The sequence below is a fragment of the Heliorestis convoluta genome (genome assembly GCF_009649955.1).
Taxonomy (GTDB): Bacteria; Bacillota; Desulfitobacteriia; order Heliobacteriales; family Heliobacteriaceae; genus Heliorestis; species Heliorestis convoluta.
Map to the genome: position 1 here is coordinate 403699 of NZ_CP045875.1, position 57671 is coordinate 461369.

The 57671-nt window shown below is 44.8% G+C and carries 55 protein-coding genes (2 of these 55 only partly in view); 9 read left to right on the top strand and 46 right to left on the bottom strand.

The window, feature by feature from the left end; genetic code table 11:
- From FTV88_RS01785 to FTV88_RS01805, 5 genes are all read right to left on the bottom strand, one after another.
- Positions 1–142: the beginning of an EAL domain-containing protein gene (locus FTV88_RS01785; protein ID WP_162007853.1), read on the bottom strand. 2000 nt of this gene lie to the left of the window's left edge; 142 of the gene's 2142 nt are visible here — the first part of the coding sequence; its start codon is at positions 140–142; its stop codon lies beyond the left edge, outside the window.
- Between the two features lie 250 nt (positions 143–392).
- Positions 393–908: a VanZ family protein gene (locus FTV88_RS01790; RefSeq protein WP_153724121.1), complete on the bottom strand. Its 516-nt coding sequence runs from the start codon at positions 906–908 to the stop codon at positions 393–395.
- A 35-nt stretch (positions 909–943) separates the two neighbouring features.
- Positions 944–2818 carry a PilW family protein gene (locus FTV88_RS01795; protein WP_153724122.1) on the bottom strand — a complete coding sequence of 625 codons (1875 nt, stop codon included), beginning with the start codon at positions 2816–2818 and terminating at the stop codon, positions 944–946.
- A gap of 30 nt (positions 2819–2848) precedes the next feature.
- Complete coding sequence (locus tag FTV88_RS01800; RefSeq protein ID WP_153724123.1) at positions 2849–3199, bottom strand: type IV pilus modification PilV family protein; 351 nt, start codon at positions 3197–3199, stop codon at positions 2849–2851.
- Positions 3186–3593 (bottom strand): hypothetical protein, encoded by a 408-nt coding sequence (locus tag FTV88_RS01805; RefSeq protein ID WP_162007854.1) that lies wholly within the window; start codon positions 3591–3593, stop codon positions 3186–3188. The genes FTV88_RS01800 and FTV88_RS01805 overlap by 14 nt, the downstream gene beginning before the upstream one ends.
- 294 nt (positions 3594–3887) lie before the next feature.
- Here FTV88_RS01805 and FTV88_RS01810 point away from each other — a divergent pair, with 294 nt between their 5' ends.
- A complete protein-coding gene (locus FTV88_RS01810) occupies positions 3888–5780 on the top strand; it encodes a stalk domain-containing protein (RefSeq protein WP_153724125.1) in 1893 nt (630 codons plus the stop codon).
- 125 nt (positions 5781–5905) lie between these two features.
- On the opposite strand, the gene FTV88_RS01815 is transcribed toward FTV88_RS01810, so the two are convergent.
- From FTV88_RS01815 to FTV88_RS01905, 19 genes are all read right to left on the bottom strand, one after another.
- Entirely contained in the window at positions 5906–7558 is a 1653-nt protein-coding gene (locus FTV88_RS01815; protein WP_162007855.1) for a PAS domain-containing hybrid sensor histidine kinase/response regulator, read from the bottom strand.
- Between the two features lie 237 nt (positions 7559–7795).
- The gene (locus FTV88_RS01820) at positions 7796–9100 is read right to left on the bottom strand and encodes a methyl-accepting chemotaxis protein (protein ID WP_162007856.1); all 1305 of its coding nucleotides are present in this window, start codon (positions 9098–9100) and stop codon (positions 7796–7798) included.
- Positions 9101–9870: 770 nt separating this feature from the next.
- Positions 9871–10320, bottom strand: coding sequence for a thioredoxin family protein (locus tag FTV88_RS01825; RefSeq protein ID WP_153724128.1), 450 nt, complete (start codon positions 10318–10320; stop codon positions 9871–9873).
- Complete coding sequence (locus tag FTV88_RS01830; protein ID WP_153724129.1) at positions 10310–10744, bottom strand: hypothetical protein; 435 nt, start codon at positions 10742–10744, stop codon at positions 10310–10312. The genes FTV88_RS01825 and FTV88_RS01830 overlap by 11 nt, the downstream gene beginning before the upstream one ends.
- Before the next feature lie 284 nt (positions 10745–11028).
- Positions 11029–11436, bottom strand: coding sequence for a type II secretion system protein (locus tag FTV88_RS15970; RefSeq protein WP_153724130.1), 408 nt, complete (start codon positions 11434–11436; stop codon positions 11029–11031).
- A gap of 122 nt (positions 11437–11558) precedes the next feature.
- Positions 11559–12812, bottom strand: coding sequence for an energy transducer TonB (locus tag FTV88_RS01840; RefSeq protein ID WP_153724131.1), 1254 nt, complete (start codon positions 12810–12812; stop codon positions 11559–11561).
- A gap of 10 nt (positions 12813–12822) precedes the next feature.
- Complete coding sequence (locus FTV88_RS01845) at positions 12823–13362, bottom strand: hypothetical protein (protein WP_153724132.1); 540 nt, start codon at positions 13360–13362, stop codon at positions 12823–12825.
- Positions 13363–13422: 60 nt separating this feature from the next.
- Positions 13423–13968 carry a type IV pilus inner membrane component PilO gene (locus tag FTV88_RS01850; RefSeq protein WP_153724133.1) on the bottom strand — a complete coding sequence of 182 codons (546 nt, stop codon included), beginning with the start codon at positions 13966–13968 and terminating at the stop codon, positions 13423–13425.
- Between the two features lie 56 nt (positions 13969–14024).
- Positions 14025–14585 (bottom strand): PilN domain-containing protein, encoded by a 561-nt coding sequence (locus tag FTV88_RS01855; protein ID WP_153724134.1) that lies wholly within the window; start codon positions 14583–14585, stop codon positions 14025–14027.
- 3 nt (positions 14586–14588) lie between these two features.
- The gene (pilM, locus tag FTV88_RS01860; protein ID WP_153724135.1) at positions 14589–15725 is read right to left on the bottom strand and encodes a type IV pilus biogenesis protein PilM; all 1137 of its coding nucleotides are present in this window, start codon (positions 15723–15725) and stop codon (positions 14589–14591) included.
- Between the two features lie 15 nt (positions 15726–15740).
- Positions 15741–16472 (bottom strand): sigma-70 family RNA polymerase sigma factor, encoded by a 732-nt coding sequence (locus FTV88_RS01865; protein WP_153724136.1) that lies wholly within the window; start codon positions 16470–16472, stop codon positions 15741–15743.
- A 4-nt stretch (positions 16473–16476) separates the two neighbouring features.
- Positions 16477–17685 carry a type II secretion system F family protein gene (locus FTV88_RS01870; RefSeq protein ID WP_153724137.1) on the bottom strand — a complete coding sequence of 403 codons (1209 nt, stop codon included), beginning with the start codon at positions 17683–17685 and terminating at the stop codon, positions 16477–16479.
- Between the two features lie 12 nt (positions 17686–17697).
- The gene (locus tag FTV88_RS01875; protein WP_153724138.1) at positions 17698–18789 is read right to left on the bottom strand and encodes a type IV pilus twitching motility protein PilT; all 1092 of its coding nucleotides are present in this window, start codon (positions 18787–18789) and stop codon (positions 17698–17700) included.
- An 86-nt stretch (positions 18790–18875) separates the two neighbouring features.
- Positions 18876–20552, bottom strand: a complete 1677-nt coding sequence (locus FTV88_RS01880; RefSeq protein WP_153724139.1) for a GspE/PulE family protein — start codon at positions 20550–20552, stop codon at positions 18876–18878.
- 331 nt (positions 20553–20883) lie between these two features.
- The gene (locus FTV88_RS01885) at positions 20884–21648 is read right to left on the bottom strand and encodes a prepilin peptidase (RefSeq protein WP_243137261.1); all 765 of its coding nucleotides are present in this window, start codon (positions 21646–21648) and stop codon (positions 20884–20886) included.
- Positions 21649–21675: 27 nt separating this feature from the next.
- Positions 21676–22833 (bottom strand): 3-dehydroquinate synthase, encoded by a 1158-nt coding sequence (aroB, locus tag FTV88_RS01890; protein WP_153724140.1) that lies wholly within the window; start codon positions 22831–22833, stop codon positions 21676–21678.
- A gap of 12 nt (positions 22834–22845) precedes the next feature.
- Positions 22846–23427, bottom strand: a complete 582-nt coding sequence (locus FTV88_RS01895) for a shikimate kinase (RefSeq protein WP_153724141.1) — start codon at positions 23425–23427, stop codon at positions 22846–22848.
- 14 nt (positions 23428–23441) lie between these two features.
- Positions 23442–24638, bottom strand: a complete 1197-nt coding sequence (gene aroC, locus FTV88_RS01900; protein WP_153726464.1) for a chorismate synthase — start codon at positions 24636–24638, stop codon at positions 23442–23444.
- Positions 24639–24824: 186 nt separating this feature from the next.
- The gene (locus FTV88_RS01905; protein WP_153724142.1) at positions 24825–25745 is read right to left on the bottom strand and encodes a shikimate dehydrogenase; all 921 of its coding nucleotides are present in this window, start codon (positions 25743–25745) and stop codon (positions 24825–24827) included.
- Between the two features lie 150 nt (positions 25746–25895).
- Here FTV88_RS01905 and FTV88_RS15975 point away from each other — a divergent pair, with 150 nt between their 5' ends.
- The gene (locus FTV88_RS15975) at positions 25896–26030 is read left to right on the top strand and encodes a hypothetical protein (RefSeq protein ID WP_279236936.1); all 135 of its coding nucleotides are present in this window, start codon (positions 25896–25898) and stop codon (positions 26028–26030) included.
- 38 nt (positions 26031–26068) lie between these two features.
- Here the strand turns inward: FTV88_RS15975 and FTV88_RS01910 are convergent, their stop codons facing one another.
- The 5 genes from FTV88_RS01910 to FTV88_RS01930 form a co-directional block, all read right to left on the bottom strand.
- Positions 26069–26614, bottom strand: coding sequence for a YqeG family HAD IIIA-type phosphatase (locus tag FTV88_RS01910; protein ID WP_153724143.1), 546 nt, complete (start codon positions 26612–26614; stop codon positions 26069–26071).
- A 114-nt stretch (positions 26615–26728) separates the two neighbouring features.
- Positions 26729–27310, bottom strand: a complete 582-nt coding sequence (pyrE, locus tag FTV88_RS01915; RefSeq protein ID WP_153724144.1) for an orotate phosphoribosyltransferase — start codon at positions 27308–27310, stop codon at positions 26729–26731.
- 18 nt (positions 27311–27328) lie between these two features.
- Entirely contained in the window at positions 27329–28075 is a 747-nt protein-coding gene (pyrF, locus tag FTV88_RS01920) for an orotidine-5'-phosphate decarboxylase (RefSeq protein ID WP_153724145.1), read from the bottom strand.
- Between the two features lie 260 nt (positions 28076–28335).
- Positions 28336–29067: a spore coat protein GerQ gene (gene gerQ, locus FTV88_RS15750; protein WP_243137264.1), complete on the bottom strand. Its 732-nt coding sequence runs from the start codon at positions 29065–29067 to the stop codon at positions 28336–28338.
- Positions 29068–29082: 15 nt separating this feature from the next.
- Positions 29083–29514, bottom strand: a complete 432-nt coding sequence (locus FTV88_RS01930) for a cell wall hydrolase (RefSeq protein WP_153724146.1) — start codon at positions 29512–29514, stop codon at positions 29083–29085.
- 818 nt (positions 29515–30332) lie between these two features.
- On the opposite strand from FTV88_RS01930, the gene FTV88_RS01935 reads away from it, so the two are divergent.
- On the top strand, positions 30333–31976 hold the full coding sequence (locus FTV88_RS01935) for an AMP-binding protein (protein WP_153726466.1): 1644 nt from the start codon (positions 30333–30335) through the stop codon (positions 31974–31976).
- Positions 31977–32656: 680 nt separating this feature from the next.
- On the top strand, positions 32657–33292 hold the full coding sequence (locus FTV88_RS01940; protein ID WP_153724147.1) for a hypothetical protein: 636 nt from the start codon (positions 32657–32659) through the stop codon (positions 33290–33292).
- A gap of 84 nt (positions 33293–33376) precedes the next feature.
- On the opposite strand, the gene FTV88_RS01945 is transcribed toward FTV88_RS01940, so the two are convergent.
- From FTV88_RS01945 to FTV88_RS01955, 3 genes are all read right to left on the bottom strand, one after another.
- A complete protein-coding gene (locus FTV88_RS01945) occupies positions 33377–34678 on the bottom strand; it encodes an O-antigen ligase family protein (protein ID WP_162007857.1) in 1302 nt (433 codons plus the stop codon).
- A complete protein-coding gene (locus FTV88_RS01950) occupies positions 34657–35703 on the bottom strand; it encodes a hypothetical protein (protein WP_153724149.1) in 1047 nt (348 codons plus the stop codon). Before FTV88_RS01950 ends, FTV88_RS01945 begins: the two co-directional genes overlap by 22 nt.
- Positions 35704–35926: 223 nt before the next feature.
- Entirely contained in the window at positions 35927–36292 is a 366-nt protein-coding gene (locus FTV88_RS01955) for a flagellar protein FlaG (RefSeq protein ID WP_162007858.1), read from the bottom strand.
- Between the two features lie 259 nt (positions 36293–36551).
- On the opposite strand from FTV88_RS01955, the gene FTV88_RS01960 reads away from it, so the two are divergent.
- The 4 genes from FTV88_RS01960 (at position 36552) to FTV88_RS01975 (ending at position 41336) form a co-directional block, all read left to right on the top strand.
- Positions 36552–37550 (top strand): TAXI family TRAP transporter solute-binding subunit, encoded by a 999-nt coding sequence (locus tag FTV88_RS01960; protein ID WP_153724151.1) that lies wholly within the window; start codon positions 36552–36554, stop codon positions 37548–37550.
- A gap of 68 nt (positions 37551–37618) precedes the next feature.
- A complete protein-coding gene (locus tag FTV88_RS01965) occupies positions 37619–38191 on the top strand; it encodes a DUF1850 domain-containing protein (RefSeq protein WP_153724152.1) in 573 nt (190 codons plus the stop codon).
- 26 nt (positions 38192–38217) lie between these two features.
- Complete coding sequence (locus FTV88_RS01970; RefSeq protein WP_153724153.1) at positions 38218–40488, top strand: TRAP transporter permease; 2271 nt, start codon at positions 38218–38220, stop codon at positions 40486–40488.
- Positions 40489–40775: 287 nt separating this feature from the next.
- The gene (locus FTV88_RS01975) at positions 40776–41336 is read left to right on the top strand and encodes a nitroreductase (RefSeq protein ID WP_153724154.1); all 561 of its coding nucleotides are present in this window, start codon (positions 40776–40778) and stop codon (positions 41334–41336) included.
- 65 nt (positions 41337–41401) lie between these two features.
- Here FTV88_RS01975 and FTV88_RS01980 read toward each other — a convergent pair whose 3' ends face one another.
- The 6 genes from FTV88_RS01980 to FTV88_RS02005 form a co-directional block, all read right to left on the bottom strand.
- Complete coding sequence (locus FTV88_RS01980; protein ID WP_153724155.1) at positions 41402–42082, bottom strand: phosphoribosylaminoimidazolesuccinocarboxamide synthase; 681 nt, start codon at positions 42080–42082, stop codon at positions 41402–41404.
- Between the two features lie 766 nt (positions 42083–42848).
- Entirely contained in the window at positions 42849–43535 is a 687-nt protein-coding gene (locus FTV88_RS01985) for a TVP38/TMEM64 family protein (protein ID WP_153724156.1), read from the bottom strand.
- 13 nt (positions 43536–43548) lie between these two features.
- The gene (locus FTV88_RS01990) at positions 43549–45144 is read right to left on the bottom strand and encodes a peptide chain release factor 3 (protein WP_153724157.1); all 1596 of its coding nucleotides are present in this window, start codon (positions 45142–45144) and stop codon (positions 43549–43551) included.
- 109 nt (positions 45145–45253) lie between these two features.
- Positions 45254–46432 (bottom strand): efflux RND transporter periplasmic adaptor subunit, encoded by a 1179-nt coding sequence (locus FTV88_RS01995; protein WP_153724158.1) that lies wholly within the window; start codon positions 46430–46432, stop codon positions 45254–45256.
- Between the two features lie 5 nt (positions 46433–46437).
- Positions 46438–48786, bottom strand: coding sequence for an ABC transporter permease (locus tag FTV88_RS02000; RefSeq protein ID WP_153724159.1), 2349 nt, complete (start codon positions 48784–48786; stop codon positions 46438–46440).
- On the bottom strand, positions 48783–49487 hold the full coding sequence (locus tag FTV88_RS02005; protein ID WP_153724160.1) for an ABC transporter ATP-binding protein: 705 nt from the start codon (positions 49485–49487) through the stop codon (positions 48783–48785). The genes FTV88_RS02000 and FTV88_RS02005 overlap by 4 nt, the downstream gene beginning before the upstream one ends.
- 219 nt (positions 49488–49706) lie before the next feature.
- Here FTV88_RS02005 and FTV88_RS02010 point away from each other — a divergent pair, with 219 nt between their 5' ends.
- Complete coding sequence (locus FTV88_RS02010; protein WP_153724161.1) at positions 49707–50024, top strand: YbjQ family protein; 318 nt, start codon at positions 49707–49709, stop codon at positions 50022–50024.
- A 585-nt stretch (positions 50025–50609) separates the two neighbouring features.
- On the opposite strand, the gene FTV88_RS02015 is transcribed toward FTV88_RS02010, so the two are convergent.
- The 8 genes from FTV88_RS02015 to FTV88_RS02050 all read right to left on the bottom strand — a co-directional run.
- Complete coding sequence (locus FTV88_RS02015; protein WP_243137433.1) at positions 50610–51557, bottom strand: lysylphosphatidylglycerol synthase transmembrane domain-containing protein; 948 nt, start codon at positions 51555–51557, stop codon at positions 50610–50612.
- Complete coding sequence (locus tag FTV88_RS02020) at positions 51493–52137, bottom strand: class I SAM-dependent methyltransferase (protein WP_153724163.1); 645 nt, start codon at positions 52135–52137, stop codon at positions 51493–51495. The genes FTV88_RS02015 and FTV88_RS02020 overlap by 65 nt, the downstream gene beginning before the upstream one ends.
- A 95-nt stretch (positions 52138–52232) precedes the next feature.
- Complete coding sequence (locus tag FTV88_RS02025; RefSeq protein WP_243137266.1) at positions 52233–53996, bottom strand: ferrous iron transporter B; 1764 nt, start codon at positions 53994–53996, stop codon at positions 52233–52235.
- Positions 53997–54062: 66 nt separating this feature from the next.
- Positions 54063–54278, bottom strand: a complete 216-nt coding sequence (locus tag FTV88_RS02030; protein WP_153724164.1) for a FeoA family protein — start codon at positions 54276–54278, stop codon at positions 54063–54065.
- A gap of 183 nt (positions 54279–54461) precedes the next feature.
- Positions 54462–55010 (bottom strand): isochorismatase family protein, encoded by a 549-nt coding sequence (locus tag FTV88_RS02035; RefSeq protein WP_153724165.1) that lies wholly within the window; start codon positions 55008–55010, stop codon positions 54462–54464.
- A 130-nt stretch (positions 55011–55140) separates the two neighbouring features.
- Positions 55141–56145, bottom strand: a complete 1005-nt coding sequence (locus tag FTV88_RS02040; RefSeq protein ID WP_153724166.1) for a serine aminopeptidase domain-containing protein — start codon at positions 56143–56145, stop codon at positions 55141–55143.
- A 135-nt stretch (positions 56146–56280) separates the two neighbouring features.
- Entirely contained in the window at positions 56281–56583 is a 303-nt protein-coding gene (locus FTV88_RS02045; RefSeq protein ID WP_153724167.1) for a hypothetical protein, read from the bottom strand.
- Between the two features lie 672 nt (positions 56584–57255).
- A protein-coding gene (locus FTV88_RS02050) for a hypothetical protein (protein ID WP_153724168.1) crosses the window boundary here: on the bottom strand, positions 57256–57671 show its 3' portion. Its footprint extends 82 nt past the window's final position; 416 of the gene's 498 nt are visible here — the last part of the coding sequence; its start codon lies off the right edge, out of view — the gene reads right to left on this strand; its stop codon occupies positions 57256–57258.

The following is a 57671-nucleotide window of genomic DNA, read 5'->3' on the forward strand; positions in this document are numbered from 1 at the left end:
CCAGTTGAATTGGAAGTAGCCTCTGTTCGTACATGGCTTTCATAGAAGCAGTAATTTCTAAGTTCGTCTGAAAACCGATAAAACCAACACCAGCAAGAAAAAAGGCAAAGATCAGCAAAAGCCCTTGTAGCTTATGTGCCATTTTCAAATTCTTAATCCATTTCATTGCACACCAATTAAGGCTTTCACCACCTATTCTACTGAAGTTCTAAATTGCATTAACAATATTTATATAATTATGCTACAAATCGCAAGAGAATTCACTCTTTTTCTAAAAAAAAGCTAGAAAAATGGGTAGGAGAAGCTCTCCCTTTACGATAATTACATAGGTGTCTAATGAAAAGAAAAGCCCTTTGCTGGTATTTTAATCCAGCAAAGGGCTTTTGTATAGGCTAGTTGGCCACTTCTTTCTTTTTTGTCTGTTTTTTTATTTTTGTCAGTAAACCATAGGCACCGATGCCAAGCAAAGCGCCAGTGCTATCGTATAGTACATCCATAATTTCGCCACTTCTGCCCGGTACGTAGAGCTGGTGGATTTCATCGGATACGGCAAAAGCAACAGAAAGTGAAAAGGCTAACCAGTAAGAGCTCGCAGTCTGTATGCCACTACGACGAAAGGCATTGATGGTTAAGAAACCAAGGACAAAGTAGACGCCCACATGGGCCTGCTTCCGAACGATAGCGTTCGCTTTGCCCAGAGCATCATCAAGATTATCAATGTACTCGCCGGGAACAAAAGGGGTTATCACTTCGACAAGCACTTTTGTAAACTTTCTACTCAGTTGATCGGACTGTTGGGCCGGTTGGGCAGAGAGGCTCACGATTAAGGACATCCAGAAAAAAACTAGAGTCCAGGCAATGATTTGTCTTATTTTAGAGGTTGGGTGGTTCTTGGTTTTGGGGTTCATAGATGCTTCGTCCTCATTTTCTAGGTCTTTCAATTCTAATTACAGCTATTGAAATTTGAATCGAAGGTATGGCTATGCGATCTTAAAGTTCCAACAAGTGCATTATAAGGAATCGATTTAGGTTTTACGTTATTAGCTGGAACCTCCAAATATAAGTTGTTAACAAAAATACTGCCTATACTAGTACCTGTTGGTGGAGATAGACACAAAATCAGATTGCTTTGTGTTGAGTTTGTAAGGATTTTTAAGTCAGCATTTTGTGCGAAAATATTTTGACCAGCCCTTATTTCTATGTATCTTCTAGCTGTTAAGCTTGCATTTCTTATATCTACATTTTTTCCAGCTTTTATTATTATCTCTTCATTCACGTTATTATTGGGATATTGAGAGAGTAATATAACACCTTCTTCTAAGACAATATCGCCATTAACAGCCGTTAAACGAATAATGGGATGGTTATGGGTTGTTACTAATTCTACACCCGATTCAATGATGATTCCTTCTGGTGCTGTAAAACTGAACTCATTCGGATGACTTTGCCTTCCTACTTGAGAGCTTATGATGAGCTTTACCCAATCTTCATCTTCTTCAACAGTGTTTATTACATTTCTAAAGGGCATTGGTAGTAATGTACCTGCTTGATCAACATAAAAGACGATCCCATCGCCTCCCTTAGAAGGGTTTCCTTCTTCTATAAGAATGATTTGCCATTTCCTTCCATTCGATCCATCTTGTGCTTTCACAACATAGGTAACTGATGTAACCTCGTTATTATTATCTGCACTGCTAAAATGCGATACTTGGATTCCACTTTTTTGTTGTTGCAATGTCCCATTAACGTCTACGTATGCTGTTGCACCAGGAGATAACTCAAATGTTACAAGCGCCAGTCCTAAATGAAGTGATTCTGGAACTTTAACAATAACGTAGCTATGTTGCTCACTGATATAAGCATCACCAATTTGTCCTGCAATCGAAAAATCAAGAATACTATTTCCGCTAGCAAGATGCTTAGGAGGGACATTCACGGATACCTCTTCGGGACTCCTAACGTTGTTGTTATCGATATCTTTAATAGCTATTTCCAAATTGCCTTGATCATAGATAAGGTTATGACGTCCTCCCTGGGTAACTGCATAGTTTTGAAACAGTAGCTTTAAAGAATGAGAGCCTTCTCTTTCAATAATATACGGATTTACAGTGTTACTATCAAATTCCAAACTGAATAGGTTCGTTGCTTCATTACTAGCAACACTTGTCAGTTCTCTTGTATAAGTGACGATTACCTCTAAATTATCGCCACTCCACTGGGCCGTTGTTGACATAATCCTGCTTATCTCTATCGGTGGGTTCGTGATTTGCCTTCGTTCACTTTTATAAGCAACAGCGATTCCCGCGTTCCCAACCGCTTCCTCTAGATGATTAAGAAACCTTACAGTCGTTGCAATGCTATAACTATCTTCTATACTGTTATTTTTTATTTCGAAAGAAATCAGATGGCTCTCTAATGAAAAACTAAGATTCTCATCCAATGTTACTCTGTCAGCAATATTGCCAAAGGGAGCCAATTCTTCACCAAAAGCTTCTCTATGCGTGAGTTGACCTTCTTTCACATAGATGTAATGGTAATCATCTTCTAAAAAATCTTCATCAGGAATAAAACTTAAAACTTGTACATGAGTCGCATACGTAAGCTCTTGCGTAATAAAGTCTGCCGCAAAACGAATATTCTGCCTTACATCGGATCGCACTTCTCCGGTGGCAAAAGAATTATAACCGAAAAAGTAAAAGGAATAGCCAAGGGTCATCACCAAGCTCAACAAAGCAATTCCTACTAGCAACTCAACCAAGGTAACCCCTTTGTTATTCCTTATGTAATTTTTCTTAGTCGATCTGAAAGCCGCTTTCATGGCTTTTCCCTCCAAGTATGAGAGCTTGCTTTATTCGCTATGAGATGTGTTGCTAACAGGTGCGTAATAGATAAGTGTGTCTTGTATAAGTTTCTGGGCATTGATCTCGATTGTGACATTGTCACTGCCATCAGAGAAGGTAATCTCAAAAAGCGATGAACCATTGGTTTCATTGTTTAATTCTGATATTTCATTTTCTAATTCGCGCTGAGCTTGATACAAGTCTGTACTTCGATTACCGCTTGCCATGATCCCCGTAAAACTCGTTGCCATCAAAGGAGCGACTGCAACAATTAAGATGGTTAGAATCACGAGAGATATGAGAACTTCAACAACAGAGAAACCTTTCTTGCAAGAGGACAGATTTTTAATAGTTTTCATAGGATCGACTCCAATATCTACGATTTGGATCTATCACAACATACAAGGTTTCTGTGACATCATCGACAAAGCCTGTTGACTTCAGAGCCCTTCCGTCATCAATAATTTCAACGGTAAAGGAGACTGATTGATTGTTATAGACTTGCTGCGTCGATGTCTTCCCTTTTAATTCTTCTAGACGATCTTGTTGCTCATCGGGATCTTCGTCAAGATATGCCAGTACAAGATCAGCGCCTGAACGAGCTAAGTAATGCGCCTGCATTCTCTTCTCATCAATCGTGACATGCTTTAGATCGACCATTGCATACTGCCATAAAGCTGTGCTTACCATCATCATTACAAGTACTATGATTAGTACCAAAGGCAGTGACCATCCCTTTTCATTAGAAAGCAAAGATTTCCCTCCCATCTAGTGGTGCTATCTATCATCTATACTTTCTTACTTTCATTATACACTTTCTTCACCCATTTAGAGCTTCTCTTTTCACCATGTAAGAACAAGTTCTTTTAGTTTTTCTTGAAAAGTTTCACTTTTGCTAATTCAAACCAATAAGCCAACTCTCTCTAGAATTATAAAGCGAATATAAGATAATAGTAAGAAACTTATATCCCTGCCTCTATAGAGGCTTCCGTTAGCGTCCTTTTATCGATATAATGAAAATAGCCAAAATAGGGAAAGGAGATTTTCATGACAGCAAGCTTATTCAGCAAAAGCGCAAAAAAAGAAATGCCTTGGATCCACTCTATGATTGTACTTTTTTCTTCTTTCTTTCTACTCTTCCTTTCTTCCTCTCCTGCTTACGGACTGGAACAGAGTAGCGCGACCGTTTCAACATCTGGCGGTTCCAGAACGATTCAGTACATACAATTCCACCCTACTGAAGATCTAGAACTTCGCCCTGTGTTGGCACAGAATAAAGTGGGTCAGACCGAGTCACTCGCTTCTATGGCCCAACGGACAGGCGCAGTCGCTGCTATTAATGGTACCTTTTTCAACGCCTATGATGCACGAGATCTGCAACCTATGGGTGCCCTTATGATTGATGGGGTGCTTCAACATTTTCGAGGTGGTCCAACGGCGGTAGGTATGCCGACGGATCAGCGCCTTCTTTTTGGCCCCACTGATTCGATTAAGATTCTAGGCGGTATCAATGGTTCTCGCAATTGGCCCAACAACTGGTACGCATGGTTTATGAATCATGAACCGACTTCTCATGGAGAGATTGTTCTTTTTACACCGTCCTTTCGCAGTAAAACGCTCTCTTTCACAGGCTTTACCTTTGTCGTCGTCGATGGAGGTACAGTTACGTCCATTCGCAAAGATAGCGCTACCATTCCCGATCAGGGCTTTGTAATTGCTTATGGACCGGCGCCACAGAACCAAGAACAGATCAACAAGTTCAAAGTAGGCGACCAAGTAGAAAGCTACATCGAATTTCCTTCTTCCTTAGAATCTCTACGGCACCTTATGAGTGCTGGCCCGAAGCTGGTAAGTCGTGGTGCTGTCGATGTGAATTTTGAGCGCGAAGGGATTCGCGATCCCAAGTTGACAACCTATGGTGGCTTGCGTAGCTTTATTGGTACGCGCAGCGATGGAACCATTGTGATAGGCACCATGCCCAACGTGACCATTCGACAACTGGCAGAAGGGCTCGTCAACTTGGGCTTGCAAGAAGCAATGAATTTAGATGGTGGTGCTTCCTCCGGTCTCTATTACCAGGGGCGCTATGTGACAACACCAGGTCGCAATCTGAGCAACAGTCTCGTTGTAGTACCGCGCAAGAGAGTCCCTATCGTAGAAGTGAACGGACGTGAAATTGTCGTGCCTGGGGGTGCACCTTTCATTGAAGACGGAACTACGATGGTTCCTGTACGAGGCATCTTTGAAGCCCTTGGCGCTACTTTACACTGGGATGGCCCAACGAACAGTGTCATTGCCAAACGCTACGATCGAGAAATTCGCTTGCCTGTCGGCCAAAGGACGGCTTTCATGAATGGTGTAGCACAAGATGTACCGAAAGCTCCCGTTAACCGCAATGGCCGCGTCTATATTCCTTTGCGCTTTGTCTCGGAAGCGTTAGATGCTCATGTTCATTGGGATCCACAACGGTATGGAGCTATCATTACCAGCACTGTAAAGTCGGGGCAAATTCATTATGAAAAAGCAATGCAATTGCTGCAACAAGGACAAGAAGATCTTGCCCTCATAGAGTTAGAGCAAGCTACGATGATTGATCCCACTCTTTCTGACGCTTGGATGGCTCTTGGCGACCTTTATAATAAAAAGAGAGACTATCGCAAAGCCATGGAAGCTTTCGGGCAAGTCAGCGATAACCGTGCTTTCATCCCGCTCGGTTGGGCTGCTTATTCTTCAGGTGCCTTTGATGAAGCGATTGCAGCTTTCACTAAAGCTGTAGCTGTGCCTGAGCATAGGGTTGCAGGTCATTATGGTCTCGGCGTGACCTATCGCCACTTCCAAGTTCAAGCCTATGATCAGTCTGCTGTACACTTGCGCCAAGTGATTGAGCTAGCACCACAAAGTACACAAGCTCAAGAAGCAAGGCGTATGTTGGCACAGTAATTGCTTTGTAGCCAACCTTTGGAGCCTCACTCAAGATAGTTCAGATAGAAAGAGCCCTTTACCGTACAAAGACTGGTAAAGGGCTCTTATATTGAAAAGCTTCATTCTGTTTAGAAACGGAGATTCTACGTGGGAAACCAATTGTTCAAAATTCTCACAAAATCTGAAAAACTCGCTGGCTTGAGTATATAGTCATCCATACCGGCTTGAAGGCATTTTTCTTTACTCCTTCTGTCGCTAGCCGTCAAAGCGATAATGGGAATATTGCTGCTTTTGTCCATCTGTTTAATATACTGTGTAGCGTCCCAACCGTTCATGACTGGCATATAGCAATCCATAAAGATTACATCAAAGTGGTTATTCTTAACTGCTACGATAGCTTCCTTCCCATTTTGAGCAACCTTCACAAAGAGCCCTAATTTGGTCAACTGTGCTTTTGCAATCTTGGCATTAATTTTATTATCTTCAACTAATAAAATGGAAAGACCTTTGTGAACATTTTTTTCGAAAATGCTTTTAATACCACTCTTTTTGTTTCCTGTGAAGAGATCAGAAGGTATGTCTTGATCTTCTTCTTCACTATTTGAACGATTCATGGGTAGCTCAAACCAAAAGGTAGAGCCTTGACCTTCTACACTCCGAACTCCAATTTTCCCACCCATGAGCTGAACCAACATTTTACTAATCGATAGACCTAAGCCTGTTCCTCCATAGAGGTTTGATACTTCTTGAGAGGCTTGCTTATAAGGTTGAAAAAGAGTATCGATTTCTTTCTCAGAAATCCCTATACCTGTATCTTGTATCGTAAAATGTAACAATTGTCTATGCCGATCTGATTCAATTAAGGATAAGCGCAGGGAAATTTTCCCTTCTCCTGTGAACTTTACAGCGTTTCCTATAAGGTTGAAAAGGATTTGCTTAAGCCGTAATGGATCGCCTTGCAGTATAGGGTCGATCCTCTCATCAATGATCTGTTCAAAAAATAGACCCTTGTTGTGCTTTTGCGCTTGAAAGGTCTTAGTCGTTTCAGTAAGTAAGCGACGAACATCGATATCGTAAAAGTCAAGCTTTGTTTTTCCAGATTCCATTTTGGCAAAGTCTAGAATATCATTAATGATAGTAAGCGTATGGTTGGATGCAGAAAGAATAGATTCAGCAAACTCTTGTTGTTTCTTATGTAATACCGTATCCAACAACAGCTCTGTCATACCCAGAATACCGATAATTGGGGTGCGAATCTCATGACTCATGACAGCAAGAACTTCTTCTTTTGCCGTCATGGCCTCTTTGGCTTTTCGTAACGTCTTTTTCAGCATGCGGCTTTGAAGCACCATCTGCTCTTCTACTTTTTTTCGTTCTGTTATATCGCGATTCGAAAAAAGCGCTCCCACGATTTTCCCGTTCTGGTCATGCAAAATTTTTCCTACTGCTTCGTTCCAGATATAATGACCTTTTCCATGGCGATAACGAAAAACAGCTGAGCCCTTTCCTTCACCACGTAATGCTTCTTCTACCTTTTCTTTAACATAAGGGAGATCCTCTGGGCATACACGGTCAAATATGGAGGTTCCTACCATTTCTTTTGGACACCACCCTAGACCGTTTTCGAAAGAAGGCGTTGCAAATTGAATGATAAAGCGACAATCCGTTATAACCATCATATCGAGCATGTTATCGGTGATAGTCTGTAACAAGTCTTCGCTACTTTTGAATCGATTGTTTCTCTCTAGGCCTGTCTTTCTCTCATCGACTCCGAGACTTCTGCTCAATTGATTCATCTCTATCCCAACCTTCTTTTCGCCACATTCAGTTGTCTTCTCTCTCTGTCTTGCATTATGCATAAAGAATTTATTAAAAGCATTATAGCATTGTAGGTGTGCGAAGTTTGTCGGATCGAATCGAAATTTCTTGGGGTCGTGAAAGAATTTGTTAATAGCGCAAGGGGGATGGTTTCGCTATGTCTTGAATAAGGTGTAGACTTGTTTTGACTTTCCTCTGATCTTTGCCTTAATAGATCATATTTTGAAGATACTTACACTTTCTCTAAAGCGCTGAACCACATCTTTAAGATTCTGGGCGGTTGAGGATATCTCATCGGATGAAACTGATAACTGTTCTGTGGATGCTGCTACTTGTTCTGTTGATGTTACATTTTCTGTCGTTATAGCATTGGCCCGTTCCACACTTTCTACCACTATGTTTTTTGCCTTTTGAATTTCATCCATTCTTTCGTAGGTGCTTTTCATTCGTGGTGCGGTTTTCTCTACCGACAGCAGTATTTCTTCAAAAGATGTAACTGTATTTCTAAGGGATAGAACTTGCGCTTCTAAGGATGCTTCTACCCGTTTTGATGTCTTAATCACTTCATCTGTATCCGTATTTACAGTGCCAACTAATGCTGTAATTTTATCTGTTGATTTTTTGGATTCTTCTGCTAGCATTCTTACCTCTTCGGCTACGATTGCAAAGCCTTTGCCAAGCTCACCAGCCCGAGCCGCTTCAATGGCAGCATTCAAGGCAAGTAGGTTCGTTTGTTGTGAAATGGAAGAAATGATTTCTGTGATACCGCTGATTTCTTGCACCGAGGCCGTAAGTCTTTCTATTTGAGCGGCAACGACTCGAAAGGCTTTTTTAACTTCTTCTATTGATTGTACTAGGTTATCCATTTCTGTTTTTCCATTGCTGGCTTTATGTTTTGTGCTTTCTGTTTCACTGTTGAAGTCTTGAAGTTCTATATGTATCTTTTCAATGTTCTTCGTTAGCTCTGATAATGAGAGCAATATGTTGGTCAAGTCTGTTGCTTGTTTGGATGCACCGTTTGCAATGTACTCCATTGTATTCGCCAATTCTTGGGATGATGCTGTCATTTCTTCCGATGTAGCTGCTAAGGAATCTGAGATTTGGCTTACGTCTTTTGACTTGGTAGTGATATTGGTGATCATTTGTTTGATTGAGGCTTGCATGTTTTTTAAGGCATCGGCGATGGCGCCAAATTCATCTTTTTTGTTGAGCAAATCCTGGGACAAGTCTGATTGAAAATCTCCATTGGCTTTTTGGATTATGTAATCTTTCATCGCTTCTAAAGGTTTTATGACCAAGGTGCGCACGGTGTAAAATGAGACTACGATTCCCAGAAGTATGGCGATAATCATGGAGCTTATGTTGACGATGTTGGCGCTGATTGTTTGACTTTGAATTGCATAGCTTACGACTATGGTTCTTCCGATTATGATAAAGGCGAATATTGCTACGAAAGCTAGGGTTAGTTTCATTTGTAGGCCAAATGTGACTTGTCTGATTAGTACCTTCTTTTCTTTCACATCTTTCCTCCTCTTCCTATTCATTCATTCTTTTTATAGATGTATTTGTACGTTTATTCATTATTATAGCATTGTTTTTTTGGTGGTTGGTAAGTGTTTCTGAAAGTTAGGGTGTACTTTAGCATGTAAAATAGATACCTTGTGGTGGGGGCAGGCGTTATGACTTCCTTCCGAACGGACTCATCCCACGCCATGAGCGGCAGCGAAGCTGCCGATGGCTGAGGTCTGAAGTCCTCTCTCCAGGAAGTCATAACGCCTGCCCCAGGTACATTTTGCTGGTTGTGACTGGCTTTGGGCCTATTGCATTGCAAATACAATAGGTAGTTGCGGATAGAAGAAAGTTTCGCCAAGCTATTCCAACGGAAGTAACAATCAGCAAAAACATTCTGGGCCAGGTCATCACGCTTTCCGCAGCGGGACTTGGGACCTCAGCTGTCGCCAGCTTGCTGGCGGTAACAGCGTGGGACCAGTCCAGAGCGGAGGAAAGCGTGATGACTTGGTCCCTCTATGAAGTAACCCCAACGTAATCAGGAAAATTTATTTTCATCAGTGGTTGTGCCCAACCGGGCATGACTGGTTAGCAAAAAAGTAAGGGCAGGCGTTATTCATTCCTTCCAAAGGTCCTACCCACGCCATGAGCAGCAGCAAAGCTGAAGGCTGAAGTCCTCTTTTCAGGAATGCATAACATCTGCCCTAGATTACTTTTTTTGAGCCGATGTATTAAGGATTTGTGCATTTGGCAGAGTTAGCGGTGGATTTCTCATCCTTAATTATTGCACCATCCTATTGAATACTTCTTTTTTTTGCAAGCCTATTTTTTTTGAAAGAGCTTCACCCTGCTCATTAATAAAAACAAAGGCAGGCACGCTGTCAATGCCATATTTGCGACTAAGCTCATGGTTATCTCGATTGGAAAGATCAATTTTCTCTAATGAAACTTTATGTAAGGCTTCTTTATTTTCTGCAAGCCATTCATTCAGTAGCGGTTCTTGATCCCCACAAAACCTACAATTGGGTGCAAAAAAATACAGCAAAGTACCTGGCTGAACTTCTTCTGCTGTTAATAGTACATACTCTCCCTGTTTATAATCGTCAATTAAAACTCTTGTGGAACTTCCAGTACAGCCACTGAGAAATAAAAAAGCCCATAGAAGAAGGATTGCTGTGGCCGCTTTTAAAGAAGTATCCTTTATTGGTTTTCTTATAATTCTAGCGAGCATAATGAAGATTCTCCTTCTTATCTTGTCGCTTCTTCCAAAGCCATAGTGCAAGAAGCATAGCTGTTAATGAGAATAAAGCATCTGATAAAAGGCATTGTGTGCAAAAGGAGCCCAAAGACCAAAAACGACCTAGTTGTATTAAAGTACCAAAAACTAGGGAAAAAAGTGTCAGATAAAAAGCTAGATAACCCAAAAAAACATTGCGTCCTGCTAAAGAAGCAAGACCAGCGATGAAAAAGGCCATTCCTGCCCCTAGTAGCCCAATGAATTCATCACCAACAGTCAACCAAGGAATAAAAGAACAAGCGCTACAGGCCTTCGTTATATACTTCTCCCAGGATACAAAAAGTAAGAAGAAAGCGTTTGCAATCGATACTAATGCCGCTCCATGATGAAATCGATTGTGCAATGGTATTGATAACACTGCTTACGCCTCCCGTATTCATATAGTGAGCTAGATTATCGTTTACATTCGATCTTTTCTTAATTTTACATTCTATACTGTAACATACTAGTTTTAGTTTATAATTAATATAAGAAATCCACCTATTTAAAAAGCTATATAACATATTTAATATTTTTGAAAAATCCCCTACCTTAGGCAGGGGATTTTTCAAAAAAGATTCAAAATATTTAAAGTAACACTTGCATAGCCTCTGAATGAATAGAGCACAATTGGATAACTTCCACAGCGGTAGTTATCCGAGGTTACTCTTGTAATTTATTTCCTTTTGAGTCTATCCTAACAGCTTCGCCGATAGAATTCTCATACTCTACTACAACATAACAGTAATCCTCTTCTTCGTCTTCTCCAATTTCAATTTCATCATACTTATCATTCATAGCAACGACATCAAAAAATCTTGTATAATCAGCCTCGTCCCATGACAAATCAATACTCGGATCATTCATATTTTCTGATTTAATCAGCAAGCAGGCCGATTGAATACTTCTTGCGTCTGCTTTTGCAGCACCTTCTCGAGCAGAGTCAGTTGAACCACCAAACGACATAACTGCAATCGACACCAACACCCCTATAATCGCTACAACAACCATCAACTCAACCAGTGTAAAACCCTTCTGATTCTTCATGGCTTTTTGAACTCTTTGAAACATCTATTTCCCTCCTTCTTTTATGCTGCGACCGAAAAAGTAGATCGCTTATAATTGTCTTCATAGGAGTTATACCAGCGAGTCAACTTTTCAGACACTTTTTTTAACTTTTTCTTAATAATTTTTTAATTTGGATTGTTCACTTGTCTGTTCAAGTCTTTGATGAGTTGTATCTTATCGGGTGTTTCTTCTACCCAGAGGATATAGCGTGGATTGCCTACTGGGCCGATGTCACGAGAGATTCTAAAGCTTGACACAGGTACACCGGATAGTTCACTGAGTAAGCTTCGTCGTGCATTCAGTACATTGGCGTCGTTTCCGTCTTCAACGGGCAAGCGTATTTTTGTGCCTACTCTATCTAATCTTTCAATGGCTCCTCGTACGGTACTTTCTTTGTGTGGTGGGGAGATAACTAGGATTTCTTTGCTAAAGCGATCTGCGTTATTGGGAACAACACGAACATCAGGACCGAAGTTAAATTCATTGAGCCACGCTGCAGCATCACCGGCTACGATATTTTTTAATGGATAGACAAAAACCGTTTGTTCTCGGGCTCTGATGGTATCCAGCTCTGCAATTGTTTTCTCAATCTCTTCCCAGTGTTCGAATAGTTCTTGATCGAAGACAAGGAGGCGCTGGTCCATGGTTAGATATCTTTCTAGATGGATACCCATTTCGGTAAGCAATTGTAGCACTCGCTCCGGTGGGATTTGTGTTGTTGTAATGATGCGATATTCTAGGGAGAAAGGTTCTACGACTTCTGTTTCATCAGACTCTTCTTCTTCTATTGCTTCATTTTCAATCCGATCGATTACATAGATCAGCTCCCGCACTTTGTGCAGTTCTTGTACTGTCCCTTGTACCCATATGGCATTTTCATTGCTTTGCAGCAACAAGCTTTTGACTGGAATATTTAGCTCATTGATTAAGCTTCGTATGACCGGTGCTTTGACAAAGACAAGATCAAACCGCTGGAGGAACATTTGATCATAAAAATGGGTATGTAAGTTTCCTGTCTGCCCAATTAGAATCATGGTACCTTGTTCTAAGTAAGCGAGACCGTTTTTGTTAATGAGCAAGTCAAAGGCATCACGAAGAGGTATATTTTTTACTTGTAAGTCTACTTTTTGCTGAATGTCGTCTACTAAGACAATGGTTGTACCCATTTTCAAGGCCAAGGCGGAGAAAAGATCTCGTAGTTCTACGTCTCGAGCATCTATGGTGATTCTTGCACTGGCTACACTTCTACTTCTATCCATGGCATGATCGCTGCTATAGATCATAGCATCGCCATAGAGGGTAGTTGGAAATAGGACGAGTTGAAACAGGAAGATGAAGAGGATCGTCAGTCCCATACTTTTTCGAAAAATATCAATCACCTCTTCGCATCTACTGTTGTTCTATGGGCCAATCTTTTACTCCATCAAAAGTCAATAAAAGGGCTCTATCTTCGAACAAAAGCACGACACCATCACCGTGAATTTGCTCGACTTTCCAACCCCCGGCAATTTCTTGACCGACTTGGGTGATATAGGCTTTAGAGCCCGCTTCAACAATGGCAATGCTTGCACCTCCATCGGATAAGAGGCCCTTGAGGGTAAAGGTTCCTGCAAAAGGATCTCGTACTTGATAAAGCCGTGGATCTTCATTTTCGTCGAAAGCGCGTACTTCTTCTGGCAAAAAGATAAGTGGCGACGGTTTCTCTACTCTTTCTTCAGTTATAATCCCTTCATTCCCTGAAAAGGTAGACACGTGATCTTTGAGATATAAAGCTGAAGCGACAATGACTCCCAGTAAGAGAGGGAGGCTTAACCAGAGCAGGCGAGGCGATAGCGCCTTTTTCTTATCATCACTTTTTTTTGTTTTTCCTTGCTTTGTCTCTATAGATTTGTTGCTGTCTACGTTGTTAGCTCCATTGTCTAAGACCAACGCTATGTCACCATCCCCTACTTGAAGCTTTTTCTTACTACGACAGTCTAAGGCTTTCTATTACCCTTTCTCGGAGGTCCGATAAAAAGAAATCGCTTGTATCTCCATGCGCAAACTCCCTGAAGCCTGCCGACCTCTGCTCAGGTTGACTTCTTCCACTCGCAGCGCTCGCTCTCCCGCTTGTAACCAATGTAACAGTCGAAGAAGCTCTTGATAAGAGCCTTCGACAACCAGTCGTAAGGGAATCTCCATGTAACCACTTCTTGATTGAGGGCTTTCAAAGCGAATTTCTACAAGATGTGCATTGGCTCTGTTGCTTTGTCCTTCTATAAAGCGAATCAGTTCCCCTTCTTCCGGTGTCGCTGGCATGAGGCGACTCAATTGAGCTTCATGTTCTTTCAATCGATCTAGGTTCTCTCTGAGTAGGAACATTTCTTCTAATCGAGCCTGAGCAGCTTCTACATTCTTTTCCTCTTTCGCAAGAACTTGGCGTGTCCCTTGCAAAGACTGCCATTGCTGATAGATTATAAAGCTTGGTATGAAAAGCAGCAGCAGCAGAATCGTACTCAGCAAGATTCGATGGCGGAACAAATCTTGTATGTTCATGTTTTTTAGGTTGTTGATGTTCCACTTGTCTGCTTTCAGGCCTCATCACCTGTCTTTTACTGAATGTCCTTCTTGTTGTCGATGGCTTCTCGATCGATTTGAGCTCTAAATTCAAATTGGGTCATAGCACCCGTACTTTGATTCGAGAATTGGACTTGTGCCTTTTCGATTCCGGGAATCTCCTGTAAGATTTCTAACCACTGAGCCACTCCCTGATGATCGAGAGCCACCCCTCGCAAAGTAAGTTCATTGCCTCGTATAGAAATATTTTCTAGGGAGATATCTAAAGGCGATTGCAACCCTATTTGTAAGAGCAGTTCCGACCACTTTGTTGGCGTGCCTACTGCTTTTGTAACAACTTCATCAAAGCTTTTAACTTGTTCTAACCTTTCTTCGTACTGCCTAAATTGCGCCAATTGCTCTTCTAGCGTCAAATGCTTCTGCCGTAAGAATTCAACTTCTGAATTGGCAGCTGCCGTTGCGCCAAGCAAGGCCGTATAGAAAAAAAACATCAACACCAAAGTCATGACGACGCCAATAAATATTTGGCGTTGTTTTCTTTTCTCGGCCCGCTTTGTTTTTAGCTCCTGCGGTAGAAGATTAATTCGAATGTCCATGTCTTAGTCCTCCAAACCCCGCAGAGCCAGCCCAATGGCAGTGGAGAATTCAGCGCCTTCTCGCTCTAGGTCTAGGCCTTGCACTTGCACATTGCCCGTTAGCTTCTGCAAGGGATCTACTAGGGACAAGGGGGCGTCAAGTTCCCTTTTTAATGCTTCTACCAAACCAGGAAAGGTTGCGCCTAGACCACCAAGGACAATCTGATTGACATTGGTTAGTTCATTTTGTGTCATGTAGTAGCCCAGGGTAGAGCGCATCTGATTGGCCAAAGTGGTAGCCCATTCTTGCAAAGGATCGGTTACCTGGAAGGCTTCTTCACCAGGCCACTGGATTGTGGTAGTAGCAATCTGTTGCTCTCCTACGCTTTGCCTTGCTGAACTGGAAGATGGCGACAATAAGCCTTGCCATTGACTTTCTATTGGTTGAGGCTTTGGCTGTCCAAGGACTTGTGCAAGTCTGCCATCTATGTTGAGATCCAATAGATTTTGCGATAGGGGTCTGGCAAAGCGAGGAATGCCATCTACGAGTAAAAGAAAGGTTGTCAGCCCTGGTGCTAAATCGATAAGCAAAGTCGTACCCTTGCGCTGCGATTCCGTCAGAACACGCATGAGAGCAAAAGGCGAAGAATCGATAATGATTGGTTCTAAGTTCGCCTGCTGTAGAGCAGCCAAAGGTTTTTCTAGACCTTCTTTGCGAGCGCCGATTAACAAAAGCTCCCATTCATCACCTTTATCGCCTCTTCGCTCCCCGATCACAACATGTTCAAGAATCATTTGAGACGGCGGAATAGGAAAAAATTCATCGGCTTGAAAGCGCACAGCCTGGGCTAACTTTTTTTCCGGGACTGCTTTAGGCAGTGTGCCAAGGCGCAGTAGAATCGACTTGTTGAAAAGGCCTATTACAACTTCTCTTCGTCGAAAGCCCGCTTTGTCCCAGAGCTTCTGTAGGGCGTCGGCAACAGCTTCAGGATCTTCGATACTACCATCTCGCACCGCCTCTGCTGGAATGCTTTGTCGGCCGGCTGCTACTATCGTCGGTGCTGTGGCTCGGCCTCTCAGCTCTACCGCTCGAATGACGGAACTGTTTATTTCCAAGCCCACTGCACTGGCTGACTGGAACCATTGGAAGAAGGAGGCCACGGTGTAACACTCCCTTTACGATATATAGCGCATAAGATTGTGAAGGGTTCGCTTCAGCAACCGTGAAACTTGTCGTTGGGTAATGCCTAGAATTTCAGCTGCTTTCACTTGTGTCATATCTTGATAAAAAAGAAGATGGATAAGCTTTTGCTGCTCCTTGTTAAGCCGAGCAATGGCTTGGCGAAGGAGAATCTTATCTTCAATCGGTAGACGAAAGGATTCGTAGCGCTGATTGCGAAACCGTGATAAGTCAAGTTCCTCAAGAGAAACCCAACCAGCCCGCATGGCTTCGGCAACGCCCCTTTCTTGTACATTCAGTTCTTCTGCGATTTCTTGAAGAGAAGGTACATCCTCTCCCTTTTTCAACCGTTCTTCGATCGTCTGGTTTACTTGTTTTTGCAATTGAACAATCCAGACAGGCCGACAAAAAGCTGCTTCTTTGCGAACAAAGTGACGAATCTCACCCATGATGCAGTGGCTTGCATAGGTGGTAAAGCGAGTACCATAAGCGGGATCATACTGGGAAATCGCTTTGAGCAATCCTTCATAACCACACTGCACGGCATCTTCCTGAGACTGATCCGGTGCATAGAGCCGAGCAAAGTAACGAATGAGCGCTTTGCCTGCTTTCATCACTTCTTCTAAGTCTTGCTCTGAGCCACTTTGACGGTATCGTTCCACAGTCCGATCTAAGGCATCCGGCTGCAGCGTCTCTTCTCTCTGCTCTTTCGCTATATGGGCTTCCATGGGCTTACCCCCCTAGACCAGAGGTGACGACAGAGAAAATGGGCATATAAACAGCCGTAATGATAACTGCAATAATAGAACCTACAAAAATCAGTAGGACTGGTTCAAGCAAGGATGTTAATCCTTTGGTCATCGTGGCCACTTCATCTTCATAAAAGTCAGCAGCGCGGTCTAATAGCTCGCTAATTTGACCTGATTCCTCCCCTACAGCAACCATGTCGATCATCATAGGCGGAAAAAAGTCATGTTTTGATAAGAGAGGCGCTATGCCGAGGCCTCGTTGAATGCCAACGGTTGCTTCTTTAACAATATTTGCAACCTGCGCGCTACCACTTGCAGGGCCTGCTGCTTCTAATGCCTGAATCACAGGAATGCCACCTGTTAACAACGTAGACAAGGTTCGACAGAAGCGAGCGACCGTCGCTTTCTTGAGCAAATCACCGATAACAGGTATCTTAAATTTTATGCTTTCCCAAAGCACTTTGCCTGCTCGGCTGCGAACAAAAAGGCGAAAGAGAAGAAAAAGTACAAGCGGTGTGAGCAAGCCAAGGTACCAGTAACTATGTAATAATTTGCTCATGGTAATAATCAATTCTGTCAATACCGGCAGTTCCATGCCCGGTGGAAAAAAATCCATAAAGACTGGAACGATAAACCAGAGAACAGCCACGATGATAAGAATGGAAAAAGAGATTAGCGTAGCAGGAAAAAATGTAGCCGTCTTGATATTATCGAGAATGCTTTTTTCTCGCTCCAGTTGCTGGGCTAGGCGCTTTAAGATTTCGTCCATAGCACCACCTAATTCGGCCGCTTTGATCATGTCCACATACATAGGGGAGAACATTTTGGGATAGGCCTGCAAAGATTCTGAAAAACTGGTGCCAGCTTCGACGTTACGAGCAATTTGCTCTACATTTTTTTTGATCTGCTTGTTGTTAGCCTGGGCAGAAAGGGTGAACAAGGCTCGCGTCAAAGGAATACCTGCTGATAGCACGGCGCCAAGCTGGCGCGTGAAGATGAGGACGTCGCCGATTTTTACATTTTCTTCAAGTTGTAGTGCTGTTAAAGGCGATGACCGTGCTTCTTTGATGTCAATGATCAGAAGTCCCATGGTACGCAGTCGGGCAATGACGGTTTGCTGGTTATCGGCATCCATCTTGCCTTGGACGAACTCGCCTTCTTGGTCCAGCACCTGGTAGTTATATTGCGGCATGGGCTCTCCTCCCTAAAAGAGCGTGTAGCTTTTGCGGATGGCCCGTTCTAATTCTGTTTTGTCAACGCAATACTCAAGGGCTGTCTCGCGCGTAATCAAGCCAGCGCTGACATGTTCGGCTAACGATTGATCCATCGTCTGCATGCCCATGTTGCGAGATGTTTGCATTGTTGTGTAGAGCTGGTGCTGTTTGCCTTCACGAATAAGATTGCGCACTGCAGGTGTACTAATAAGAATTTCAACAGCGGCAACACGGCCTTTGCCATCGGCGCGAGGTAGCAGTTGTTGCGCTACAACAGCTTGAAGGGAGTCTGCAAGTTGTTGGGCAATCTGGTTGCGCATATCACTGGGGTAAATATCAATAATCCGTTGCACAGCCAAAGCAGCCGTCTGGGTATGTAAAGTGGAAAAAACTAGATGTCCTGTCTCAGCAGCTGATATGGCGATAGAAGTGCTTTCAAGATCCCGCATCTCTCCCACTAAGATAACGTCCGGATCATGGCGCAGAACGTGACGCAAAGCGTTGGCAAAAGAGTGGGTGTCGCTGCCGACTTCTCGTTGCTTGATCATGGACTTTTTGTGACTGTGTAGATATTCAATCGGGTTTTCCACAGTGACAACATTGAGACTTGTCTGTTCGTTAATTAAGTCTATGACAGAAGCGAGTGTCGTTGATTTGCCACTTCCTGTAGGACCTGTTACGAGTACGAGTCCTCGGGGCAAGTCGGCAAAGGTTTTAATCACCGATGGCAGGTTCAAGTCTTCTAGCTTGGGAATCTTAATGGCAACAGCTCGAAAATTCACCGATAAGGTGCCCCGCTGCCACATGATATTGCCTCGAAAACGACTGACGCTCGGTACGGAATAGGAAAGGTCTAGTTCCCATTCTTTTTCGAGCTTTTCTTGTTGCTCTTTGTCCAAAATCGGGTAGATCAGCTTTTCAATATCTTGCGGCATGAGCCGAGGATATTGTTCTAAAAAGATCAACTGCCCGTGGATACGAACAACCGGTGGCAATCCAACGGTAAGGTGTACGTCTGAACCATCTCGTCGAACCATGTCCGTTAAAATGCTATGCAAGTCAATCTTTTTGGATTCTGTCATAATCTATGCACTTCCTTATGGGTCATCGCCTATTCAGGGAATAACAAGCTTCTTATCGTACCTATACCGTACTCTTACTGGAACCCTTACAATACGATACGAAGAATTTCTTCTAATGAAGTAAGTCCTTGCCGAACCTTATGCAATCCATCTTGTCGCAAGGTTATCATACCTTCTCGGACAGCTTGCGCTCGAATTTCCTGGGCTGAGGTTTTTTCTAGGATGAGAGGGCGCAGGGATTCGCTAATACGAAGGAGTTCATAGATACCAATTCGGCCACGGTAGCCTGTATTGGCACAGTAAGAGCACTTGCCCGGTTTGTAGAGGCGAAGGCTTTTCTCTCCTGGTAGCAACGGGAATCCTTCAATTTGTTCTAATTCTTCTGCTTTTGCTTCATAGGGGATGCGACACTGCAAGCACAGTCGGCGAGCTAGCCGTTGAGCCAATGCACAAGCAAGAGAGGAAGCAATCAGAAAAGGTTCTACTTCCATTTCAATCAAACGACTGATCGATCCGGATGCATCGTTGGTATGTAAGGTAGAAAAAACAAGGTGACCGGTGATGGACGATTCAATGGCAATTCGTGCGGTTTCTTTGTCTCGAATCTCACCCACCATAATCACATCAGGATCGTTACGTAAGATAGAGCGCAATCCTGAGGCAAAGTTGAGGCCAGCGCGGCTGTTGAGTTGGATCTGGCTCATGCCATCCAATCGATACTCAATGGGATCTTCGATGGTGATGATGTTTTTCTCTACTTTGTCTAGTTCTGAAAGACTGGCATAGAGTGTCGTTGATTTACCACTGCCTGTGGGACCAGTAACAAGGATAAAGCCATAGGGTAGTGTAATGACCTGGCGAAATTGTTCGAGCACCATAGGTGCTACTCCGAGATCTTGAAGGGTAAGCATTGTCCCTGTGCGGTCTAGAAGGCGCATGGTGACACGTTCGCCAAAGCTAACAGGAAGAGAAGCGATACGTATATCAATCGGCCGCTCGTCGATCTTTAAGGTAATGCGGCCATCTTGGGGAATATGCTTGTTGGCAATATCCATACCCGCCATAACTTTAATTCTTGAGACAAGGCCGGCGTGGAGCCGACGAGGTGGTTCCATAATATCATGCAAAACACCGTCGATACGAAAGCGAATGCGCAAGCTATTCTCATAGGGCTCAATGTGAATATCACTGGCTTTGGCACTAACAGCCTGAGAGAGGATCAAGTTGGCCAGTTGAACGGCTGCACGATTGCTTGTATCTTCTCCAGGTCCCATGATGGCTTCGTTAGACGGGTTGCTATCATCAGCAAAGTCGATGCCTGTACGGCCGTATTTTTCAATGGCTGCTTGGAGCTCACTATCTAAGCAAGCCACTGGTTTGATATCGTAGCCAGTGAGGACACGAAGATCGTCAATGATCATCAAGTCCGTTGGATTTTTCATGGCTACGACAAGCTTGTTATGCTCAATTGCAATGGGCAAAGCTTGATAGCGCTTGGCTGCATCGGCTGAAATCGTTGCCATCGCTGTCATATCGTAGCTGATCTTATTAAGAGGAACGTATTCTACATTGGATCGTGCAGCCATGGCGCGAGCAATATCTTCTTCGGAACAAAAGCCCATTTCTACAAGGGCTTCTCCCAAAAGTCCTCGGCCGCTTTTGTTCTGTTGCTCTAAAGCAATATCCAGCTGTTCTTGTGTAATAATGCCATTGTTGATCAGCCATATCCCAATGGGAAAGTTTTTCGCTTTGTCTATTCTCATAATCCTACGCACTCCGTACGTTCTTTTTGTCTTTAGGATCGATAAAAAAAGGGACTTTCCACCCACCTATTGGATCCCTTCTTTTACTATACTTTATCTGTAGTTCTACTCTTATTGTAACGCTCCTGACAGTAGGACTCTATGGGACTAAGGTACTAGATCGATAGGTCTATTGACAAACAATTTGGCTTTTAAGCAGGCCTATCCGTAGCTTAGCTGGCGGTAACAGCGTGGGGCCGTCCAGGAGCGGAGGAAGCTACATCCATTGCTGATACAAGAGAAACTGTTGATGCCGCCCTTTCTTCTAGGTTCTGTCCAGGAGCGGAGGAAGCTACATCCATTGCTGATACCACGTCAAAATTGAGTTGCCCCAGAACAGTACGATAAGTGCTGCTATGGCCAGATAGGGGCCAAAAGGAATGGCTTCTTTCATCGTTTTGCCTTGATAGAGGATTATAGCTAGACCTGCTATCGCACCGAGGAAGAATGAGAAAAAAAGAACAAGGAGGATTTGGGGCCAGCCAAGAAAAAGACCTAGAATGCCTGCCAGTTTGATATCGCCTCCACCCATGCCGCCTTTTGATACAATTGCTATAAGCAATAGAAGGCCTCCACCGACGAGCAATCCAATGAAGCCCGATAGTAGTTTTTCTAGAGATTGAAAAGCTGTTAGGGGGATTCCTATAATCAGGGCTGTCAGCATGAGCTGATCAGGAATGATCATGTGATCGATGTCGATAAAGACAACAGCCAGTAAAAGGGAAAATAAAAATGCTGCTGCAAATCCTTCCAAGGTAAGGCCAAAAGTTCCATAGATGACGAGATAGGCCAAGCCATTTGTTCCTTCTACAAAGGGATAGCGAAGAGAGAAGGGTTCTTGACAATAGCGACAGCGCCCTCGGAGGCTTATGTAGCTGATCAGGGGAATTAGATCTTTCCACTTTAAAAAGGTCTCACAGGCACCGCAAGCCGAAGGTGGCATAATAACAGATTTCTCTTGAGGCATGCGATAGATGACTACATTAAGAAAGCTGCCAATGGCGGTGCCTAGGACAAAAACAAGGAGATAGAAAAGCCCAGTGAACTCATTCATCATAACTTTCGATCCTTTTAGATGTCTTTGCTAGGGGTTTACAGATAGTTCTTCGATTACTTCAAGAGCTATTGTAAGGTCCCTATCTTTATGAATCTGGCAGGCGCCAATGCTTTGAGGAATAATAAATATGACTTTGCCTGATTTTACTTTTTTGTCTAGCGAAAAAGCTTTTTCCCAATTTTCGCGAGAGAAGTTGGGGAATTGGGTGGGCAAATTGGCTGCGTACAGTAGTTTGATGAGGCGCTCTCTTACTTGCGAGGAGAGGTTGTTCTTCTTTTCGGCGAGGCGGCAGGCTGCAACAAGGCCGATGGCAACCGCTTCGCCATGGCGGTAGACCTGATAGTGGGTGAGCGTTTCAATGGCATGGCCGAAGGTGTGGCCTAAATTCAATAGGGCACGTTGCCCTTTTTCTTCTTCATCTGCTGAAACGACCGCTGCTTTGATGCGACAGCAAGCTGCAATGGTGTGGCGTAGGGCGTCTGGTTCTAATTGAAGAATGGCCTGGCTGTTTTTTTCTAGATAACCAAAAAGTTCGCTATCTCCTAGCAGGGCTGTCTTAATGATTTCGGCATAACCGGCACTAATTTCTCGTGACGGCAAGGTTTGTAAAGTCTCGCTATCAATCAAAACTGCTTGCGGCTGATAGAAAGCGCCAATAAGGTTTTTGCCTTTCCGATGATTGACGGCGACTTTGCCACCTACGCTAGAGTCAACCTGGGCAAGAAGGGTTGTGGGAATCTGGATAAAAGGAATGCCCCGCATATAGGTGGCAGCGAGCAGTCCAGCAATGTCACCGACGATACCACCACCAAGGGCGACAATGAGAGAGGAACGTTCTAGGTTTTTCTCTACAGCCGCATCGTAAAGGGTACTTAATGTATCAATTGTTTTATGTTCTTCACCATCCGGAATGGTGACGACGTCGACCGTTGCAGCAACTTTTTCTAAACTTTGTTGTAGTTTTTGCCCTTGTAGATCGTAGACCTGCTCGTTGGTTACGATGAGGATTCTTTTGCCTTCGATGCGTGGTCCTAGTATTTCGTGGGCATGAGAAAGGATCTGGTGGCCGATGTAGATGGGATAGCTACGATCCCCTAGCTGAACTTGCACTTCTGCTGTGACAGATTGTTGTTCTTCTTTTGGTGATGCTGCTTTTGTTGCGGGGATTTGCTCTTTGTCAACCATTATAATCCTCCCCTACGCTTCTCTTGATAGTTCGATTGCTTTTCTGCCTACTAAGGGCCTGAACCATGTTTCGCCTTGTTCTTTTTCTCTTGCTTGCAAAATTTTTTCTATTTCTTCAACCACTTGGAGAAGTGTTTTTTCGCTCGTGTCAATCCTGTAATCAGCACATTGGTAGTAAGGTTCCCGCCCCGCCATTAGTTCGGCAATAACTTCTGCGTTCATTTCTTTTTTGATTAAAGGACGATGGCTCCGTCGACTTACTCGTTCCCAGATTACTTCCGGCGTCGCTGTGAGTTCGATGAGTAGTCCTGTTGACTGGAGAGTCTCTACGTTCTCAGGGCGTAGTACAATACCGCCACCGGTAGAGATGATCTTTTGCTGGAGTGTTGATACTTTATGAGCCACAATCGATTCTTCCGATCGAAAGCGTTGTTCTCCGTGGTTGTCGAAAATTTGACTGATCGTTAGGCCTGTTACTTTTTCGACTTCTCGGTCTGTGTCGATATATTCAAAAGAAATTTTGTGTGCTAGGATTTTGCCAACTGTTGATTTTCCTGTACCCATGAAGCCAATGAGGACGATGTTGCGCTTCAATGCCTCTCTCCCCTTCAAAAGTTCTTGGCCTGGCAGTGCATTTGCTGAACTCGTTCTAGAATCTGTTCAAGTCGATCACCGCCTGTACTTTTAAGGAGGGCCTGGGCTAGCACGATAGCGAGTTGGGCTTCGGCCACGATGGCGGCAGCTGGTACAGCACAAGTGTCAGAGCGTTCTACAGAAGCTTTAACGGGTTGCCCATTGGTGATATCGACAGTATCAAGCGGTTGGTACAGGGTAGGAATTGGCTTCATGGCAATGCGTACAATAAGTGGTTCACCATTGCTGATACCACCTTCGATGCCGCCTGCGCGGTTACTGCGGCGGTAATAACCTTTTTCTTCGTGGTAATAAATGGGGTCATGAATTGCAGAGCCAGGTAAGCGAGCGCTTTCAAAGCCTGCACCGATTTCCACAGCTTTGATGGCTTGGATGGACATCATGGCACCAGCAATCTCACTGTCAAGGCGACGGTTGTCGTGAACGTGACTACCGAGGCCAACGGGAAGACCTACGGCAGCGATTTCTATAATACCTCCAAGGCTATCACCTTGTGCTTTGGCTTGATCGATGATGGCGATCATACTTTTTTCGGCTTCTTTGTCACTACAATGAACAGGCGAAGCATCAGCCTGGACCTGTAGGTCTTCCCACTGTATTTTTCCAGCCGTCGCTTGATTGTAAAGATCTTGTTCCGTCGTGGAAGCAACGCCTCCGATAGAGAGGACGTGCGAATAGATGTGGATACCTGCTTCTGCTAGAAGTCTACGTGCAACGGCACCTGCAGCGACCCGTGCTGCTGTTTCGCGGGCACTTGAGCGCTCAAGAATGTTGCGCATGTCGCGATGGCCGTACTTAATAGCTCCAGGGAGGTCGGCGTGACCTGGTCTAGGACAAGTTACTTGCCTTTCTTCCACTTTAGCATCTTCTTGTGGTGACATGATTTCCTGCCAATTCGTCCAGTCACGATTCTGAATTTGCAAGCTTATGGGGCTACCAAGGCTTTTGCCACCGCGGATGCCGGCAAGGATGGTGGCCTGATCTTTTTCGATGGCCATGCGTCCACCGCGACCATAGCCTTTCTGGCGGCGAGCGAGCTGTTCGTTAATTTGTTGGGCTGTAATCGGCAGTCCTGCGACGATGCCTTCTATAATAACAGTCAAGGCAGGTCCATGAGATTCACCAGCTGTGAGATAGCGGAGAGTTGTCATGTTATTCACTCTTTCTTATCAGTTGCTTTATCCTTTAAACTTTGCTTTTCTTGCTTCTTCAATCTCTTCTATAACTTCTATAACTTCTTTCATCATATCCAATTACATATTAAGGTAAAAGTTCAACATAAAGCGACTGTTTCCTGCTTTTATCGCTGTTCTTTCTCGCAGCTTTTGTGCTTTTCATCAAGTGGTTGTGCCCGGCCGAGCATGAGGAGTTAGCATTTTTGCTCTATATGCTTCTAGCGCCTGGGCCATGATTGTTACGGGAGCTGGAACATCCGTCCACTGTTCAAAAGCAACAGCACCCTGGTAAAGAAGCATGGGGAGGCCGTTTTGCCTTTTTTGTCCTCTTTTTTTCGCTTCTTGTAAGAGCTCCGTTTCTATAGGATTGTAGACGAGGTCGGCTACATAAAGACCTCTTTTCTCAGGGAGCCAGAGTCGCGGCGGGAAAGGGTATGCCGTAGCCTTCCCTTCTTTCACCATGCCCAGTGATGTGCCGTTGATAAGCAAATCTGTTTCATTGAGGTCTTTCTGTAAAACTTCCGGTTCAAAAGGACGATAAGAGAGTGCTGGCTTGTTGTTCATAGTCGCGCTATAGGTTTCTAGGTTCTTAAGCAATTCTTCTGCTTTTTGAAAAGAGCGGTTGACAATGGTAAGAGTTTTGATTCCTTCTTGTATAAGAGCTAGAGCTACGGCTCGAGCTGCTCCCCCAGCGCCGAGGATTAGAGCCTTTTTTCCTTGGGGGTCGAAGTTGTCTTCTCGCAAGCCTCGGATAAAGCCAATAGCGTCGGTGTTGTAACCTTTGGTCCTTCCTTCACGAATGGTAATACTGTTGACGGCCCCAATGGCAGCAGCGAGAGGATCTACTTCATCCAGCATGGGCAGGATTTTTTCTTTGTGAGGCACCGTAATATTAAGCCCTCGATAGTGTAAAGCAATAAGACCCTGTAAGGCTTCGTGAAGGTTTTGGGGTTTGACAGCATGGGCAGCATAGCGCCAGTTCATCTGAAGATGATCGAAGGCTGCATTGTGCATGGCCGGAGAAAAGGTATGGGCGACAGGATCACCTAATAGGGCGATCCAATTGGTTTGACCGTTAATCATATTAAGTGGCTCCTTTGTTTTGCAGTTTCAGTCCAAGAAGGATGATTCTCTACAGGGGTATAGCTACTTTTTTACCCGGGTAGAATAGGTTTGAGTTTTTTGGGGTCCCCTGCTGTACATGCAGGGTAATTAGAAGGAGGCTGTTGCCAGATGGGAAAGGACTTGCCTTACGCAAACCTTACGTCCGAACAAATGGGCTTTCTTGCTCAAGCGGAGCAAGAGTTGAACGCGAAGCTAGGCGGTAAGGAAGAAATTATTATTTTGGCTTATAAGAACGAAAAGTAAGTATTTGCTTCATTCTTTTTTTCGAAAAAGATGGAGGGTCACCTTGCGGCGGACCCTCCATCTTTTCTGCTTTTTGTTGTTCTTTTTTGCCATTTTAAGGGTCTTCGCTGACGTAATACCAGTTTTTCTATGGTTCGCACAAGGCGTGTTCCTACAAATTCGCGGCGGCTAATCGGGTTAACCAATATGGTGTGTAAGCCCATTCTGTTGCCGCCGAGTACGTCCGTAAAGATCTGATCTCCTATGACGGCTGTTTCTTGGGCTGATGTACCTAACAACTTCATAGCTTGTTGGAAGCCACGACGTCGGGGCTTTCGTGCTCTAGAAATATAGGGAATCTGACAGCTTTCAGCGAATTGCTGCACTCTTCGCTCACCATTGTTCGATAATATGCAGACTTTGATGCCTTCTTTTTCTAGCTTATGAAGCCATTGCCCAATTGTTGGGCAGAGGTCATACTTATTCCATTCTGTTAGGGTGTTGTCAAGGTCAATGATGACACCTTTTACGCCTTTGTCTGCTAATGCCGCGATGTCTACATCTGGTACGGTATCGACTTGTTGGGTCGGTCGCAGAAGCTTCACAGCACCCCTCCTGTTCGACAACTTCTTTCTTATTATCTGAAATCCTTACGCTTGTGATACCTGAGATTTTTATGATACCGACTCTGTTCCCTAGCCTGACTTCTTATTGACTTTTTAGGATCGACTGCCTGGCTTAATAGCAGGCGTTCCTTCCTGGCATAAGGGGCACTCTGCAGGATCCCAAGAGATAACTTCCATGGCAAGGGCGGAGCAGAAAGGTACACCAAAATCAGCTTGGCCATTGGAGCGTTCGATCAGAGAGGCCACAGCAATGACTTCGCCGCCGGCTTCTTTGACAACGTCCATAACTTCACGGACCGATCCACCGGTCGTAACGACGTCCTCACAGACGAGGACTTTTTGACCTTTGGCGATCTGAAAGCTACGGCGCAACTTCATAGTTCCATTTTCTCTTTCAGCGAAAATGGCTCGAAGACCGAGCGCTTGTCCAACAGCATAGGCGACAATAATGCCACCCATAGCAGGGCCAATGACAAGATCGACTGTGCCTTTACCAACCGTTGCTTCCACTTTATCAGCCAGATAGCTGGCCAGCTTCTCTGTCTGATCGGGATATTGAAGAACTTGGGCACATTGAACATAGCGGTTGCTGTGCCTTCCTGAGGTGAGTCGGAAGTGTCCTTCTAGAAGGGCTTCACTGTCGCGGAAGATTTGGAGAATCTGTTCCTGATTCATATATCTTTGTCTCCTTGTCTATTGATGCGTTTTTCGTTGCGCCATTCCTTTTTCCATTTCTTCAATGATTCTGAGAGCTGCCTGGGCTGGATCAGCTGCTTTGGTAATGGGACGTCCGACGACAAGATAGTCGGCACCAGCAGCCATGGCTTCTTGTGGCGTCATGGTGCGGGCTTGATCGTTGGCATCGGCCCATTGGGGTCGTACGCCAGGTGTTACAATTATGAAGTCTTTGCCGCAGTGCTCTCGAAGAAGATGAATCTCTTGGGGAGAGGCAACAATACCACCGACACCTGCTTCTTCTGCCAAGCGAGCGAGACGCAAAACGTTCTGTTCGACCGAGCCTGCCATGCCGACTTCTTCGTTCAGTGTTTGTTGATTCATGGATGTTAAGATGGTGACAGCCAGAACAAGCGGTTTTTGCCTTGCTGTGAGGTCTGCTTTTTTCGCTGCTTCTTCGGCCGCTTGCGCCATCATGGCTTTTCCACCACTGGCGTGTAGGGTGAACATGGAGACGCCTTTGCTAGTAACAACCGATGAGGCTTTGGCCACAGTGTTGGGAATGTCATGAAATTTGAGATCTAAAAAGACAGGGTAGCCAAGAGCAATGATTTCTTCTGTAATGGCAAAACCAACGCTATTGTGTAATTGCATGCCTACTTTGAAGGTTCCGCAATTGTTCCCTAGAGCTTTGACGATGGTCAGCGCTTCTTCGCGGCTATCTACGTCAAGAGCGACGATAAGTCTATCTTTTGCGAGTAGCACAATTGTTGTCCTCCTTGGTTACGTTGCCTCTTTGTTCTATTCTAACCAATATTCTTTCGCTTTGGGTACTTTATTTTCCTTTTTTCCAAGATGGTTATTTAGTTATATTGGGTGATAGTTCCGGTAGAAAAAAATAAAGCCTGGCGGTTCATGCTTGTGCATGATCGCAGGCCATGGTTTCTTCGAGGGTTAGATTTACTTGAGGACTTTAGGGGCTTTTTCAAGCCTAGGGATTTCACAAAGGGAAGGGGCTTGGTTTTTTAGCGGGGAAAAGTGCGGACGCCGTTAAAGGGGTATTCATAGGCAATTTCTTCATCAAAAGTAATGTAGTCCACATTAAGCATGAGAAGCAGATAGCGTTTGCCTGTTTTGGGGTCACTGATAATGATATGGTCTCGGCCCGCCGCTTCAATGCAGCCGCGGAAGATTTTGGCGTTCCAGCGCATGTTGTTTTCATAGGTGGCATAAATGGTGGCAAGCTTGCCTCGGTTGAGGCGCAAAATGTTTTCAATGTATGATTCTTCGATCGGAAGCGTTCCTGGTGCACCGGGGACAGCGGGTATGCCTGGTGGTGTCGCTATCGGTAGCTCTGGTGTTCCTGGAATGATAGCACCACTCGGTGGTGTTAGGGGGCGGGGATAGAATCGCCAGCCACCTGCCGGTCTTCTCCAACCAGGTGGAACGGGAGCAACATCGTCCATGTTATCCCAGTTATTGTCCCAGTCATTATTGTTCCAGTTGTTATCGGGATTCATATAGTTGGGATCATGATGTGGTCTTCTGTAAGGATCATAGATTGGGTCGTGGCATGGATCGCTGCAGTAGGGATCTCTTGCGGGAGGTATAGGGCTAATATCTCGGCAAGGGTCGGGCTCGCATGCTGGTGGGGTTGGTCTTACTTCTGGCTTACGAGGTTTGCAGGGATCGCGATAATCACAGCGACTATCGCATCCTGCAGACTTCACTTCTTCATCAAAAATGTCTTGACTCATAAGGACACTCCTTCTCTATCCACCTCGGAATACTTCTGGACAGTTTGCGGGAAGGGGTTGGAAAAAACAATGTGCTTTGTAGCGCCCTGTGTTCGGCTGGTTATACCAGGTTGCGGGGCAAGGACCGTAAGGTCTGAAAAACCAGAGGGCGTTACTAGCAGGGTGAAATCGCTCCCCCCGAATAAGTCGTTCAGCCAGTCTTTTGTCTTTTTCTCGAGCTCGCTGGTAAAAGTATGGTTTTTGTACAGCTTCAAAGCCACCTGGGGACTGGAAAACCATTTCTCGTACAGAACGTATGTGAGGAAAGTCTAGGCAGTCTACGATGACGCGGTTTACGCAAACGTTGCCTGCCATGAGCATTCCTAGTTCGCCTTCGCCTTCAGCCTCCGCTCGAATGAGTCTAGCCAGTAATTCGATGTCGCTGCTGTCTGCTCTGATGACGGCCATGAATATATCACCCCTTCTCTTCCCCATGATTCGTTCACATTATATTCCACGGTCTTTGATCGGTGATGCAGAAGCCGGTGGTAATGTTTGGCTTTTTTGGGTGAAAAGCAAAAAACCCTTGAGAAGACCTATTCCTTCTCAAGGGTTTTTAAAACGAAAATAGCTACCCTGTGGTGGGGTCAGGCGTTATGATTTCCTTCCGAAGGTCCTACCCACGCCATGAGCGGCAGCAAGCTGCGTGAAAGGCTGAGGTCTGAAGTCCTCTCTCCAGGAAGTCATAACGCCTGACCCAGGTACATTTTGCTGGTTGTGACTGAGTTTTGGCCTATTGCATTGCAAATACAATAGGTAGTTGCGGATAGAAGAAAGTTTCGCCAAGCTATTCCAACGGAAGTAACAATCAGCAAAAACCTTCTGGGTCAGGGCATCACGCTTTCCGCAGCGGGACTTGGGACCTCAGCTGTCGCCAGCTTGCTGGCGGTAACAGCGTGGGACCAGTCCAGAGCGGAGGAAAGCGTGATGACCTGGCCCCTCTATGAAGTAACCCCAACGTAATCAGGAAAAGCTGATTTTCATCGTTGGTTGTGCTCAGCCGGGCATAAAGGAGTTAGCATGTAAGGTTTCTAAAATGGAAAGGAACTGTGTTTTATGAATGTTTTTTTCCAAAACTTTTTCTTCTAGGAAGGATTTTATGGTTTGATGTGGAAATAGCTTGATTGAAATCTTCTGAATATTTGAAATTGAGAGACTAAGGAGGCGTAGCGACTATGTCATTGCAAAAAAATGGTTTCGTGCAAGAAGAGCGTCTGCCACAAGGGATGGATTCTGTAAAAGAAATGGATTCACAATCCTTTAATTTTTCCCGTGATATCTTAGACCAATGGGCGCAAGATCGTAACAAGCTGGCCATGCTCTGGGTTGATGACGAAGGTCGCGAAGTGCCTAAAACATTTTGGGAGATTGCAGAAGAGTCAAAGAAGCTTTGTAATGTTTTGCAAAACCAAGGTGTGGGTAGAAACGATGTGGTCATTGTGATACTGCCACGCTTTATAGAGTGGTGGATCGTTCACAGTGCCTGCTTGCGCATGGGGGCAATTATTAGTCCGGGAACAGGTCAGTTAACGCCAAAAGATATTTTGTTTCGTTTACAAGCATCGGAAGCTACTTGTGTTATTACCGATGCTTCGGTGGCACCGAAAGTCGATGCTGCCCTAGAAGAGTACAAAGCTCTACAGTGCAAAATTCTTGTCAGTGAGCCAGGTCAACAATTTTCTGATTATTCCGCCATTAATTCCACTTGGATTGATTATCATTCTGCCGTCGCGGCGGCTTCTGCCGACTTTGAAGCGGTAGATACACAAAAAGATGATAATGCATTGCTATACTTTACATCGGGAACAACGGGATACCCGAAAATGACGGTCCATACCCATGCCAGCTATCCTCTCGGTCATGAAGTAACAGGCAAGCACTGGCTCGATCTTACGGAGAAAGATTTGCATTGGAATCTAAGTGATTCTGGTTGGGCGAAAGCAGCTTGGAGTAGCTTTTTCGGCCCTTGGATTTGTGGCGCAACCGTTTTTGTCCATCATAGCAATCGTTTTCATCCGCAAAAAACGCTTTCTTTGCTAGAAAAGTATCCGATTACAACGTTCTGTGGCGCGCCGACGATTTATCGCATGTTGGTGCTAGAGGACTTATCAAAGTATCGCTTTCAAGCTTTGCGCCACTGCGTAAGTGCTGGCGAACCCCTTAATCCGGAAGTTATTGATTATTGGAAAAAGCATACAGACCTTACGATTCGCGATGGCTATGGCCAGACGGAAACGGTTCTTTTGGTGGGCAATTTTCCTTCTTTTGAGCCTCGCCTTGGTTCAATGGGCAAGCCTTCGCCTTCTTTTGATGTACAAGTTATCGATGATGAAGGCAATATTTTGCCGCCCCACCGGGAAGGCGATATTGCTGTGCGGGTAGTACCAGAAAGGCCTGTTGGTTTGTTCAAGGAGTATTGGAAGGATCCCGAGAAGACCGCTGCTTCTTTTCGCGGGGATTGGTATCTGACAGGAGACCGCGCTTATTACGATGAAGATGGTTATTTCTGGTTCGTAGGACGAGCTGACGATGTGATCTTGTCGGCTGGCTACCGCATTGGACCTTTTGAGGTAGAAAGCGCTTTACTAGAACATGATGCCGTTGTAGAATCGGCTGTCGTCTCAAGCCCCGATCCTTTGCGCGGCGAAGTGGTGAAAGCTTTTGTTGTTCTTAAGTCTGGCTATGATCCAAGTGATGAGCTGGTCAAAGAATTACAAGAGTATGTGAAGGTAACAACGGCGCCTTATAAATATCCTCGGCGCATTGAATTTGTTTCTTCTTTGCCGAAAACGGTTAGCGGAAAGATTCGACGCATTGAGTTGCGCGAGCAAGAGTGGCACAAAAGCAATGAGACTGCCGAAGGCGCCTAAAAAATGAAAAAAAGCTCAATGTATGATTGATAGTATGCTTCTATGGTATCAATCATCGTTGAGCTTTTCTTTTTCTGTTTGCCGATTGCTACTTTCCACAAACTATGTGTTGAGCACTCTTTTTTCCTGTTACTTTAGAGGTAAACCACGCATTTATCTGCAAAGTATGATATATTTAATACGAATATGCTACCTTGTGGTGGGGTCAGGCCTTATTCATTCCTTCCGAACGGACTCATCCCAGGCCATGAGCGGCAGCAAGCTGCCGATGGCTGAGGTCTGAAGTCCTCTCTCCAGGAAGTCATAACGCCTGCCCCAGGTACATCTTAATGATTGTGACTGCGTTTTGGCCTATTGCAAATACAAAAACAATAAGCAGTTGCGTATACATCGCAGAAAGTTGCGCAAAGCAATGTCAATGGAAAGAAACAATCAGCAAAAAGCTCTCTGGGACTGGGCATCACGCTTTCCGCAGCGGGACTTGGGACCTCAGCTGTCGCCAGCTTGCTGGCGGTAACAGCGTGGGACCAGTCCAGAGCGGAGGAAAGCGTGATGACCTGGCCCCTGCACAAAGTAACCCCAACGTGATCAGGAAAATTTAATTTTCATCATTGGTTGTGCCCGACGGACTATGAGGAGTTAGTATGCACTGCCTTATTACTTACAAAAGAGGTGTAGGTATGAAAAAAATAATGTCATTTCTATTTTTGCCCTTGTTGTTGCTGATGCTATTGTTTGTAACAGCCTGCGGTTCTAGCCAGGATTCTACAGGGCAAACCGAGTTGCCCCAGTTCGATGTAGCGTCGGTAGAGCAGGCTTTCTCGAGCCGCTCATCAAGTGCTAGCCCTTCTGAAGAGATGGATGGTGACATCAATCAGGCTCTGCAAGATGAGGAAGATAGTAGGGATAAGTCGCTACAGCAACAAAAAGATCAGATAGTTGGCGATTACATATTTGCATTATCACTGGAGCAACAGCTCCATGGCTTGGCGGGCAAGTGGAAATCTCAAGAAGAAGTTTATCAGTTTTACCGCCAGGGCTTTTCCGATACCCTTGCTTTGAATTTGACAGACTATAGTTGGTCCGATAGCATGGGTTTGATCTCTACAGAGCCTTCTATGTTTTTACCGGATAGTGATGTACATATTTTAGAAGTTGATTTGGACCATAATATTGCGTCTGTATGGCATCTCACTTCTTCTTCAGAGCAGCATGTCTGGGGAACTAGCGATTATACCGTTGCTACGTTGCACTATGAAAAGGGTCAGTGGAAGATTTATGACACTGATCATAGGAACCAGTTGCCCAAGCGCTAAAGTCCTAGGATTCGCTTTTCTGAAAATTGTAGGGCTATAAACCAATCGGCACCACTTCTTTTTTAGTCGTGGTGCCGATTTTTTCTATCTTTTTAAGGCTGTAGCAGCTTCTGATAAGTGATCTAGTATCATGGGCAAATCAGGATCTTTGCCTCGCTGAGGCACTGTTTTTGCTTCTTCTTCATAGCGCATCGGCAAAGCTTGTAGTTGTTCAAGCCATTGCTGAGCTTGTTCATCTTGCCCTTGGGATCGCGCTGCCAGGGCTGCATCTAGGTAGCCTTCTGCGAGCGCTTTGTAGGGCGATTCGCCGCGATAGGGTTCTAAAACGTAGGTGGCTACCGATTGTTCCTTCAGAGCTTGCGCCGATAAAGGCGGGGCGCTCCAAGGGCGACGGCGCAAAGCTTCTTCTAGGGCTGCAATGCCTGCTTCGAGCTGTCCTGACGCAATCAGATGACGTCCCCAGGCAATGGCAACGGCTGGGTCGCCGCGGTGGAGGTTGTATGCTTTTTCCAAAAGATAAGCTTTGTCTGGATCTGTTTGTGCAGAAGCACCCTTCATAGAGGCTAAAGCAAGTGCGTAAGAAGCGGAATAAGGATTCCAGCGATAGGCTTGTGCCATAAGACGTTGTGCTTCTAGGGTCTCGTTGGCTTCTGCTGCTGCCTGGGCTTTTGTTGCATAGTTTTTGGCAATGACCAAGGCGCTAGAAGGCAAAAGTAGAGCAAAGGCAAGGATGAGCAAAAAGCCAGCGAGGGCCCGTTTTTTTCTTTTTATCCTTTTAGAAAGGTTTCGGGAAAAGGCGTTGGCTTGCTGCAAATGGCTCACTTCGCTGCGATAGAGACCATACATGGCACCGAAGAAAGCCCAGAGCCAGAAAGAAAAAGCAGCAAAAGATAAATCGTAGTCAAAAAAAGCATGAACAAGCAAGGCGGCAAAGGCCACGGCTACGGTCCAGGATAGGGCTGCAAGAGGAGGATGACGCCAGCGCAAATAGAGCAATTGATAGAAAAATAAGAGCCACAGCAGTACAAAAACGGTTAGACCCAGCAGTCCCACTTCTACAGCTACTTGCAAGAAATGATTGTGAACTTCGGTTGTGAAATAGGGAAAAGGGCGGTACTGGGGATATAGGGCTTGCCAAGCACCTCCCCCGGCACCTATCCAGGGATAATCATTCCACATAAAAAAGGCATCACGAGCAAAGTAAAGTCGATACTGAAAGCTCCGTTCATCGGCTGAAATGGTAGCAATTCTGGCTTGTACAGCTTCCGGCAGTATATTCAAAGGATTGATAGCCTGCTTGGTCCGATCCATCGTAGTGACCAAAATGCTTTCTTCTTCGGAAGGCGTTCGAACTTCAATGGCTATCATAGAGGCGCTGAGCAACAAGATAAGTAGAAAGCTCCTAGTAAGATTCCTTTTCGCCGCTTTAGAAAAAAGCGAAGCCATTTATATTGGCTTTCTACTTCTTTTTCTAGCTCATAGGCATGATCAACCATCCTTTTCCCCCGCCTGTAAAAACGGGCTTGCCGAAGATCGTTCCATCGTTCTTGCAAGATTTTCAAGGCAAGAGAGAGCATAGCGGCCCCTACAGCGGCCGCTCCAAGAATGGCCCAAAGCTGCCAAAAAGCCTGCGCGTTCGGTGCTAGTAAGGGCTCTAAGATGGCTATAGACAGCGGCAAAATTATTAAAAATCGTAGTATGGGCGCCCCTTTCATTCCTTGGGGCAGTCCAAGTAGAAAAAGCAAAAGAAAGGGCAGAAAGAGCGTCAGTACACCGCGAGAAAAAGTGGCAAAGAGGGCTACGAGTAAGACAACGGAACCGGCGGCGTACCCGGCAGCCCCTGCTCGCCCGGAAAAAGCACTGCCATAAAGGCCGAAAATCAAGGCCATCAGAAAGAAAATGGCGGCTGTGTTCGGGTATTCTAGGGTCGTACTTAAGCGCTCTGACACAACAGTCTGTGGCCAATAAAGATGACCCCAGTAGGCAGCAAGGCCTACAAGCGCTATTGTGACAGCGGCGACGAAAAAAAGCCATAACAAGTAATAAAGATCAGCCTGACGACGAACCATGGTTGCCACCATAATAAAGACAAGAAAGTACGATAGGTGTTCGAGAAAAGATAGCAAAGCAGCTTCTTGATGGGCTGCTGTTCCGATAGCAATAAAGTAGATCAGCGGTAACGATAAAGGGATAAGCAAAGGTATTTTTAGCAGTGAGACTATCCCTTGAGAATCAGCAAGGGTCTGTCCCCTTACAAGCCATAAAGGAAGCCAGAAGATACAAAGCAGAGCCAAAAGAATTTGCCATTGTAACAGGCTTTGTTCGAAAAAAAGTCCCCGAAGCCATAGAGGCACCAAGAGCAAAATGGCCATGCCAATTTGCCAGATCAGCCTTGTTCTCTCTTCTATCAAAGGAAACCATTCCCCTCACCCGACTTAACTCGATTCGATTCTTAATCGCTCGACATTTCTCTGTGATTTATCCCAATTCTACCGACTTTTCCACACTATTACAACCCCAACGGCTTTCTAAAAAATACAAAAAAAGCCTCCCCTTGGGTAGGGAAGGCTGCTTGTTGCTTTTTCTATTGCTTTGTTGGGATTGCTTTAACACAAAAAGCCCTTGAGCCTTCTGCTAGACTCTTTGATCAACAAATAAACCTGATTTGGAGTGTTTCGCTTTTTGTGCAATATCAACAGCTATGTCAGCAGGAAAGGTTGCAACTTCATGACCTGTTCCTTGCATACGAATCGAATATTGCATTCTATTGCCAACTTCATTCACAACAAAGTTAACACTATAATTTGTCTTGTGAAATATTTCCCGTAATTCTTGATAGACTTGATTCGTTGCTTCTTGGGCAATCACTTTGCGCTTGGGATTGGCAATATTGGCTGAATGCTCTAGTTTTAGCTGCGCAGGTGTTTTCCAGTCATCGGGGTCGTGTCGAGGCTGCGTCAAAATCGGTGGTAGCATCTTGGTATTATGTTGAATCTGCACAATCATCACCTCCAAAAATATCTATCTCTTTCCTACATTATACACTTTATTAACAACTTGTGGCTAAAAAAGTTTTTTGCGACATAGAAGAAGTGGGTAGCCGATGTAGCTCCTGTAGTTGCTCTTCAGAGGTACCAGGTCGTTTTTCTTTTTTCCTGTGAATTTTGTCCAAGGAAAGTAAATTTATTGCAGGATTTTAGCGGTTACCTAAAGAATAGTAGAACTATCTCACAGTAACACAGCGGAAAGGAGATTGGGTATGTTAAAGAAGATCTATAAGTCCCTAGTCCTCCTGCCAGCGTTGGCACTTGTTTTGGCTGGATGTGGTGCCCAGGGGGACCCACAAGGACAAGCTCCCGGTGAATCTTCCCAAGAGTATCAATTGCTGATGGCCACAGGAGGTACGGGGGGTACTTACTATCCTCTCGGTGGTGCTATGGCAGAGACTTGGAAAAAACATATCGAAGGCTTGAATGTAACAGTGCAGTCTACAGGTGCATCTGTTGAGAACTTGCGCCTTTTAGCAAGTGGAGAAACAGAGTTAGCCATGGCCATGAATGGACCTGCTGCGCAAGCGATTGCAGGTACGGGTGACTTTGAAGGTGCCCCCATTGATTTTGTAGCCGTTGGTGTTATCTACCCTGAAGTTATGCAAATCATTGCACCTGCTGATAGAGGCTTCGTTGATGTGGCTGACTTAAAAGGCAAGCGCGTTTCTATTGGTCCTCCCGGTAGTGGTACTGCTTCAGCGGCTCGTACGATTTTAGCTGCCTATGACATTGATCCCGATCAAGATATTACATTGTTTCAAGATAACTTTACCGATGCAGCTCGAAAGCTGAAAGATGGCATGTTAGATGCTGCTTTTGCCGTCTTGGCTGTACCTGCTTCTAACGTTGAAGAAATCACGACAGCAACGGATGTTACCATTGTAAATATTGATGGTGAAGGCCTAGAGAAGATTCTTGCTGATGATCCTACTTTCTCCCCCTATGAGATTCCCGGTGGTACTTACAAAGGACAAGATGGCGTTAGCAAGACCATTTCGCAGTGGGCTGTTCTTTATACGACCAAAGACTTGCCTGATGATCTCGTCTATGAAATGACCAAAGTAATGTATGAAAAAGCCTCGGAAACTGCGCTCGCTCATGCTCGAGGCGATCAGATTTTGTTGGAAACAGCTCTTTTAGGTATTGAGCCTGTGCCTCTTCATCCAGGTGCTGAGAGGTTCTACAAAGATGTAGGTTTGCTAGATTAATTCATAGTCTTTTTTGGTAGTGAGCACCCTTTTTGGGTGCTCATTGCATTCAAAATGAGGCTTATTATTTGCTAAAGGTTATAGCTATGATTATGAAAAAAGTTCTTTTTCGAGTCCTTTTTTTGATACCTTTTTTGGCTTTGCTTGTTGCTTTTTTTGTGGCTGTTATGAATTCTTCTGAAAAGTTGGCTTCTACAGAGCCCTCTTTTTTAGAGGAAGGGCTTTTTCAGGTCCGACTTTTTCGGTCTGGGGAAGTTATTTTTGAGCGTTTTTTGCCTTTTGATTCTCTGGTTACGTTACATTATATTCATTCAGTTACGAAGCGACCTGTAGAGGAGGATTATGGGGTCCGAGTCGATGGGCGAATTTGCTTGCTAGAGATGCGTTTTGATGACTTTGGTGCGAATTTGCCTGTGGGGCCTGAGGTGACTGCGACGGAGAGAACGATTTTTCTAGTGGAAGATGACCATTATAAGGTGATTTATCCGAATCGTTGTTTTGAGCGAGTGCCCTTGCGCATTGGTCAAGTAATTGCGGATCATCGTCTGCTTTTTGAAGATGGTCAGACCCTACGGCTCCTTGATCTGGCACCGGGTGGATCCTATGTGGAGTTCTATTTTCACCCTTTTCCTTCATATTAATATTGGTTGTAGAGAGGGGTGTAGCAATGGCAGTAGATGAACGGGGAAAGAATCGGAGTCCTGTGGATCATGCAAGCACCGTAGATAGTGCAGATAAGATAGAAGAAACCAAAAAAGCTGAAGAGATTTTGGAGAAGTATGATAGCGGCAGTGCTTTTCGAAAAAACATTCCTTTTTATTGGAAGTGGGTTATTGGCGGTGGCGCCAGTATTTTGAGTCTTTTTCATCTATATACGGCTATTTTTGGCACTTTGCCGAGCAATCAGCAGCGAGGATTTCATTTGGCCATTGCATTGGGTCTTGTTTTTTTGCTTTTTCCGGCCAATAAGAAAAATGAAGGTTTGGCGGAGGAATCTTCCCATACCTTTTGGGATGGCTTTATAGCTAGGATGAAAACGGTACCTGTAAGCAGTTGGGTACTTTTTGGGATCCTTCTTCTCTGTACAGGTTATGCTTATTGGAATGAATTGGTTCGTCCGACGACGGTGCTCGTAATGGCGGCGTTGCTTGTTCTTTTTCAAGTGGCTAAGTTGTATGGGCGTCGTTATCAGGGAATTCCTTTTCCCGATGTAATCTTGGCAATTCTAGGTCTTGGTGTAGGCCTTTATCATTTTTTTGAGTATCAAGGGATTATTGCTCGTGTGGGCATTTATAACGATCTTGATTTTATGGTGGCCGGTGCTGCTGTGTTGCTTGTTCTAGAAGCGGCGCGGCGTGTTGTTGGAATGCCTATTGTGGTGGTCGCTGCATTGTTGCTTTTGTATGCCCACTTAGGTGCTTATATTCCCGGCTACTTTTCTCATCGCGGCTTTAGTGTGGAGCGGATTATTTCTCATTCTTTTTTGAGTTTGGAAGGTATTTTGGGGATTCCGATTTCGATTTCTGCTACTTTTATTTATCTTTTTATTATGTTTGGCGTGATTTTGCAGAAGACGGGGTTGGAGAAGTTTTTTACGAACTTGGCGCTTTCTTTGACGGGTTGGATGACAGGTGGAACGGCCAAGGTGGGTGTTTTAACGAGCCTTTTTTCAGGGACGATTACAGGTAGTTCCGTGGCCAATACGGTGAGCAATGGCGCTTTTACAATTCCTATGATGAAGCGCTCCGGTTATAAGCCGGAGTTTGCAGCTGGTGTTGAATCGGCCTCTTCTACGGGGGGACAGATTATGCCTCCCATTATGGGTTCGGCTGCTTTTTTGATGATTGAGTTTACGGGGTTGGCGTATAGTGAAATTATTAAGGCTGCTTTGATTCCGGCTTTGCTTTTTTTTATGGGTCAGTTTATTTATGTGCATTATGAGTCAAAGCGGCTGGGGATTATGGGCGTGCCGCGCAGTGAGTTGCCCAATCTGAAAGATCTTTTGTTGCGCAAAGGCTATTTGTTGTTGCCGATTGTAGCGATTATTGTAATTCTTTCGATGGGCCAGTCGGCGATGAAAGCGGCTCTTTATGGAATTTATACGGCGCTGGCGATGAGTGTACTTGCGTTGATTTTGGCTTGGATTTTAGGGAAGCGCGATCAGTTGGATCATCCTTTTTCTTTTTCCATGCTTTGGGATATTCTTGTTACATCGGCTCGCACTGCTTTGCCTGTGATTATTGCTTGTGCGGCGGCAGGTATTATTGTGGGTGTGATTACGCTGACGGGCTTAGGCTTGCGCATTGCCGGTGGCATTCTTGAGCTGGCCATGAATCAGCTTTTGTTGACGCTCTTTTTCACGATGATTGCAAGTATTGTTCTGGGCATGGGTTTGCCCACGACTGCCAATTATGTGATTACGGCGACGATGGCGGCGCCTGCCCTTTTGGCTTTTGACAATGTACCGCTGGTAGCAGCCCATCTTTTTGTTTTCTACTTTGGAATTGTAGCCGATATTACGCCGCCGGTGGCTCTGGCTGCTTATGCCGGATCGGGGCTGGCCAATAGCAATCCTTTTAAGACGAGTATTCAAGCGGTGAAAATTGCGATTGGTGCTTTTTTGATTCCTTATATGTTTGTACTTTCGCCGCAGTTGTTGTTGGGCGAGGCGCCTCTGTATTTGGTCGCTTTTTCGGTGACAACGGCAACGCTGGGAATGTTTTGCATTGCTACGGCTCTGGTGGGTTATATTGAGAAGCCTTTGCATTGGAGTGAGCGTTTGCTGTTGACGTTGGCTGGTTTGAGCCTTGTGTATGCGCACTTGGTGACGGATATTTTGGGCGTGGCTATTTTCTTGGCGATTTATGTTCATCAGAAGATGAGCGGCCGTAAAGGTAAGAAAGATCAAGGAACAGATGTGCCGCCTGTAGGGGTGTAAGTGACACAGGTTCAATGGGACTGAGTAAGGATTTAGTGGGACTGGATGACGATTTAGTGACACTCGGTGACGATTTAGTAACACTCGGGAGCGGTTCTGGTGCCTTAGAAAATGACAAAAAAAGGACCCTTTCCTGCCCCCCTCCCTGTGTTATTACATACTTTTTTGGTGGCTGTAAAAGCTAAGGGTAGGTGTGCACTTGAGAGGAGGATGGCTTATGAGTCAGCGTCCTGTTATGTCTGTTCGGGCTGCCTTGGAGCGATCTGATAAGGAAGGATGATGGGTTGATGAATGATACGCTGAAGACGATTTTTAATAGACGGAGTGTTCGAACTTTTAAGCCGGAGCAGATTGAGAATCAGGCTTTAGATAGTATTGTTTCTGCTGGTCAGTATGCGCCGAGTGGCATGAACCATCAGCCTTGGCATTTTACGGTGGTGCAGAATCGGGAACTTTTGGCGGATATTAATACGCTTTGTAAGGCTGTTTATATGCAGTGGGACAATCCGGCTTTGCAGGAGCGAGTGAAGGCGGAGAATTTTAGTGCTTTTTATCATGCGCCTACGTTGATTGTTGTTTCTGGCGATGCTACTTCTTTGACGCCCCAGTTTGATTGTGCGCTGGCTTTGGGTACTATGTTTTTGGCGGCTGCTTCATTAGGAATTGGTTCTTGTTGGATTCATGCGTTACAGTCTTTTCATGATCTGGCAGAAGGGCCGGCTATGATGAAAAAGTTGCAGGTGCCGGAGGGGTATCGGATTTTTGGTTCTGGCGCTTTTGGTTATAGTGCCCAAGAGTTGCCTTTGCCGAAGCCTCGTAAGGAGGGGGCTGTGACGATTTTGCGGTAAAAAAAGAAGGACCTTGCGCGATTGAGGGCGCGAGGTCCTTCTTTTTGTCTATGGCTTAGACTGGCTTAGGCCATCATTTGTTTTTCGAGTTCTAGTGGTTCGATGTATTCGCCATTTTTATAGGCGCGCATGTTGCCGCCGGAGATTTCGTCGATGAGGACGATTTGGCCGTCTTCTACTCTGCCAAATTCGAATTTGATGTCGTAGAGGTCGATGTCTTTTTTGGCCAGTTCTTCTTTGACCACGTTGGCGATTTGTTGGGTTAGGTTTTTGAGGACTTTGTATTCTTCGTGGGAGAGGATGCCGAGCATGGCCAGACCGTCTTCGTTAATGGGGGGATCTTGGCGGGCATCGTCTTTAAGGGTTACTTCTACGAAAGCATCGAGGGGTTGGCCTTCTTCTGCGTAGCGACCGTAGCGGCGCAAGAAGCTGCCGACGGCGCGATAGCGGCAGATGACTTCGAGGCCTTGACCGAAGACGGTGGCTGGCTTTACGGTCATGGTGGCTTCTTCTATGTTGGCATCGATGTAATGAGTGGGGATGCCTTTTTCTTTAAGTACTTCAAAAAAGAATTTGGTTAGACGAAGTCCCGCTCGACCGGCGCCTTCGATGGTGAGTCCAACGGTGTTGGCACCAGGGTCAAAGACTCCGTTTTCGCCGGTTACGTCGTCTTTGAAGGTGAGCAGGTAGTTGCCGTCTTCGAGTTCGTAGACGTCTTTTGTTTTTCCGGTGTAGACTAGGTTCATGGGTTGTTTCGTTCCTTTCCTTTGAGGTTGTTTCGTTTGATCTATGCACTTTCATTATGCACTATTTTTTCTAATATCCCAACTGTATTTTTAGTGGAGCGTTGGTGGCCAGTGGCATGGGGATGTTTCGTTTGGCAGCTGTGCCCTAGAGGGGTACGACTTGCTAGTACGAAAATAGTCCATTGTTACTTTGTGGTGGGGTCAGGCGTTATGAATTCCTTCCGAACGGACTCATCCCACGCCATGAGCGGCAGCATAGCTGCCGATGGCTGAGGTCTGAAGTCCTCTCTCCAGGAAGTCATAACGCCTGACCCAGATACATCTTGCTGGTTGTGACTGCGTTTTGGCCTATTGCAAATACAATAGCCAGTTGCGTATACATAGCAAGCAAATAGTTACGCAAAGCAATGCCAACGGGAGTAACAATCAGCAAAAACTCTCTAGGACTGGGCATCACGCTTTCCGCAGCGGGACTTGGGACCTCAGCTGTCGCCAGCTTGCTGGCGGTAACAGCGTGGGACCAGTCCAGAGCGGAGGAAAGCGTGATGACCAGGCCCCTGCACAAAGTAACCCCAACGTAATCAGGAAAAGCTGATTTTCATCAAATGGTTGTGCCCAACCGGGCATGGGGGGTTAACACGAATATAGCTACCTTGTGGTGGGGTCAGGCCTTCAAATCCTATATCGTTTCTTTACATATCTTCGACTTTTATTACATATCTCCTTGCAATTAAGACAGATGTCAATAGAAAAAAGCAGTCCCTTTTCAGGGACCGCTTGTAGCAGAAGAGCGATGCATTTTTTTTCGATAGTGATGAACAAGAAAGGCAAATAGAATCATGGCTAGCGTAACGACAATGAGACGGGCTCCATTTTCTGTAATACTATATATATCGTGACCCATAAGGCCGTCGAAGAGAACCATTGGTATTTTTCCAAGGGCTGTCGCTGCCATAAATGCCCAAAAGGAAGCTCCGCTAAAAGCTGCGGCCATGTTGATGACACCAGAAGGTACAAAAGGAGCGAGCCGTAAGAGTAAAATACTCATGAAGGCGTTCTTACTGATCCATTGGTCAAAGCGGTTTAGCTGCTTATGCTTGCTGAGCCAAAGGACAACGAAAGATCGGCCATAGTAGCGAAAGAAGGAAAAAGCGAGCGCCGCTCCTACCAGTTCGCCTATCCAGGCCAACAGCAAGCCTGTGGTCCAGCCAAAGACATGAACAAAAGCACCGATAAGAAACAAACTCGGAACGACACTGATAAAGTTCTGTACTGTAGCGAGAAACAGTGCGATCGCCCAAGCTTTCCAGCCTAAAGACTGCAGATAGGCAGAAAGTGCCTGTATATCCGTCGTAAACGTATGAAGTAAAAAACTTCTACCCCACTCTGTTTGCCAGAGAACTAAGAAAGCCAAGAGCAACACAGCAAGCACGAAAAGCTTTCTAAGTGGCATTGAAGGGCCTCCTTTATTTAGGCACAATCATAAAATTGACGCTTGGGTTCTGTTCTTTTGCCCAATTGTAAGACCATTCATTGCGGAAAAGGATAACAGGTCGATCTTTAATATCTCGAACTAGCATGGCACTATCAATACCCTTAATATTTGTCTTTAAGGCTTCGTCATTGATCCAGCGCGCCACACTATAGCCAAGATGATTCAGCTCAATATCAACACCATACTCATTTTTCAAGCGATATTCCAAAACTTCAAACTGCAATAACCCAACAGCGCCAACTATATAAGACTCAATGGCCATTTCTGGTTGACGAAAGACCTGCACAGCCCCTTCTTGTGTTAACTGGGTCATGCCTTTGTTAAATTGCTTTCGCTTCATCGTGTCTTTTGCTTGTACTCGTGCAAATAACTCCGGTGGAAAAACAGGAAAGTCTTCGAACTGAAAAGACAGTCCATCGCCACAGAGGCTGTCCCCAATGCCAAAAACACCGGGATCAAAAAGCCCTACAATATCTCCAGGATAAGCTTCTTCAATAATCGTTCGTTCTTGGGCCATAAATTGCGTAGGCTGAGAAAGCTTGATCGTTTTTCCTGTCGTGATGTGTTTTACAGCCATGCCTTTAGAAAATTTTCCGGAACAGATCCGCATAAAGGCGATGCGATCACGATGGGTCGGATTCATATTCGCTTGAATCTTAAAGACAAAAGCAGAAAAGCGTTCATCATCGGGGGCCACGGCGCTGTCTACACCTTTTCGGGCCAGTGGCGGTGGTGCCAACTGTAAAAATTCTTCGAGAAAAGGACGAACGCCAAAGTTGCTGATAGCGCTGCCAAAAAACATCGGTGTCAGTTCACCAGCCGCTACTTTTTCTTCATCAAATTCATCACCGGCTAGATCAAGCAATTCAATATCTTCTTGTAAAGCCTGGTAGACTTCTTCACCAAGCAATTCTGCAAAAGCAGGATCATCAACAGAACCGACAGTAGAAGGAATCACTTTCTGACCATGAGCGCCCTCTGTATCAAAAAGTTCGATTTGCGCCAACTTACGGTTATAGACACCGAGATAGTTGCCTTCAATCCCAACGGGCCAGTTCATGGGGTAGGCACGAATGCCTAAGACATTTTCGATCTCTTCCATCAATTCAAAGGGATTTTTCCCGAAGCGATCGAGCTTGTTGACAAAAGTAAAAATAGGAATCCCTCGTTGCTTACAGACCCGAAAAAGCTTTTTCGTCTGATCTTCCACGCCTTTGGCCACATCAATGACCATAACAGCGCTGTCTGTAGCCATTAATGTCCGGTAGGTATCTTCACTAAAATCCTGGTGACCTGGCGTGTCAAGAATATTGACACGATAGCCATCGTAGTCAAATTGAAGCACACTGGAGGTTACAGAGATACCCCTCTGCTTTTCAATCTCCATCCAGTCTGAGAGGGCATGCTTTTGAGATTTTCTAGCTTTTACTGAACCAGCTAGGCGAATGGCGCCGCCGTAAAGCAGTAGCTTTTCTGTAAGTGTTGTTTTACCTGCGTCTGGGTGAGAGATGATAGCGAAAGTACGACGACGATTCACTTCTGTGGAGAGCGTTGAAGCAGTTGTCATTCTATTTCCTCCAGGCTAAAATCAAAAATCATATCTTATTAGTATACATCTTATTCAGAATGAGAAAAAGAGATAGAACTGCTTTTTCCGTTGCTATATCTTGATGTTGTTAGATGGTACTTGGAAACAAGAGGATTTCTTCGTTTTCTTCTAAACCTTCTAAGACTTGTACGACTTCTTCGCCAAGGACGCCCAAGCGAATCTCTCTTCTCTCTATCACCCCATCTTGTAGAGCGTACACATAAGTCCCTTCCACAGTCGATAGAAGAGAGGTACGTGGTATTAACAAGCTTTCTTCACTGATCCAAGAAAAAGTAACATCGATAGGAAACCCTTCTAGCCAACTCTCAGGCTTTTCTTGTAACTCAATATAGACTGGTACCCGTCGTTGTTCCAGCCCAAGGGGAGAAAGCTTTGCTTCAGCTCTTGTCCCGATGTTTTTTACAATGCCTGAAATAGCAAGGTCTGTCCCACGATGACTCAGCAGAACTTCCTGTCCTTTTTGAACTTTATTGATTTCTTCGTGAAAGACAGGCACTTCTACTTCAAAAAGGCCTTGCCCGATAAGTTGTAGCAAAGGGCGAGAAGGATCAATCATTTTTCCTGGATGCACTTCCATTCCTAAGATAGTGCCTGCAAAAGGTGCTCTTACCTCTAGGGTAGATAGATCGCGATACAAACCTTGTTTTTCTTCTTCTAAAGCACGAAGGCGGCGGCTCCAATCGCCTTGATCTCGCAATACTTCCGCTTGCGTGAGCCGCGCTTGGGCCTGCGTAAGGCGGCTTTGTTCCATTTCCCATTCCTGCTCTATTTTTTCCAGTTCCACAGGTGCCTTAGCCCCTGCTTCAACAAGTTGATAAATCCGCTCTCGATCCGCTTCAATTTCTGTCAGGCGAAGCTGGCGCTGTCCGATTTCTTCTTGTTCAATGGTCACTTGCCAGTAAGCCCCTTCTCGATTCATTTCTTGCTGAATTCCTTCTATTTGTGCTTCTATCTGTGCCAATCGCTCTTGCAAAGGTCTACCGTCTAAGCGCAGCAAAAGTTCTCCGGCTTGGACTTTGTCTCCGCTTTTCTTGTAGACTTCCAATACTTTGGTCGTTACCGGCCCATACAGGACCGTATCCTCTTGTGCCACCAGATAACCTTTTTCTTTCCAATTCAATTCTATGCTATCATAGCGAACTTTAGCAAAAGCGTACTCTTCACCTGTCCTTGTCTGCCAATTAAAGAACAGAAGAAGCAATATCAACAAAGGAACCAGCCCGTAGAGCCATTTTTTCCACTTCACAATGACTATCCCTCCCGATCCTTAAATACTTCAACCATATTAAAGTCTACCAGTTTCCGATAGAGCAGCCCATGAGCCACTAGAGCAAAAATCATTGCAGCCACCGTTGACCACAGAAAAATTTCTGCCGAGTAATAGAGGGGTACTTCATAAAAATCTGTGGCAACAGAACGCAGGAGAGCGCCGACTAGCGCTGTGCTAAGAGGAATACCCAGGGCGATGGCACCCATAACTAAGAGGCCATTTTCTCCTGCCACCATGGTAACCATCTGCCTTTTCGAAAAACCAAGAACTTTTAAGGTAGCCAGTTCATTTCTTCGTTCTTCAAGATTGAGTGATGTCACAGCATAAAGACTTGTAACACCAGCTATCATCGAGAAAATCAGAATTACCATGGAGGTATAGATCATCGTTTCTAGTAATTCCGCTACATTGTCACGCATGCGGATTTGGCTGTGGTAGACGCTGATGCCTTTTGCTTCTTCTAACTTCTCCTCTAAGGACGAAAGCAAAAGAGGCTCAGCTTGAAGTAAGATGGAGGTAGCCACATCGCGCTCCCCCAAGAGCGTACTTGCTCTTTGCCGTGGTAAAAAAGCATTATAACCAATATATTGAGGCACAATTTTGCTTACAACCCAGATCTCTTCCCATGGCTCAGTCAATAAAAATTCAACGGTTAGACTATCACCAACAGTTACATGAAGCTGGTTCGCCAAGCGCTCTGACAAAGTCAACCCTGTTGTTGGCAAGGTTTGCTCTCTGCCTTCTTTATCAATGAGGCGATAGAGTCGTCCCTCTTCTTCGAGGCCTAGTAAGGAAGTCTCTTCTGTCCCATGATTGCTTTGTAAACGCAAGGGAATGTTAAGCTGGGCTTCACCGGCTCTAACTTCCGACCAAGCTTCTATTTCTCGAATCACATCGTAAGCCGGCATGGGTTGATTCAAAAAGATCTGATAATCATAGGGCTGGCTTTCCAAGTAGTACTCTTCCATCATGTAGTTGGCAGACTCTTCTAAGACTTGTGCTGTCACAAGTAAGACAAAAGCAAAAAGAAAACCGGTAAAAGTCAATAAAGAGCGACCAGGGTTGCGCAGTAAATTCCGTAGCACAAGCTTGCCGGTAAAAGGCAAGACTGACCAAAAAGGCAACTTGTGCAAAGGCCAAGCTTGCCCACTTTGAGGCGCTTCTGCTCGCATCGCTTCTGCAGGTTCGAGGCGCAACAAAGACTTCGCCCCTTGATATCCTGCTAACAGGCCACCAAAAGCGGCTAACATAAAAGCTACAAAAGCTCGCGTCCAGTCAAAACCGATATAAACATCAGGCAAGCGAAAATAGGTAATTAAGTATTCTGTTAAAAACATAGCTACGATCGAACCAAAAAGAAGACCAAAAAGCCATCCAACGAAGGCTACGCCGAAAGCCCAGGTCATGTAATGCAAAAGTATCTGTCGACTCTGATAGCCAAAAGCCAATAAGGTGCCAATCTGCTTTCTCTGGCTTTTGACCAATCGGCGCAACAAGTTGTACAACATAAAACCAGATAGAAGTAAAAATACAACAGCCACTGACGTAGCCATCAATTCTAAACTTTCAATTTCTTGCATCAAAATGGCATGGCTAATTTGTTTGTCTCGATCATAGATGGTAAGAAGTCCGTAAGGTTTAAGTTCTTCTTTTAACCGTTCTTTTAGTACTTCTAGGGAAGCATCGCTATCACTGCGAAAAATGATTTCATTAAAAAGGCCCGCCATATTAAAAAGCTCTTGGGACTGCTCATGAGAAAGATAGGCTATGCCAAAAGTCTCCGGATCAGGCGCCATTTCTGTGCCATCTCGCAAGGTAATGACATATTCGGCACTAATGGCTAGACCTGTCACCTCCATCGATATCAACCGGCCCTCTACAATCAGTTCGATAAAGTCACCCATTTGCAACTGGTTTGCTTCTGCAAAAGCCGGATCGAGCACAAGACCGGTTCCTGCTCGATCATGATTGCTATCTCCTACCGGGCGAATTCGATTTACCGTACCTCGGCGATCTTCTGGTATCGAGATAAGCCGTAAGGTTTTACCTTCTTGTAATGATACATCTCGAACAATTCTTCCTTCCATCGCTGCAAGTCCCGGCAAAGATCGCAAGTAGTCCAGATCGGTTTCTGGAATTTGCCGTACTTGTGTAAAAAGATGAGCAAAGGCCAAGTCTTCGTAATAGGATTCTTTGGCTTCGTAGAGGTTGCGACTGGTCGAGAAAAAGGCAATAAAAACCATAACACCAACAGCCATGACAAGAGCAGCTGAGAACAAGGTTCCTTTACGGCTTTGTATTTCACGCCAGAGCTTGCGCCAGAGAATCACCAGGTCACCTCCTCGGCCGCACAAGGCTGTGCGTTGACCCTGTTTTCTACGATACGTCCACTGCCCATCACAAGAACGCGGTGGGCCATTTTCGCAATGGCACCGTTGTGAGTAATAATAAAGACTGTTTTTCCCTGTTCTTGGTTGATCTTTTGCAGAAAATCAAGCACTTTACGACCTATGACCAAATCCAGAGCACCTGTAGGCTCATCACAAAGTAATACATCAGGATTTTTTGCAGCCGCTCGAGCAATAGCCACACGCTGTTGCTCTCCACCGGACAATTGCGCTGGAAAGTGATGGGCTCGTTCCGCCAAGCCAACTCTCTCTAAGACTTCATCAATGGGCAGTGGCTCTTTCACCAGAGAAGCACCCATCTCAACATTTTCCCACACCGTCAAGGCTGGCAAAAGATTGTAAAACTGAAAGATAAATCCGACAGAATCTCTTCGATAAAGCGTCAACTCTTTTTCCGAAAATAAAGCAAGATCTTTTCCTCTATAATAACAATGGCCTGAAGTAGCTTGATCGAGGCCTCCGAGTACGTTCAAGAGCGTACTTTTTCCCGAACCAGAAGGCCCGAGAATAACCACCAGTTCACCCGATGGAATATCAAAAGTTGCATCTACAAGCGCCGGAACAGTAACTTCCCCCATTTGATAGAGTCTGCTTAGTTGCGTAGCACGAAAGATAGGAGCCATTGGAATCACCTACTTTCCGAACAAAAGAAATGTCGTTGCATAATCTTATAGATTACAACATGGTACTTTTATGCTTACAATAATTATCAATGTTGTGCAAGTTTTTTTCAACACTTTTTCATTACCATTAAAAAAGGATTCGTTTAGATTGAAATAGAAAGAATATAATTACAAAAAGTTTCTCAACGATCCCGATAGGTAAAAGGAGGTAAGGCGATTATGTTGATTACCAATACAGAGACCATTGCGGGTCGCGAAATTGTAGAATCACTAGGGCTGGTTAAAGGTAACAGCATTCGAGCCCGGCATATTGGTAGCGATATTGTCTCAGGGTTGCGTCAACTTGTAGGCGGCGAAATGAAAGAGTATGGAAAAATGCTACAAGAAGCGCGAAGCCTGGCTATGGATGCTATGATTGAGGAAGCGGAAAAACTTGGCGCTGATGCTGTTGTTAACGTACGTTTTTCTACTTCTTCCATTATGCAAGGCGCCGCTGAAGTACTTGTCTTCGGTACCGCTGTAAAGCTCGGCAAGTAAGCAAGTACGTCAAAAAAGCACTCCTCCTATGTCAGTGGGAAGAGTGCTTTGCTTTATTCTTTTTCTTTACTTTTCTAACACGAAAATAGTTACCTTGTGGTGGGGTCAGGCGTTATGACTTCCTTCCGAACGGACTCATCCCACGCCATGAGCGGCAGCAAGCTGCCGATGGCTGAGGTCTGAAGTCCTCTCTCCAGGAAGTCATAACGCCTGACCCAGATACATCTTGCTAGTTGTGACTGACTTTTGGCCTATTGCAAATGCAAATACAATAGGCAATTGCGTATACATCGCAGAAAGTTGCACAATGCAATGTCAACGGAAAGTAACAATCAGTAAAAAGCCCTCTGGGCCTGGGCATCACGCTTTCCGCAGCGGGACTTGGGACCTCAGCTGTCGCCAGCTTGCTGGCGGTAACAGCGTGGGACCAGTCCAGAGCGGAGGAAAGCGTGATGACCTGGCCCCTCTCCGAAGTAACCCCAACGTAATCAGGAAAAGTTGATTTTCATCAAGTGGTTGTGCCCAACCGGGGGCATGGAGGGGTTAATAAGGAATTGGCTTGCGAAAAGACTTGTGCCCAAGAGATCAATTTATAGTCATAGGCCAAGTAAAAGGCGCTAAGGTAAAAAGACAAGCCAAAAGGTGACAAAGCGAATGGCCAAAGCCAAAGCTAAACTTGCTTCCAAAGGTATATGAAAAGCGACTTAACAAAAGCATCATAGCACCTTCGAAGGTACCAAGGCCACCGGGTGTCAAAGGAACCATGGCTACCATATAAGATAGAAAAGTGACGACAGCAATGACAAGAAAAGAGATTGGCACTTCCATGGACAGGACGACGATATAGGCTTTGACAGCAAATAGTACCCATATCAGTATAGAAAGAATGCTGTGCCCGATCCAGGTTATAGGGGGCCCTTTAACGTTTTGCGAAGCTTGACGAAATTGCTCCACACCGTTACTGATTTTTTCTTCCCAGCGATCGGAGAGCGGCACTTTGTAGAGCAAGGGAATTATCTTCTGAGAAGCAAGCAATAGAGCCATCAAAACAAAGACAACCGTAAAAAGAAAAAGAAAACTTCCCACAAAGAGGGTTCCTTGGGGACCGCTTATTTTTTCGTTTGCCAGCAGCCAGCCTAGAGATGCTGCACTAAGCAGTAAAAAAGGAATGACACTAATTACTTTTTGTATTGTAAGCAAAGCAATGGCTCTAGAGGCACTACATTGCATTCGTGTGCATAATAGCCAAACTTTTGCTCCTTCTCCGCCTGCTTTCATGGCTGGTGTTACCGATTCGACAAAAGAACCTACCAGGTTCAAGTGGACCATATCTCGATAAGATACCTTTTCGCCCATTCTTCTTGCTAATAGATACCATTGTAGTGCAATCATCGCCATGGTTACAATCTGTAAAAAGATAGCCAGATATAGCAAAGAGCGCTCTAGAGCTATTATTGTTGCCCATAAATCAGCGATAGGTACCCACCAAAACAGGCTCACGAGAATAGCCAGAGCCACGATATACAGCCACATTTTTTTCAAGGTTCTCTCTCCCTTTTTGTAAAAGGACTGTTCCTTTTAAAGTGGCGCTTTTTTGTTCTATCAATGTACAGGCTGAGCAATAAGGATTTTTTTCTTGCTCGAACAAAGATTTAAAGCTGCTAATATCAGGACAGCGTAACAGAACACGAGTCCCCTCTTTTGCTTTACGCCATATATTTTTTAGAATCAAATCATGGGGCTTGGCTTGCAAAGCCACATGAACGACACTGTATGAAGAAGTATCAATCGTTTGGCCCTGGGCGCAAAAAATCTTGACTTGATTCGACAAGTTCAATTTATGCACAAACTTTCTAGCACTATAGACGGCTCCTAGATCGCTATCAATGACATGGACTATTGCACCGGTTCGCTTTGCAATTTCCAGTGCTGTACAAGGCAAAGGTCCTCCGCCAATACAGAGAACTGTGTCTTTCTCTGTAATGCTTCCTAGAACAATTTCTCGACCTACAATCTCTTCATAGTATCGCTTCTGAAGACGAAATAGACCTGGTGAGTATAGCGCTATCTTTTCTAGTAAGGGTGTGAGCATGCTAATAATTCTCATTTTCATCAGGGTTTGTGACGCCTCCCTTCTGATAGGGTGAATGAGAATCCCACTGGATTCCCATTCACAAAGTTTTATGTATTACCTATTAGCATTCGCACTTAAAACAGGTTAACAATCTGTGTTCCTATCTGATTCACAATACCTGCAAAGAAAAAGGCACTGAAAATGGTCAATCCAGCAATAAAAATCGCTACTTTTATGCCAAACTCCTTAAAAAGCACGGCAAACACCGCAAGGCAAGGTACATAAAATAAAGCTACAACAGAGCCTACCAGCAACTGTAAGGTGGTTAAGTCCATCTCCAAAAGAGGCAATACACCCAGTTCCCGGCGAATGATACCCAGAACCAGAGCAAGGCTCGCTTCTTGCGGTAACCCTAGCCAACCACTGACAAGGGGCTTAATAAATTCACCAAAAGACTCTAAGGCGCCTGTCTCAACCATCAAAGCGGCCAAAGCAATCCCAAAAAACAGAGGCACTTGTGCGTCTACCATGAAGTTCTTCGTACGCAACCAGATCTTCCGCGTAACAGCTTTGCCATCAGGCAATAACAGGTTCGGTATCTCCAGTAGCATCGGATCGATTTTCCCTGGGATCAATCGTCCCATAATGTTACCGGCTACAATCAACGTGAACAGAGAGATGGCAAACATCATAAGCAATACTGTAATCGACCGCTCCCCTAACAAAGCGACAAAAGCACCGGTCTGAGAAGCGCAAGGGATGGCCAATGACACAAGGGTTGCAACGATGATTCGCTCTTTATATGTCGTCGCCGCTCTCGTTCCCAAAATAGCCGGGGCTGCGCAACCATAACCCATAAACAAAGGAACAATGTTGCCACCTTGTAAACCCATACTACGTAACGTTCGATCTAAAAGCACGCCTAACCGAGGCATGTAACCACTGTCTTCAAGAAAAGCCAACACTATGTAAAACAAAAAGATATAAGGCAAAATAAGAGCAAAAGGCCATTCGACCATCTTAACGAGAACACCATATTCACCGACTAACAGATTAAAGACAAGGCCTTCCGTTACAAAAAGAGAGACAAAGGCCTTGATAGCAGGCACGATAATATCGTGGGTTACAGGTAAGAAAAAAACAGCGCGCAAGGCTTTACCGCCACCGACGACAAGACCAAGGGCTATTAATAGAACAAGAAAAGCGATGGGCAAACCGGGCATGGGTAAAAGCATCCAATCTCCCAAACGCTCTTGAAAAGTAGGATGACGATGATCGACACGCTGTACTTTTTCAGCGATACGACCAATTTCTTTCCATCGCTCTTCTTGGGGAATTACCCCTGGCTGACATGACTTTAACTCTCTACTGGCGACTTTAAGAATCTGGTCTAGAACTTCTTTCAAGCCAATATTTCGAATGGCTATCATCGGCAAAACAGGCGCACCTAGTTCGCGAGATAGAGCTTCCGTATCAATGGTAATACCCTGACGTTCTGCCACATCCATGAAGTTAACGGCAAAGACGATAGGAATGGAACACTGCTGTAATTGTAAAGCCAAATTCAAGTTGCGTTCTAAGTTCGTACCGTCTAATACACAGAGAACAACGTGCGCTCCTTCACCCAACATCTCAATGGCTACTTCTTCTGCTGGTGATGTTGTTTCTAGGGAGTAGGTACCAGGCACATCAATAATAGAAATACTTTGACCTCGGTGCTCTGTCTTTCCACTGGTAAAACCAACGGTCGTACCTGTATAATTGGCCGATAGCACCTCTTTGTTCGTTAGTTTAGAAAAAATAACGCTTTTGCCTACGTTGGGATTCCCCATTAAGAGGACTCTGATTTCATCGGATCTTACTGGAACAACTGATTCATCTTGTGAATGGCAATCCACGGACATCACCTCTTTGGTAGATAAAGCTTCGTAGCGTAGAAACAGCGTAGCGCGAGAAAACCGGAACTAGTTCATCTCTCGTACTTCGATCTGATCGGCTAAATCTTTTGCAATGGCGATGTGTCGATTGCCAATTTTGATAACGATGGGCCCGCCGAGAGGCTGCTTGGAAAGCACCGATACAACAGCTCCCTGGCGCAATCCTAAGGACTTCAACAAGCTGACTTGAGGAAGACTTTCAATCTGACATAGGCTTTTTTGTTCTCTATCGTACAAGGGCATATCTTCATCCCCTTTCCTAATAAATGATGTTGAAATTCATTATTCAATACCTATGATACTCATTTTCATTTTATTGCCTTTTTTCGCGCCTGTAAAGATCTTTTTTTCAATAATGGACAAAAAAAGGATAAAAGAAAGAAGCCACAATTGCATAGGCATTGTGGCTTCTTTCTTTATTATATTTTACTTCACAATGGGCGCTAAAGCACGAAATTCTTCCGTGGCAGCTCTTTCTAAAAGATCGAAAAAGACGGACTCGCTGTTCCAGATTTCTGCACCTAATTCTTTCATCATGGCCAGCCCGTTCTGATAGTTAAGTGATTGACGAGAGCCAACAGCGTCACTGGGAATAATGACTCGATAGCCTTTTGACAAAAGATCGCGGACTGTTTGGAACACACAAACATGACATTCTGTTCCAACGACAATGATCTCTTGTCGTTCCCTGTTCCTTAATTCTAAAAGCAGTTCATCGTTACAAGCGCTAAAAGTAATTTTCTCTAGAACTTTTGCTGTGGGAAGTTCCTCTTTTACGGCTTCTACTGTTTCCCCAAGCCCTTTGGGGTACTGTTCTGTAATTAGAGCTGGTATGGACAATCGATTTGCCGTTTTCGACAGGATAGCAATGTTACGCAGAATCCCCTCTTTTTTATCGATGGCTGGCAACAATCTTGCTTGCACATCAATCACCAGTAGCAACGCTTTCTCCCGACTTAGGCGTTCATAAGGCATACAGTCACCCCAATCTTACCTTTTCACCGTCCCAATAATTATGAACTTATAATGGACGTTGATCTTTTTTCTTCAAGGAATTGTAAATTCCTGCTTAAGACAGTGAAAAAGTAAAAAAAAGAAAGACCTTTTACAAGGGCGATTGATTCGCAGCAATGTTTTCTGGTTCTATAAAAAAAGAAAGGATATACTGTTGGATTTCTTGATGCTTCAGTATAAACATATGACCTGATAAGTCGCGATGAAAAAAACGACCGCCTGGGATCACATAGCCTTCTGTCAATGGTTCACCTTGATCATTAAAAAGGCAAGCTGTAAATGTAGGGACAACAACATCGCTTTTCGTAGAAAAAGTAGCCACTCGAAGACCTTCTGCTTGCAATGCTTCAATCATCTCTCTCTTTGCTTCTACAAATTCTGGAGAGTCTCGAAACTCCCAGAGCAACTGTTTAACGACAGGCGCAGAAAAAATATGACCACCGAACTCTAGAATTCGCATTACGAAGGCAGGAAGAGGTACATTCGAGCCAAGCAGTGGGGAGTTTAAGGTAATGACACCTTCTATCCGCTCCCGATTCTCTTGACTTGTCTTACTTACAAAATCAAGAGCAATTCTTCCACCGAGGCTATGACCTACCAGTAAAAACTGCGCTTCAGGGTGAACACGAGAAAACTCACTGATCATCCATTCTAGAGATTGAACGCTTACTTGAATGGGTTGCCCTGTGTCTCTAGGGTTATACTTGCGAGGATACCACTGATCTTGACGAATTTGCCCTCCTAAATAACTATATTGAAGAAGACGATCGTCATAGTAACGATATCCTACCCTGGTTAATGCTTTTCGAATCTCATGAAAACCCATATTGTTAAAACGACTGCCATCAGAATAGCAACCCAGACCATTTAGAAAGACAATGTAAAGATTCTCTTGTCCCTTCATCTGTTGAGGGTCCATGCTTTCAAATTCCTCTTGAACGGGCAAGTCTCTATCGTAATAGGGAAAGCCTTCCCAATAGAGCAACAGCACCAGAGGAAGTAAAAAAATTAGAAAGATAGACGCTTTTTTCATAGTCCTAGTTTTCAGAGAAGCATCAAGACCTATACTTGCGTCTTGATGGCTAATTTTCTCCAAAAAAACAAAGACCTTCTTTCCTTGAAGAAAAAAGGTCTTTTCGTAAGGCTTATATTTTTCAATTCCCCACCAAAGGAAAGAGCCTCATTATGAACGACTTTAGGCTCGCAAAGCCTTTCCTCTTTCTAGTTGCTATCAAGAAGAACTATCGGAGTCAAATGTTTTCTGCAGCAACACGGCACCACCGTAAAAAAAGATAAAAGCCATAACGCCCATGATGACATAAAACCACATCATCATAGCCAGTTCCCGTAAAGGCTCATCATCAAGTAAGATTTCTTCACCACGCATCTCTGCTTCCATGAGCACTTCTTCTGTAATTCCAAGCTCTTCCTTCACTTCATCTAAAGAACCAAGGACTTGGAAGCCGGCAAAAAAGCCCCATAGAAGAAGTATAAATCCTATTGTTTTTAAGATTTTGGGCGCCCATTGTTTCAACTTTTACACCTCCAGCCTTGATTTATTCGTCAAAAGTAAGCTATTCCCTGCTTGGCTGGGGGCATTATTTTAGTGACACTGGGAGGACGGCTTGCGGACGCTGAATTAAAGTCTTGACTATATAGTACGAAAATAGCTACTTTGTGGTAGGGTCAGGCGTTATGAATTCCTTCCGAACGGACTCATCCCACGCCATAAGCGGCAGCAAGCTGCCGATGGCTGAGGTCTGAAGTCCTCTCTCCAGGAAGTCATAACGCCTGACCCAGATACATCTTGCTGGTTGTGACTGCGTTTTGGCCTATTGCAAATACAATAGCCAGTTGCGTATACATAGCAAGCAAATAGTTACGCAAAGCAATGCCAACGGGAGTAACAATCAGCAAAAACTCTCTAGGACTGGGCATCACGCTTTCCGCAGCGGGACTTGGGACCTCAGCTGTCGCCAGCTTGCTGGCGGTAACAGCGTGGGACCAGTCCAGAGCGGAGGAAAGCGTGATGACCAGGCCCCTCTATGAAGTAACCCCAACATAATCAGGAAAAGTTATTTTCATCAGTGGTTGTGCCCGGACGGGCATGGGGGGTTCGTATGAAATGACACAGCAGAACCTTTCCCTCAGTGTTTTAGGTGGCAAACAAAACGTCCCTTTGGTTGCCTTTTACTTTGGTTGCCTTTTACAGCTTGTCCCAGTCTAGTGTGTCTTCGTTGCTCTCTTCGTAGAGTTCTTTTGCTGCTTCTAAAAAGGACATGATTTTTTTCTTGCTGAACCAAGGGTGGTTGATCTGGTAGGGTCTGCTGTTATATTTGCTGTAGATGTGGATGGTGATGTCGTCATCGTCGCTGTCGTCGTATTCAATGAAGTCGATGTCTTCGTACAGGATCATGAAGGTGGAGTCTCTGTTTTCTAGGGCGCTGCAGTATAGGGCTTTGTCTGTGAAGGCGAAGCCGGCTTTTCCTTTGTTAGAGAGGGATGTGTCTAAGAGTCCGATGATGTCGGAGCTGGAGACTTGTCCTTTGCAGATTTTTTCCCGTCCGTTGGAGGCTACGGTGCTTGGAAGTTGGCGATCGTAGGCTGTGTGGGCCATGCCAG

Coding starts and splice junctions, on each gene's coding strand:
- FTV88_RS01790 (WP_153724121.1), bottom strand. CDS start 908: ATGAACCCCAAAACCAAGAACCACCCAACCTCTAAAATAAGACAAATC.
- FTV88_RS01795 (WP_153724122.1), bottom strand. CDS start 2,818: ATGAAAGCGGCTTTCAGATCGACTAAGAAAAATTACATAAGGAATAAC.
- FTV88_RS01800 (WP_153724123.1), bottom strand. CDS start 3,199: ATGAAAACTATTAAAAATCTGTCCTCTTGCAAGAAAGGTTTCTCTGTT.
- FTV88_RS01810 (WP_153724125.1), top strand. CDS start 3,888: ATGACAGCAAGCTTATTCAGCAAAAGCGCAAAAAAAGAAATGCCTTGG.
- FTV88_RS01815 (WP_162007855.1), bottom strand. CDS start 7,558: ATGAATCAATTGAGCAGAAGTCTCGGAGTCGATGAGAGAAAGACAGGC.
- FTV88_RS01825 (WP_153724128.1), bottom strand. CDS start 10,320: ATGCTCGCTAGAATTATAAGAAAACCAATAAAGGATACTTCTTTAAAA.
- FTV88_RS15970 (WP_153724130.1), bottom strand. CDS start 11,436: ATGTTTCAAAGAGTTCAAAAAGCCATGAAGAATCAGAAGGGTTTTACA.
- FTV88_RS01850 (WP_153724133.1), bottom strand. CDS start 13,968: ATGAACATACAAGATTTGTTCCGCCATCGAATCTTGCTGAGTACGATT.
- FTV88_RS01855 (WP_153724134.1), bottom strand. CDS start 14,585: ATGGACATTCGAATTAATCTTCTACCGCAGGAGCTAAAAACAAAGCGG.
- FTV88_RS01865 (WP_153724136.1), bottom strand. CDS start 16,472: ATGGAAGCCCATATAGCGAAAGAGCAGAGAGAAGAGACGCTGCAGCCG.
- FTV88_RS01870 (WP_153724137.1), bottom strand. CDS start 17,685: ATGCCGCAATATAACTACCAGGTGCTGGACCAAGAAGGCGAGTTCGTC.
- FTV88_RS01875 (WP_153724138.1), bottom strand. CDS start 18,789: ATGACAGAATCCAAAAAGATTGACTTGCATAGCATTTTAACGGACATG.
- FTV88_RS01880 (WP_153724139.1), bottom strand. CDS start 20,552: ATGAGAATAGACAAAGCGAAAAACTTTCCCATTGGGATATGGCTGATC.
- FTV88_RS01885 (WP_243137261.1), bottom strand. CDS start 21,648: ATGATGAATGAGTTCACTGGGCTTTTCTATCTCCTTGTTTTTGTCCTA.
- aroB (WP_153724140.1), bottom strand. CDS start 22,833: ATGGTTGACAAAGAGCAAATCCCCGCAACAAAAGCAGCATCACCAAAA.
- aroC (WP_153726464.1), bottom strand. CDS start 24,638: ATGACAACTCTCCGCTATCTCACAGCTGGTGAATCTCATGGACCTGCC.
- FTV88_RS01905 (WP_153724142.1), bottom strand. CDS start 25,745: ATGATTAACGGTCAAACCAATTGGATCGCCCTATTAGGTGATCCTGTC.
- FTV88_RS15975 (WP_279236936.1), top strand. CDS start 25,896: ATGGGAAAGGACTTGCCTTACGCAAACCTTACGTCCGAACAAATGGGC.
- pyrE (WP_153724144.1), bottom strand. CDS start 27,310: ATGAATCAGGAACAGATTCTCCAAATCTTCCGCGACAGTGAAGCCCTT.
- gerQ (WP_243137264.1), bottom strand. CDS start 29,067: ATGAGTCAAGACATTTTTGATGAAGAAGTGAAGTCTGCAGGATGCGAT.
- FTV88_RS01930 (WP_153724146.1), bottom strand. CDS start 29,514: ATGGCCGTCATCAGAGCAGACAGCAGCGACATCGAATTACTGGCTAGA.
- FTV88_RS01935 (WP_153726466.1), top strand. CDS start 30,333: ATGGATTCTGTAAAAGAAATGGATTCACAATCCTTTAATTTTTCCCGT.
- FTV88_RS01940 (WP_153724147.1), top strand. CDS start 32,657: ATGAAAAAAATAATGTCATTTCTATTTTTGCCCTTGTTGTTGCTGATG.
- FTV88_RS01960 (WP_153724151.1), top strand. CDS start 36,552: ATGTTAAAGAAGATCTATAAGTCCCTAGTCCTCCTGCCAGCGTTGGCA.
- FTV88_RS01970 (WP_153724153.1), top strand. CDS start 38,218: ATGGCAGTAGATGAACGGGGAAAGAATCGGAGTCCTGTGGATCATGCA.
- FTV88_RS01975 (WP_153724154.1), top strand. CDS start 40,776: ATGAATGATACGCTGAAGACGATTTTTAATAGACGGAGTGTTCGAACT.
- FTV88_RS01980 (WP_153724155.1), bottom strand. CDS start 42,082: ATGAACCTAGTCTACACCGGAAAAACAAAAGACGTCTACGAACTCGAA.
- FTV88_RS01985 (WP_153724156.1), bottom strand. CDS start 43,535: ATGCCACTTAGAAAGCTTTTCGTGCTTGCTGTGTTGCTCTTGGCTTTC.
- FTV88_RS01990 (WP_153724157.1), bottom strand. CDS start 45,144: ATGACAACTGCTTCAACGCTCTCCACAGAAGTGAATCGTCGTCGTACT.
- FTV88_RS02005 (WP_153724160.1), bottom strand. CDS start 49,487: ATGGCTCCTATCTTTCGTGCTACGCAACTAAGCAGACTCTATCAAATG.
- FTV88_RS02010 (WP_153724161.1), top strand. CDS start 49,707: ATGTTGATTACCAATACAGAGACCATTGCGGGTCGCGAAATTGTAGAA.
- FTV88_RS02015 (WP_243137433.1), bottom strand. CDS start 51,557: ATGTGGCTGTATATCGTGGCTCTGGCTATTCTCGTGAGCCTGTTTTGG.
- FTV88_RS02020 (WP_153724163.1), bottom strand. CDS start 52,137: ATGAAAATGAGAATTATTAGCATGCTCACACCCTTACTAGAAAAGATA.
- FTV88_RS02030 (WP_153724164.1), bottom strand. CDS start 54,278: ATGCCCTTGTACGATAGAGAACAAAAAAGCCTATGTCAGATTGAAAGT.
- FTV88_RS02035 (WP_153724165.1), bottom strand. CDS start 55,010: ATGCCTTATGAACGCCTAAGTCGGGAGAAAGCGTTGCTACTGGTGATT.